This is a genomic window from Micromonospora sp. WMMC250 (assembly GCF_027460215.1).
In the GTDB taxonomy this organism is placed as follows: Bacteria; Actinomycetota; Actinomycetes; order Mycobacteriales; family Micromonosporaceae; genus Micromonospora; species Micromonospora taraxaci.
In genome coordinates this window covers 6688645-6746168 of sequence record NZ_JAPZBJ010000002.1, presented here as the reverse complement: position 1 = coordinate 6746168, position 57524 = coordinate 6688645, and the positions used below count along the sequence as shown (strand labels likewise).

The following is a 57524-nucleotide window of genomic DNA, read 5'->3' as shown; positions in this document are numbered from 1 at the left end:
AGGAGGTCCGCACCCTGCTGCGGCAGACCGGGCTGCCGCCGGAGCGGCTGCAACTGGAGATCACCGAGAGCACGATGATGAGCACCGCCGAGGAGCCGGTCCGCGCCCTGCGGGTCCTGGCCGACCTCGGGGTACGGATCGCCATCGACGACTTCGGCACCGGTTACAGCAACCTGGCGTACCTGCGGGACCTGCCGGTGACCGAACTGAAGGTGGCCGGGGAGTTCGTGGCCGGCCTGCGGTCGCCGTCGGTCGGCCGTACCGACGAACGGATCCTCGCGTCGCTGGTCTCGCTGGCGCACGCGCTTGACCTGACGGTGACCGCCGAGGGAGTGGAGACCGCCGGGCAGGCCGAACGGCTTCGAGCGATCGGCTGCGACGCCGCCCAGGGCTGGCACTTCGGCCGGCCGGCCCCCGCCGACCGCATCCTCGCCCGCATCCGCTGAGCCGTCCGGGCCGGCGCCGGCAGGGCCGCCCCGCGCTGGCAGGGCCGCCTGCTCATGGGCTGGCCGCCTGCTCCGGGCTGGCCCATGATCGTGCTCAATCATCGATGTAGTGGTCTCGGCGAGCCGCGGACACCACTCCATCCTGGTTCGAGCGCGATCATGGGGGCGTCGGCGCGCGTTCCTCGTCAAGATCCGCGCAACATCAGGTTTGTTGGTGTCTCCCGCGCGGCTGAGGCAGCAGTATCGCCGATGGTGTGAACACGTGCGGCGCGAGATACCTGCGCACGCCGGCACCGGCACCGACGCGGCGTAGACATTGTCTACGCCGACTGGTAGACAGTGTCTATGGACGTGGACGAGACCGGGCTGCGGGCGCGACTGGTGGCCGCCGGAGTGGACCTGGTGCTGCGGGAGGGCCAGTCGGCGGTGTCGCTGCGGGAGATCGCCCGCCGCGCCGGCGTCTCGCACGGCGCACCACGCCGCTACTTCCCCGCCCACGTCGACCTGCTCTCCGCCATCGCCCGCGAGGGCTTCGCCGACCTCACCGCCCGCGTCGAGAAGACGATGCGCGAGGTCGAGCCCGACCCGCGTACCCAACTGACCGCGCTGGCCCGGACGTACCTGGACTTCGCGGCGGCCCACCGCGGCATGTTCGAGCTGATGTTCCGCCACGACCTGCTGGACAGCGGCCGGCTACGGCTGCGGGAGACGAGCCTCCCGCTGTTCGCCGTGCTGGCCGACCTGGTGGCCCAGCTACGACGGCCGACCGACGCCCCCGCGCCGGTGCTCGCCGGCGCGCTCTGGGCCAACCTGCACGGCATCGCCCAACTCTGGGCCTGGGGCAGCCTGCCGCTGGCCACCGGTGCCACCGATGACGACGCCCTGGTGCGTGCCGCACTCGACGCCCACCTCGGCCCGACACCCGCATGAACCCACCCCCGGAGGACGCGTGCCCCTGCTGTACGACCTCACCAAGCTGACCGTCGGCACCGCGCTGCGTCTCGGCTGGCGACCCCACCTGGAAGGGCTGGAGCATCTGCCCCGGCACGGAGGCGCGATCCTCGCCAGCAATCACCTCTCCGTTGCCGACGAACTGTTCCTCGTCACCGCGGCACCCCGACACGTGACCTTTTGGGCCAAGGCCGAGTACTTCACCGGCCGAGGTCCGGGCGGTTGGCTCAACCGGCAGATCGTCGCCGGCATGGGCGCCATCCGGGTCGACCGCGCCGACGGCCGGGCCGCCCTGCGCGCCCTCGACGCCGCCGTACCGGTGCTGCGCTCGGGCGGCCTGGTCGCCGTCTACCCGGAGGGCACCCGCTCCCCCGACGGGCGGCTCTACCGGGGCCGGGTCGGGATGACCCGCCTGGCCCGCGACGCCGAGGTGCCCATCATCCCGGTCGGCGTGCTCGGCACCGCCGAGGTGCTGCCGGTCGACGCGCGGCTGCCCCGCCGTCACCCAGTCACCCTGCGGTTCGGCCCGCCCATCCCGGTCGCCGACCGGATCACCGGCCCCCGCGACATCCGAACGATCACCGACGAGGTGATGGCGGAGATCCAGAAGCTGACCGGCCAGGAGTACGTGCCGCGCTACGCCCCGCCCCGCGGGAGCTGACGGGCGCCGATCAGCCGGCGAGCAGCGCCGCCATCCGTTCCGCCTGAGCCTCCCAGCGCCACTCGCGCTCGACCCACGCCCGGCCGGCGGCACCCAACTGCCGGGCCAGGTCCCGGTCGGCCAGCAGCCGGGCGACCCGGTCGGCGAGCTGGGCGACGTCCCGCCCACGGACGACGTAACCCGTCTCGCCCTCACGAACCGCGTCCGGCGCGCCCCCGGAGTCGCCGGCGACCACCGGCAGGCCGGTCGCGGAGGCCTCCAGGTAGACGATGCCCAACCCTTCGACGTCGAGCCCACGGTTACGGGTGCGGCACGGCATCGCGTAGACATCACCGGCCGCGTAGTGCGCGGGCAACTCGGCCGACGGCACCGAGCCGGTGAACACCACGTCCCGTTCCACGCCGGTCTGCCGGGCCAGCTTCTCCAGCGTGGCCCGGTACGGCCCACCGCCGACGATCAGCAGCGCCGCGTCCGGCACCCGACGGCGGATCTCCGGCAGGGCCCGGATCAGCATGTCCTGACCCTTGCGCGGCACCAGCCGGGACACACAGACCACCACCGGCCGGTCGGTCAACCCGAGCCGCGCCCGGACCGGCTCGCCGTCCACTGTCGGGTGGTAGGTGTCCACGTCGACGCCGGGCGCCAACTGGCGCAGCTCGGTCACCCCGTCGAGCACCCGGGCCAGCCGGCTGCGGGTGTACTCACCGAGGTAGGTGGTGACGTCCACACCCCGACCGATGCGCCGCAGCGCCGGCCGGGCAGCGGGCAACGCCGCCCAACCGACCTCGTGGCCGTGGGTCTGCGCCACCACCCGGCGTACGCCGGCCCGTCGGCGCAGACCGGCCGCGAGCAGCCCCAACGGGGCCGCCGCACCGAACCACACCGTGTCGCAGTCGTACGCGCGCGCCAGCCGCGCCGCCCGGCGGGCGATCAACGGGGTCGGCAACAGCACTCGCGTGCGTTCCCGGATCACCTCGAACGGCTGGTCGGCGTCGAACTTCGCGGACCCTCGCCAGTTCGACGCGTACACCACCACCGAACCGGCCGGTTGCCGTACCGCGAGGTTGTGTACGAAGGACTGGATGCCGCCCGGGCGGGGCGGAAAGTCGTTGGTGATCAGCAGCGTGCGACTCATCGGCCGGCCTCCCGGGCGTACGCGCGGGCGGCGGCCATCCGCTCCACTGTGGACGGATGCGAGGCCGAGTAGAGGTATTCCCAGCGCGGCGGGTCGGGGTCGCCCAGGTTGACCGAGCCGAGCCGCCGCTGCATCGACTCGAAGGCCTCCGGGTCGCCGGTGAGCGCGAGGGCGTGCGCGTCGGCCCGTGCCTCCACCCGCCGCGACATCAGCGCCTGCACCGGCGCGGCCACCAAGCCGGCCACCGTGACGAGGGCCAGCAGCAACGGGAACGCCCTCGGGTGGGCGACCGAGTCGACACCGGCCAACCGCAGCAGCGGCCCCCACGACCCGAGCAGGTAGAGCGCCACCACGGCGGCGGCGGCGCCCAGCGCCCCGGTCAGCGTGCCGACCGCCACGTCGGAGTCCTTGGCGTGCCCCAACTCGTGCGCCACCACGGCCGTCACCTCGGCCGGCGTCGCCTCGGTCAGCAACGTGTCGTAGACGACCACCCGCCGGGTCGGACCGAGACCGGAGACGTACGCGTTGACCGCCTTGGTGCGGCGGGAGGCATCGGCGACCAGCACGTCACGCACCGGCACCCCGTCCCGGGCGGCCATGCTCATCAGCTCGGTGCGCAGCGGCCCCTGCTCCATCGGCGTGAACTTGTTGAACACCGGCTCCACGAGCACCGGCAACACGAACGACAGCAGGATCACCAGCACTGCCGCGCCGCCGGCGCCGAACGCCCACCACCAGCGCGGCGCGAGCCGGATGACAGCGTAGAAGCCGAACAGCGCCACCGCGCCGATCACCGCGCTGACCGCGTACGACTTGAGCAGGTCGACAGCCCAACCGCTCCAGCCGTTGGTGCTCAGCCCGTAGCGGGTGAGCACGCTCTGCCGCCAGGCGGCGAACGGAAGTGTCACCAGGTCGGCGACGAGCACGACGGCCAACCCGCCGAGCACGGCCTGCGCCGCCCAGTGCCCCCCGAAGGGTCGACCCACCAGCTCGACCAGGCGGCTGCCCAGAGGGGTGAGCCCGAGCGCGAGGGCGACCAGCAGGCCGACGGCGAGGGCGGTGTAGCTGCCGGGGCGCAACGCGGCCCGGAACTCCCGCCCCTTGGCCACCTGCTCGGCCGGCAGGTCCCGCAGCGCCGCGAGCTGGTCGGCCCGGGGCGCGGGCGGCCGGTGCCAGGGGATCAGCAGCGCGGCGATCACGACCAACGCGACGGTCAACCCGGCCAGGGCCAGCAGCGCCCACCCGCGCGGGGTCACCGCGACACCGCCCGTCGTACCCCGCTCATCCCGCCGCTCCTCCCGCCGTGACCGCCCATCCTATGGCCCGCGAAAGGCGCGCCCCGGGCGCGGTGGCGCCCTCAGGTCGCGCGGCAAGCCACGGCGCGCGGTGCCGGTCTCAGGCGACCCGGCGGGTGGCCCGGCGGCCGGTGGCGACGCGGTGCGCGGGCACCTCCAACACCTCCACGTCGAAACCGGCCCGGGCGAACACCTCGATCGCCTCCACCTCGGCGGCGACCAGCCCGGCCGCCGGGGACGTGTCGTCGAACAGGGCGGCCAGCAGGCAGCCGGAACAGTCGTCACCCCGCCTCGCGCACCCGTCGCAGTCGATGAGCATGAACGCCTCCTGGATCGCTCGCGGCGGGCAGTCGACGCCTTGTCGTCGCCACCTGAGCACCGTCGGTCACATCGACGCTAACCACCGGGTACGACAGAACCGTCGCCACCGACCCGTTGCGGGCGAGATCCACTCCAGATCAGCGATATCGGGGTAACCCGACCACCCGGACACCGCGACATCGGCGATCCGGTGTGGATCACCCGCCGACGCCACCAGGTCCACCGTGACGGTGACGCTCAGACCCGACACGCGCCGGCAGCGCGCGGTCAGGAGCGGGCGAGCCGCCGCAGCAGCGAGTCCGCGCCCAACGGGTAGGCGCCGTGCCGGCGTACCCCGTCGGCGACCTCCCGGTCGGAGGAGACCACGACCACCGGCCGGCCCGCCGGCTCGGCGCGGACCAACCGTCGGATCAGCTCGTCGGCGGTCTCGCCCTTGCGGGAGAAGAGCACCCGTACGCCGCGCGGCGCGGGTGGCAGCCCGTGCATCCGCTCGGCGCCGTCGAAGACGACGGTGACCTCGTCGCCGGTCTGCGCGGCGATGCCGCCGAGCCCGGTGATCAGGCGCTTGCGCTGCTGCTCCAGGGACATCTCGCCGAAACCGCGCTTGGTGACGTTGTAGCCGTCGACCACCAGGTGCGCCCGGGGCAGGGCGAGCAACTGGTCGAGCCGGGCCGGGTCGTCGGTGTCGCGGGCCCGGGCGGCCGGACCGGACGGGGCGGTGCCCGGCTGCTCGGCGAACGCGTCGGCCACGAAGTCGGCGGGGAGTTTGTCCACCGGGTCGAGCGCCAACTCCCGGCGCAGGCCGACGGCGGCCTGGCCGATGGTCTCCAGCAACAGCCAGAGCCGGGCGTCGTCGACCGAACGCGCCTCCTTGGCACTCGCCCGGGCCACCCCGGCAGCGGCCTCCGCCTCGGCCAACCGGGCCCGGGCCCGCCGAAGTTCGGCGTCCACGTCCGCGCTGGCCCGCGCGGCCCGGCCACGCTCGGTGGCCAGCAACTCGGTGGCCTTGCGTTCGCGGGCCTGGGTCTCCCGCAGGGTACGGGCCACCTGCCGGGACTCCTCGCGGAGCTGACCCAGCTCCTCACGGACGCGGGCCAGCTCGTCGCGCAGCTTCTCCGCCTCGACCCGCGCCACCGCGCGGTCGTGCTCGGCGCGGGTCGCGCGTTGTTCGGCCTCGCGGACCAGTTCGGCGACCACCGCGCTGTCCGCCTCGGCACGAACGGCGGCGCCGCTGGCGTCGATCAGCTCCCGCCAACCGCGCGGACGGGCCAGGTAGGCCAGGGCGGCGACCTCGACCGGGTCGGCGGCGGCGGGGGCGGTGCCCTCGACGACGGCGGCCCCGAGGTCACCGGCGTCGGTCAGGACGCGGGCGGTGACCCGTTGCCGGAACAGCGGGTCGGCGGTGAGCTGGGCGGCGATGACCGGCGCGCCGAGCCGGGCCCGCCGGTTGGGGGCGAACTTGGCCACCCGGCGCAACGGCACCGGCACCTCGTCGGCGGGCAGGGTGGGCAGCACCGCGGCGGTCAGCGTCACGATCCGCTGCCGGACCGGCTCGGGCAGCGTCGGCTCCGGCTCGGTGGCCGGGTTGTCGCCGGTCTCCGCGGGGTCGGATGCGTCGGATGTCTCGCTGACTACGTTGTCGTCCGGGTTGCCCAGGGCCCCGTCGAGCGCGACCAGATCCTCCTCTGGGAGGTGGTCGTCGTGCGGCTCGGCGAGGGGCATGTGGCAAGTCTCCCACCGCGACCGGGCCCACCGCCCGGTGAGTGAGCCGATCTCTCATCCTAGCCCCATGGTGACTCGTGGGACGCATGCGACGGGAGTGTCGGACCGGCGCGCTAGCGTGCCGCCGATGGCACAGGCGGAGTACGTCCAGGAGTCCCTCGCTGGTCTCGACCCGGCGGTCGGTGGGGTCGATCCGGCGCTGCCGCTCTACGCGACCACCTTCGTGGTGGTCGACCTGGAGACCACCGGCGGCGCGCCGGACGGCGGCGGCATCACCGAGATCGGCGCGGTGAAGGTGCGCGGTGGTGAGGAACTGGGTGTGCTCGCCACGCTGGTCAACCCGGGGCAGCCGATCCCACCCTTCATCACCGTGCTGACCGGGATCACCCAGGCGATGCTGCTGCCGGCGCCACCGATCGAGCAGGTGTTGCCGAGCTTCCTGGAGTTCATCGACGACGCCGTGCTGGTGGCTCACAACGCCCCGTACGACGTGGGCTTCCTCAAGGCCGCCTGCGCCAGGCACGGCTACCGGTGGCCCAACCCCCGGGTGCTGGACACGGCGGCGCTGGCCCGCCGGGTGCTGACCCGCGACGAGGTGCCCAACCGCAAGCTCGGCACCCTGGCCGCCTACTTCCGCACCCACACCCAGCCCACCCACCGCGCGCTGGACGACGCGAAGGCCACCGTCGACGTGCTGCACGGCCTGATCGGTCGGCTCGGCGGCCACCGGGTGGACACGGTCGGCGACGCCATCGAGTTCGCACGGGCGGTCACCCCGACGCAGCGCCGCAAACGGCACCTCGCCGAGGGCCTGCCCAAGGTCCCCGGGGTCTACATCTTCCGGGCCGCCGACGACCGTCCGCTCTACGTGGGCACCTCCGTGGACATCGCCACCCGGGTGCGCAGCTACTTCACGGCCGGGGAGAAGCGGGCCCGGATCTCCGAGATGCTGGCCGCGGCCGAACGGGTCGAGGCGGTGGAGTGCGCGCACTCGTTGGAGGCGGAGGTCCGCGAGCTGCGGCTGATCGCCGCGCACGCCCCGCCCTACAACCGACGGTCGAAGTACCCGGAGCGGATGGTCTGGCTCAAGCTGACCGACGGTCCATACCCTCGGCTGTCGATCGTCCGCGACCTCTCCCCCACCGACACCGCGTACCTCGGGCCGTTCAGCTCCCGGCGCGCCGCGGAGCTGGCCGCCGCCGGGTTCCACGACGCGGTGCCGCTGCGGCAGTGCACGCACCGGCTCTCGCTACGCACCGTCACGCCGGCGTGCGCGCTGGCCGAGCTGGGTCGCTGCCCGGCACCCTGCGAACACAAGATCACCCCGCAGGAGTACGACGACAGCGCCGCCGCGCCCTTCCGCACCGCCACGACCGACGACCCCCAGCCGGTGGTGGACGCGCTGCTCGCCCGGATCGACGTGCTCTCGGCCGATCAACGCTACGAGGATGCGGCAGTGGTGCGGTCCCGGCTGGCGGCGGTGCTGCGGGCCACCGTCCGGATGCAACGGTTGACCGCGTTGACCGGCATCGTCGAGCTGGCCGCCGCGCGGCCGGCCGCCCGGGGTGGCTGGGAGTTGGCGCTGGTGCGGCACGGTCGGCTGGCCGGCGCGGGGGTGTCCCCGCCGGGTGCCCACCCGCGGCCCACGCTGACCGCCATCCGGGCCACCGCCGAGACGGTGTCGGGCGGGCACGGCCCGGTGCCGGCCGCCACCGCCGAGGAGTCCGAGCGGATCCTGTCCTGGTTGGAGCGACCGGAGACCCGGCTGGTGGAGATGTCCTCCGGTTGGTCCTCCCCGGCCGGTGGCGCGGGGCGGTTCCGTGACCTGCTGGCGAAGGCCGAGAACGGCTCGTCCCAGCAACTCTCGACCGAACGCTCATGACCAACTGACCGATCGGACTACGTCGACTCGCTTAGGCTGTTAGAGAAGTGCAGTCCTGCCCGATTCGTGGGCCTGCTCCCGCCGCCGGCCTCCGGCGTCGTGGAGCCGGGGTGAGGAGGTGTCCCTCGTGGACGTCGACGCCGGACACGGCGCCGCCCTGGGGGGCGCCCTTCCGACACAGCCGGGTGAGCTGCCGCTCGCCCGCCGGCTGCGGTCGTTGCTCAGCTGGCCGACCACCGACTCCGACCCGGTGACCCACCTGGTGCGCACGCACCGGGGGATCCACGCCGGCACCGACCCCGCGGTGCTGCGCCGGGCGTACACGATCGCGGAGAACATGCACCGCGGGCAGTTCCGCAAGAGCGGGGAACCGTACATCACCCACCCCCTCGCGGTGGCGCAGATCTGCGCCGAGCTGGGGATGGACGCCACCACCCTGGTCGCGGCGCTGCTGCACGACACGGTGGAGGACACCCGCTACACCCTCCAGGCGCTCTCCGAGGACTTCGGCGGCGAGGTGGCCCACCTGGTCGACGGGGTGACCAAGTTCGACAAGGCGTTCTACGGCAAGGCCGCCGAGGCGGAGACGGTCCGCAAGATGATCGTGGCGGCCGCGAAGGACGTCCGGGTGCTGATCATCAAGCTGGCCGACCGCCTGCACAACATGCGCACCCTGGGTGTGCGGTCGGCTGCCTCGCGGGAACGGATCGCCCGCAAGACCCAGGAGGTGCTGGTCCCGCTCTGTGACCGGCTGGGCATCCAGACCCTCAAGCGCGAGCTGGACGACGTGGTGTTGCTGCACCTGGAGCCCGACGAGCACGCCCGGCTGGCCCGGCACGTGCACGACCGGCCGGGCTGGGACGCGTACCTCGACTCGGTGGTCGCCCGGGCCCGGGTGGCGCTCAAACGCAGCCGCGTCGACGCCGAGGTGAGCCCTCGTCCCCGGCACCTCTACTCGATCTGGAAGGACACCATCGCCGGCAGTCACACCGCTCCGTACGACCTGCCCCGCATCGTGGTGGTGGTCGACGGCCCGGCGACCGACTGTTACGCCGCGTTGGGTGCCATCCACGGCACGTGGCGACCGATCCCCGGCCGTTTCAAGGACTTCATCGCCTCGCCGAAGAACAACCTCTACCGGTCGCTGCATACCAGCGTCTGCGGCCCGCAGGACCGCACCGTCGAGGTGCTGATCCGCACCGAGGAGATGCACCGCTCGGCGGAGTACGGCATCGCCGCCGACTTCCGCTTCCCGCGCTCGGGCAACAGCGGCAGCGCGGCGGCCCGCGCCGAGCAGTTGGACTGGCTGCGCCGGGTGCTCGACTGGGAGCCGGACGCCGCCGACCCGGCACAGTTCTACGAGTCGCTGCGCTGCGACCTCGCCGAGGGGCAGATCCAGGTCTTCGCGGACGGTCAGCAGGTCGTGCTGCCGGCCGGCGCGACCCCCGTCGACCTGGCCTACGAGTTGGGCAACGAGCGGGGCGACCATTGCCTCGCCGCCCGGATCAACGGTCGTCTGGCGCCGCTCAGCTCGGAGCTGGACGAGGGCGACGTGGTGGAGATCTTCACGGAGAGCGACGGCGACAACGGGTTCGAGGCCGGGGTGGCGCCGCGCGGCCCCCGCCGGGAGTGGCTGAGTTTCGTCAAGTCCCCGAACGCGCAGATGCAGATCAACAGGTGGTTCGCGGAGCACACCGAGCCGGGCATCACGATCAGCGACAAGGTCCGCCTCGGTCGGGCCACCATCGGGCTGGCCCTGCGGAAGCACAACCGTGGCCTCGCCAGTGACCTGCCATTGTTGCGGCTCTCCGAGGAGCTGGGCTACCCCGACCTGGAGACCCTGCTGGTCGCGGTCTTCGACCGGGTGATCGAACCGGACACCGTGGTACGCCAGCTCATCGACCTGGTCGACCACCGGCAGTGACCGAGCCCGCCCCGGCGCGTCCGAAGGACATTCGTGACCACTAGCCTGGGGTCATGATCCCCCGCTCCCGCGCCACCGGTCGGGCCATCTTCTACCAGGCCTTCTACCGAATGCCGCTGCCGGTGCGTCGGCGCCTGGTCCGGCTGGCCGTGCCCAAGTACATCGTCGGCGCGGTCACCCTGGTCCGCGACGCCGAGGCGACGGGTGCGGGCCGCCTGCTGATGCTGCGCCAACCGCCCGGCAAGGGCTGGTCCCTCCCCGCCGGCCTGCTCAACCGCGGCGAGGCCCCGGTCGTGGGAGCGGCGCGCGAGCTGTTCGAGGAATCCGGCATCCGGCTCCCCCCGTCGCGGCTGCGCCCGGCGGCACCGAACGCGATCGTGCACGCCAAGGGCTGGGTGGACATGGTCTTCGAGACGGAGGTGCCGGCGTCCACCACCGAACTGGCGGTCGACGGCGCCGAGGTCTTCGAGGCCGCCTGGCACCCGCTGGACGACCTGCCCAAGCTGACCTGGCCGACCGCCCGCCTGCTCGCCTACTACGACATCGGGCCGCTGGCCGGGCAGTTCCCGCCACCGATCCCGGACGATCTGCCATGACCGGCGCGGGCGTTCCGGCGGAGCTGTGCGCGGTGGTGCTCGCCGCCGGCGAGGGCACCCGGCTGCGCCCGCTCACCGAGCGGGTCCCCAAGGCGCTGTGCCCGGTGGGCAACGTGCCGCTGCTCGACCGCGCGTTGGCGCGGTTGGCCGGGCTCGGCCTGAACGGCCGCGACCGGGTGGCGGTGAACGCCTGCTACCTCGGCGACCAGGTGGTCGCACACGTCGGGGACCGCGCGCACCTGTCCGTGGAGGTGGGCGACCCGTTGGGCACCGCCGGCGGGGTGGCGAACCTGCGGGACTGGATCGACGGGCGGCCGGTGCTGGTCGGCAACGCCGACGCGTACCTCGCCGACCCGGCGGCCGCGCCCGGCCCGGACGTGGCGGCGCTGCTCGACGGCTGGGACGGGCACAGCGTCCGCCTGCTGGGCCAACCCGCCGCGAACCCCACGGCGCCGGGCACCTTCGACGGGCACTGCTTCACCGGGTTCTCACTGTTGCCCTGGCGACTGGTCCGTGACCTGCCGGTGGTCGTCTCCGACCTGGTCCATGTCCTCTGGCGTCCGGCGGAGGCGGCGGACGCCCTGGAGGTGGTGCCCTACCCGGGCACCTTCTTCGACACCGGCACGCCCGCCGACTACCTGGCGGCGAATTTGCACGCCGCGGCCGGCGGCACCCTCGTCGACCCGTCGGCACGGGTCACCGGTCGCTGCGAGGAGTCGGTGGTCGGCGCGGGCGCACAGGTCGACGGCGACGTGTTGCGCAGCGTGGTGTGGCCGGGCGCGACTGTTCACGCCGGGGAACGGTTGGTCGACGTCATCCGGTTCGGGAACGGCACAGTGCCCACGCTCCCCGAGCCGGACCGGCAGCACCTGCTCGGCCCGGCCGGAAAACATCTAGCATGAGCGACGACGCCGACGAACGGAGAAATGTCCCGTGATCACCGCGATCGTGCTGATCGACTGCGCCACCGACGCGATCCCCGAGGTGGCCGAGACCCTGGCCAACCTCCCCGGCGTGAGCGAGGTCTACTCGGTGGCCGGGCACGTCGACCTCATCGCCATCGTCCGGGTCCGCGAGTTCGACCAGATCGCCCAGGTCATCGCGGGCAGCATCTCCAAGGTGCCCGGCGTGCTCAACACCGAGTCGCACATCGCGTTCCGCGCGTACTCCCAGCACGACCTGGAGGAGGCGTTCGCGATCGGCCTGGCCAGCGCCGACTGACCCGCCCGTCCGTTCGCGACCTACCGCACGCACGGCGGCCGGTCCACCGCTCGGGTGGACCGGCCGTCTGCTGTCGCTACGTCAGCTCTCGCTGGGAGCCGGCGTCTCGGTGGTGGTGCCGCCCGGGGCCTCGGTGTTGCCACCCGGGGCCGGCGACTCGGTGCTGGTGCCGCCCGGAGCCGGCGACTCGGTGCCCCCGGTGACGCCCGGGCTGGGCGTACCGCTGGCGCTGGTCTGCGGGACCGGGATGCCCAACTGGTTGGCGAGCTGCACCAGCTCGTCGTAGTGCGCCTGCAGCGTCGGCAGGGCGGTCTGGGCCAACTGGACCACCGACTGCTCGGAGCCCTGCGAGATCTCCGTCTGGGTGGCCTGGATGGCCTGGACGTGACCAGCCAGCTCACTGGTCACCCAGAGCCGGTCGAACTCCGCACCACTGGCGTTGTTCAGCTTGTCGATGACCGCCTGCTGGTCGGCGGTGGGCTCGTTCGGCAGTTCCACGTTGAGCTGGGACGCGGTCTGCTGCACCGTCTGGTCCAGCTGGGTGTGGTCGGTCTTCAGCATCGCACCCAGGTCCTTGACCCCCTGGTCCTGGCCCTTCTGCTGGGCCAGGTCACCGGCGGTGATCTCGAACAGGTTGACCTGGTGAACCGCCTGCAGGTACTGGGTGTCCTGCGTCGACGGCTGTGCCGCGGCCTGCGCGGCCGCGGCCGGCGCGACACCGACCAGTACCAGCGCGGCCAACAGGCCGAGGCGTTTGATACCCAACATGCTTCCCCCCCTTGAGACGTTGGACCGCACGGATACCCGGCTCACCGGGGTTATTCCTGCGATCGCCCGTCGCGCGGGGTCGACCGGTCCTTCCGCGAGCGTCCGACTCCGCCTCGGATGAGCAGTGGGTACGCATACGACGTGGCGCCCGCCGGAAATCCGGCGGGCGCCACGTTACGGTGCGATCGGGTGATCAGCGACGGCTCTCGCCGCTGGTGATCTCCTCGCGCTCGGGCCGGGGCTCGACCGGCGGGTGTCCCGGCGAGACCGGTGCCTCGACCGGCTTCTCGATCGGGTAGAAGAAGCCCCGGATGGCCGGCCCGAGGGCGCCCAGCCGGTTCATCTTCTTCGGGACGACCCAGCCGACGTAGTCCAGCTGACCGTGGCCGTCCGCGTGCCCGTTCGACGCGCTGAGCGGCTGGTGCACCTCGACGAACCGACCGTCCGGCAGGCGTCGGATGATGCCGGTCTCCACGCCGTGCGCGAGCACCTCCCGGTCGTGCTGCTGGAGACCCAGGCAGAGCCGGTACGTGACGTAGTACGCGATCGGTGGGAGCACCAGCAGACCGATCCGACCAGCCCAGGTCATCGCGTTCAGGCTGATCTGGAACTTGTCGGCGATCACGTCGTTGGCGCCGGAGAGCGTCAGCACCACGTAGAACGCGACGGCCATCGCGCCGACGGCGGTCCGGGCCGGGGCGTCCCGGGGCCGCTCGAGCAGGTTGTGGCTCTTGTAGTCCTTGCGCTGACGCGCTTCCAGGAACGGGTACATCGTCGACAGGCCGACCAGGATGCCGGGCAGCACGACCGTCGGCCAGAACAGCGGCGGAATCACGTACCCGTCGCCGAGCGGGATATTGATCTCCCAGGCGGGCATGAGTCGGGTCGAGCCGTCGAGGAACATGACGTACCAGTCGGGCTGGCTGGCGGCCGAGACCACCCACGCCTCGTACGGGCCGAACAGCCAGATCGGGTTGATCTGGAACAGACCGCCCATCAACGCGATGACGCCGAAGACGACCATGAAGAAGCCGCCCTGCTTCAACGCGTACCGCGGGAACATCCGCTCGCCGACCACGTTGTTGTTGGTCCGGCCGGGGCCGGGCCACTGGGTGTGCTTCTGCTTGAAGACAAGCCCCAGGTGGACGCTGATCAGCGCGACCAGCAGACCCGGGATGAGCAGCACGTGGGCGATGAAGAACCGGCTGATGATGATCGTGCCCGGGAACTCGCCGCCGAAGACCGACGAGGTGACCCAGGAGCCGATCACCGGGATGGACAGCATGATCGCCGAGGCGATCCGCAGACCGGTGCCGGAGAGGCCGTCGTCCGGCAGCGAGTAGCCGGTGAAGCCGGCCAGGAAGCCGACCCAGAACAGCAGCGAACCGATGATCCAGTTGGTCTCACGCGGCTTGCGGAACGCGCCGGTGAAGAAGACCCGCAGCATGTGCACGACGATCGCGGCCATGAACAGCAGCGCCGCCCAGTGGTGCATCTGCCGCATCACCAGACCGCCACGGACGTCGAACGAGATGTCCAGGCTGGAGGCGTACGCAGCCGACATGGGGGTGCCCTGCAACGGCGCGTAGCTGCCGTCGTAGACCACCTCGGTCATCGCCGGCTCGAAGAAGAAGGTGAGGAACACACCGGTCAGCAGCAGCACGATGAACGAGAACAGCGCGATCTCGCCGAGCAGGAACGACCAGTGGTCCGGGAAGACCTTGTTCAGCAGTTTGCGCAGCGGGGTGGCCACCGCGAAGCGGTCGTCCACTCCCACCGCGGCCTTGCCCGGCGTCGCCGCCAGGTCCAACTTACGACGCTTCACGGCCGCTCCCAGAAGTCAGGCCCGACGGTCTCGGTGTAGTCGGACTTCGCCACGAAGAAGCCCTCGGAGTCCACCTCGATCGGCAACTGCGGCAGCCGCCGGCTGGCAGGACCGAAGACGGGCTTGGCGTTGTTGGTGATGAGGAACTGGGACTGGTGGCACGGGCAGAGCAGCCGGTTGGTCTGCTGCTCGTACAGGCTGGCAGGGCAGCCGGCGTGCGTGCAGATCTTGGAGAAGGCCGCGTAGTTGCCCCACATGTAGTCGCCGTGGCCGATGGTCTCGTTGGCCCGACGCGACTCCTGCGCGTCGGAGTCGCGGAGGTGGATCAGCAGCGTCGGCGAGTCGGCGTGCTTGTTGCTCACGCCGTGATCGATGCCGGGGAAGACGGTCAGCTGGCCACCGGCGCTGATGTCCGCCGGACGGACCGGACGACCATCCTCGCGGACCAGGCGGATCAGCTCGCCACCCTCGGCCGGGGCGAACCCGGTGGTGAACATCTGGTTGTTCTTGTGCGGCTGCGAGATCAGACCGCCGACCAGCGGGGCGGCGGCGACCGCGGCGACCGGCGCGAGACCGGCCAGCAGCGAGATGCCGAGCAGCGGGCGACGCTTCACACCCAGCTCGTCCGCCATGTAGAGCATGGTCTGGCCGGTGATCGTACGGCCTTCGGAGTCCACCTGGCCCTCGTGCCGGTCCTGGATCGAGACCTCCTTGGGCAGCAACTTCTTGCCCCAGGTCAGGATGCCGAAGCCGACGGCGAGCAACGCCACGCCGAGGGTGAACCCGAGCAGCGGGGTGTAGAACTTGTCGCCGCCACGGCCGGCCTCGTACTGCCACGGCCACCAGATGTAGATGGCCAGGAAGGCGGTCGCGGCCAGGCCGGTGATCAGGAAGAACCCGGCGACCACCCGGGTCAGCCGACGCTCCGCCTTCGTGCCGGGCAGCACCTGCGGCTCGTAGTGGACGATCTCGATGTCGTCCCGACGCGCGCCCTCACGGACGATGTCGAACCGGGTCAGCTTGGGGTCGTTCACGTCGAGCGGCTCCCGGCCCTGCGGGGCCTGGTGCTCGGTGTGGGTGCTCATGCCGTCACCTCGCTACGGGTGGTGCCGAGCGGCACCACGGCGCTGAAACTGAGTGTGCGCTCGGTCACGACTTGCCTGCAATCCACAGGCTGGCGAAGACGAGCGCCACGATGCCAACCAGGAAGATCGCCAGGCCCTCGGTGGAGGGGCCGTACCGCCCGAGGTTGAACCCGCCCGGGTCCTGGTCGTGCTTCAGCGTCTCCTGGATGTAGGCGATGATGTCGGCCTTCTGCTCCGGCCGGAGCTGGTTGTCGCCGAACACCGGCATGTTCTGCGGGCCGCTCAGCATCGCCGCGTAGATCTGACGGTCGGTCGCGGGGTGCAGGCTCGGGGCGAACTTGCCCGAGGACAGCGCGCCGCCGCCACCACCGAACGCGTGGCACTGCGAGCAGTTGATCCGGAACAGCTCACCGCCGGCCGCGATGTTGCCGTCCTCGCGGAGGTCGTCACCGTCCGGCACGACCGGGCCGCCACCCAGCTCCTGGATGTACTGGGCCAGCTGACGGGTCTGCTCGTCGGTGAAGACGGGGGGCTTGCGGTGGGCCTGGGCCTCCTGGCGGGCCAGCGGCATCCGCCCGGAGCTGACCTGGAACTCGACCGAGGCCGCGCCGACGCCGATCAGGCTCGGGCCGCGACCCTCGACACCCTGGGCGTTGCGACCGTGACAGGTCACACAGCTCACGTCGAACAGCGCCTTGCCCTCGGCGGCGGCGCCGGTCAGCTGCGGGTTGTCCTGCGCCTGGGCACCCGGGGCGAAGACGGTGTAGGCGCCGCCGGCGAGCATCAGCGCGGCGATCAGCCGGACCGCGGCGCCCAGCCGGCGGCGGCCCCTGCTGCGCGCGGCGGGCCGCTCGCGCAACCGCGCGAGCAGACCGCGTCGGCGGTCGTTGTCAGAAGTCATGAGCGGTGTCCTTAACCGGTTGGACCTGTCTCAGGGGACGGAGCAGCAGTGCGGAACGTGACGCGCAAGATCACTGAAGCCAGTAGATCATGGCGTACAGCCCGATCCACACGACGTCGACGAAGTGCCAGTAGTACGACACGACGATCGCCGAGGTCGCCTGCGCCGGGGTGAACCGGCCCATGGTCGTGCGGACCATGAAGATGACGAAGGCGATCAGACCGCCGGTCACGTGCAGGCCGTGGAAGCCGGTGGTCAGGTAGAACACCGACCCGTAACCGTCTTCGTTGATCTTGATGCCGTCGGCGACCAGGTGCCGGTACTCGTTCAGCTGGCCGAGCACGAAGATCAGGCCCATCACGAAGGTGACGGTGAACCAGCGCCGAAGCGCGTGCACGTCACCCTTCTCCGCCGCGAAGACGCCGAGCTGGCACGTCACCGAGGACAGCACCAGGATCACCGTGAAGGTGGTCGCGTACGGGATGTTCAGCGCCTCGGTGTGCTTCTCCCACTGCTCCGGCGCAGCCGCGCGGATCGAGAAGTACATCGCGAACAGCGCCGCGAAGAACATGAGTTCACTGGAGAGCCACACGATCGTCCCGACGCTGACCATGTTCGGTCGGGTCAGAGAGTGGATCCGGCTCTTGTCAATGGCTGGGGCCGCAGTCACGCCGTCATTATTGCCCCTGACCACGGCCGGCGATCAGCGGGGTGGCAAACGTGCGCCTTCCGTGGCCCGAGCGTCAGGGTCCGGTTCGCCTGGCCTAGCCTGAAAAGCGTGCTGCACGTCGATCAGATCTTCGCCGCCACCTCGGCCCCGCCGCCGTTCACCGTCGGCGCGGTGCTGACCGAGACCCGGCTGGACAGCTGGCTGGCCCTCGGCCTGGTGCTCGCCGCCGGCCTGTACCTCTACGGGGTGCACCGGTTGCGCGTACGCGGCGACCGCTGGCCGATCGCCCGTACCGTGTTCTTCATCGGCCCCGGCCTGGGCGGCATCGCGCTGGTCACGGTCAGCGGGCTGCACGCGTACGACACCGCGCTGCTGTCCGTGCACATGATCCAGCACATGGTGCTGTCCATGGTGGCGCCGATCTTCCTGGCGCTGGGCGCGCCGATGACCCTGGCCCTGCGCACGCTGCCGGTCGGGCCCCGCAAGCGCCTGCTGGCGATCGTGCACAGCCGGATCGCCCGGGTCTACAGCTTCCCGCTGGTGGCGTTCGCCATCTTCGTGGTCAACCCGTTCGTGCTCTACTTCAGCGACCTGTACCGCTACACCCTCGAACACGCCTGGGCACACGAGCTGGTGCACGCCCACTTCATCATGACCGGCTGCGTGTTCTTCTGGCCCCTGCTCGGGCTCGACCCGCTGCCCGGCCGCTGGCCGTACCCGGCCCGCGCGCTGTTGATGCTGCTCTCGGTGCCGTTCCACACGGTGCTCGGGCTCACCATCATGCAGAGCAGCACGCTCTTCGGCGGCGACTGGTACCCGTCGCTCAACCTCGGCTGGGTCGACCCCTGGCAGGACCAGGTGGTCGCCGGCGGCATCCTCTGGGCCGGTGGAGAGTTCGTCAGTGTGACCATGCTCGCGGTGCTGGTCGTCCAGTGGGTCAAGCAGTCCGAGCGGGAGGCCCGCCGGGTCGACCGCGAGCTGGACCGCCAGGAGGCCCGCGAACGCGCCGCCGACGCCACGGCCGCCTGAGCTGCCCGGACGGTACGCCCCGACGGACGGCGGCGGGCGGGATGTCGGCTACGTCACGTCGACCGGTACGATCGGCGGGCAGCCACCAGGTGAAAGCGGAGTGCCGGCATGAGTGATCGTCTTTGCACCGTCCTGCTCTACAGCGACGACCCGCAGGTCCGTGACCGGATGCGGATGGCCGTCGGCACCCGCCCCGCCCCCGGGCTGCAGATCGAGTTCGTCGACGCGTCGACCTACGCGGAGACCATCCGGCTGGTCGACGACTACGAGATCGACCTGCTGCTGCTCGACGGCGAGGCCAGCCCCGGTGGTGGCATCGGCATCGCTCGGCAGATCAAGGACGACCGGGACGACGCTCCCCCGACCTGCCTGGTGATCGCCCGCGCCGCCGACCGATGGCTCGCCGCGTACGCCGAGGTCGACGCCACGCTGGTGCACCCGCTCGACCCGGTTACCACCGGCGGCACGGTGGCCGAGCTGCTGCGGACGCACGCACCCGCCTGACGTCCCCCCGCTCACCGGCACCGTCACGGCGCCGGACCAGCCGGCGCCGGTTCCAGCCCACCCGCACTTCGTACGCTCGGGAGGCCCGCCATGGGCGATCGGACCTGGCCCAACCTGCTCAACTCGCTGCTGCGCGGCGAGGAGCTGTCCACCGCCGACACCGCGTGGGCGATGGACGAGATCATGACCGGCTCGGCGACCAGCGCCCAGATCGCGGGCTTCGCCGTGGCGTTGCGGGCCAAGGGTGAGACCCCGGCCGAGCTGGGCGGCCTGGTGCAGGCGATGCTGGGTCGCTCGGTCCCGGTGGTGCTCTCCGACGACCTGCGCGACACCGCGCTCGACGTGGTCGGCACCGGCGGTGACCTCGCCCACACCGTGAACATCTCCACGATGACCGCGCTGGTTGTCGCCGGCGCGGGCGTACGCGTCGTCAAGCACGGCAACCGGGCCGCCTCCTCCCTGTGCGGCACCGCCGACCTGCTGGAATACCTCGGCATTCCCCTGGACCTCGGCCCCGAGCAGGTCGCCCGGTGCGTCGAGGAGGCCGGCATCGGGTTCTGCTTCGCGGCCCGGTTCCACCCCGGGATGCGGCACGCCGGTCCGGTGCGCCGTGAGGTGGGCGTCCCCACCTTCTTCAACTTCCTCGGCCCGCTGACCAACCCGGCCCGCCCCCGGGCCGGCGCGGTCGGCTGTTTCGACTCCCGGATGGCCCCGGTGATGGCGAGCGTGTTCGCCGCCCGTGGCGACTCGGCGATCGTGATGCGCGGCGAGGACGGCCTGGACGAGTTCACCACCGCCGCGCCGACCCGGGTCTGGGCAGCTCAGGGAGGCGCCGTACGCGAGGCTGTGCTGGACGCGACGGACCTGGGGGTGCCCCGGGCCACCCTCGGCGACCTGCGGGGCGGTGACGCCGCCTACAACGCCGGCGTGGCCCGTCGCCTGCTCGCCGGCGAAGCCGGCCCGGTCCGCGACGCGGTGCTGGTCAACGCGGCGGCGGCGCTGGCGACCCAGGGCCCGCTGGACGGTGACCTGACCGAGGCGCTGCGCGCCGGCCTGGACCGCGCCGCCGAGTCGATCGACTCCGGCGCCGCCTCCGCGACCCTCGACCGCTGGATCAAGGCCGCCACCGCCGCCTGACCAGCCGCACCTCCCCTGGCGTCACGGCGGCCTCCCCCGGCGCACGGCGATTGATCCACTCGGGTTCCTTGAAACGGCGGTGTCCTCGCGCTGAGAGACCGCGTCATCAAGGAACCCGAGTGGATCATCCCTCCTGAGCTGCGCTGTGGTCGCGCAGCAGCCGACGCAGGCAGTCCGCACGGAGATTTGTCGGACCCGCGTGGAAAACTACAGGCGAGTAGTTCTCCGCTCTCGTCCGTGCGTGGTTGTCGCATCCGGGGGCGGTTCGCCCGAAGTGAGAGGAGACGCCGGTGTCGCACCGCGAGCTCTACTGCGACGTCTGCGAGGGCGTGGCGCTGTTCGAGGTGCCGCCCTGCGTCGACGGGCACGGCATCGACTGTCCCGAGCTGACCTGCACCGGCTGTGGCGCCGCCGTGGTGATCGCCACCTTCATGGTTCCGGTCTCCCGCTCGGCCGAAGGCCGACACCACCGTCCCGCCCGCCGCGCCGCCTGACCCCGTTCACCACGCCACCTGCCCCCGCCACCGGCCCGCCCGCCGCGCCGCCAGCCGGCTCTCGCCGTGGCCGCCGGCTCGATCAACACCACATCGCCGATCTCGCGGCATCTCGTCGCGCTGTAACAGCCACCTCGCCGATGTGGAGTCGATCATCCCGCCAGGGCGCCGCGGCGGTCGATCATCTCCCGGGACACCCGCCAGCACCTCCAGACGGCCCAGGACCGCACGACGAAGGCCCGCTCCCACCTGGGGGAACGGGCCTTCGTCGTGGACTGGGTCCGGTCAGTGCTCGGCGGTGCGCCGGGTGCCGCTGTAGTACTCGAACAGCAACCCGCAGGCGGCGAAGACGACCGCCACCAGGCCGGCGCCGATCAGCCAGTACTGCCAGAACACCATGCCGAGCGCGGCGATCGCGGCGGCCAGCGCCAGGCCGAACGGCCAGTAGCTACCGGGGCTGAAGAAGCCCACCTCACCGGCACCGTCGGCGATCTCGGCGTCCGGGCGGTCCTCCGGACGCAGGTCGATCCGGCGCGAGACGAACCAGAAGAAGCCGCCGCACATCGAGCAGAGCAGGAACGACAGCAGCAGGGCGACGGTCCCGACCCACTCGATGCCGCCCGACTCACCGTTCGTCCAGGCGCCGTAGAGGATGGTGGCACCGAAGAGGAACACGGCGATGATCAGGAAGATACGCCACTCGGTCTTCATGCCGCTGCCTCAGCTTCCCGTACGGGCCGGAACGTCGTCCGGGTTGAAGTTGTCCTGCGTCCGCCGGGTGTCGAACGGCCGCGTGGTCTCCGCGTACGGCTCCTCACCGATCTCGGTGAGCGCCTCCTGGGTGGACTTTCCGGCCTGCTTGGCCGCCAGGAACTGGTCGTACTTCTCCGGCGAGACGACCCGCAGCTCGAAGTTCATGAAGGCGTGGTAGCTGCCGCACAGTTCGGCGCAGCGCCCGACGTAGGCGCCCTCGGCGTCCAGGCTGGAGACCTCGAACACGTTGCGGATCTTGCCCGGCATCACGTCGCGCTTGAACAGCAGCTCCGGCACCCAGAACGAGTGGATGACGTCGCGGCTCGTCTCCTCGAACCGGATGGACCGGTTGGTCGGAAGCACCAGCACCGGGATGACCTCGCTGGTGCCGAGCGTCGACGCGGTGGTGCGGGCGTCCGGGCCCTGGCCGTCGCGGTAGTTGAACTGCCAGTTCCACTTGAACGCGACGACCTCGACCGTGACGTCGGGGTTCTTCGACAGCTTGTCGACGTCGGTCTGCACGATCGCCGTGTAGTAGAAGAGCACGGAGACAATCAGGATCGGCGCGATGGTGTAGAGGAACTCCATCGGCAGGTTGTAGCGGGTCTGCACCGGCAGCGCGTTGCCACGCTTGCGGTAGCGCACGACACACCAGAAGATCAGGCCCCACACGAAGACGCCGACCGCGAGCGCGGCGATGCAGGAGGCGATCCACAGGTCGTACATCCGCTTCGACTCCGGCGTGATGCCGCCCTGCGGCCAGCCGAAGCCGTGGAAGGTCTGCCCCACGTCACAGCCCGTGAGCAGAACCAGCAGCGCCACGCCACCGAGACCGAGCCCGGCCAACCGACCAGCACCACGCCCCCGGCGTCCACCAACCCCCGGGGAAGCGCTGTGCCGTACGGCCGACGGCCGTACCTCCGAACTCCTTGCGACCACCTGGTCCTGCCTCCCTAGCGCGCCGCGGTGCGTCTTTCCTCAGCACCGACGGCAAAGGCGTCACCGACGGTCGCAGATTACTCGACCATGACGGACTCGACCGTGGTGGGGTCACTGTCCGCCCCCATCGGGGGGATCCCGGCCATACCTCCGCGATAGCGTTGCTACCTGTGAGCGCGAGGAGTGAGCCGGGGTTGCGAGCCCCGCAGCCGCGAACAAAGGCGGTCCCGTGAGCGCGAGGAGCGAGCCGGGGTTGCGAGCCCCGCAACCGCGAACAAAGGCGGTCCCGTGAGCGCGAGGAGCGAGCCGGGGTTGCGAGCCCCGCAACCGCGAACAAAGGCGGTCCCGTGAGCGCGAGGAGCGAGCCGGGGTTGCGAGCCCCGCAACCGCGAACAAAGGCGGTCCCGTGAGCGCGAGGAGCGAGCCGGGGTCGCCAACCCCGGTGTACCTGGACGCGGCGTCCGCCGCGCCGACGCATCCGGTGGCGCGGCAGGCGTTGCTGGCGGCGTTCGACGACGGCTGGGCCGACCCGGGCAAGCTCTACACGCAGGCCCGGCGTGCCCGGCAACTGCTCGACGCCGCGCGCGAGGCCACCGCGCTGACGCTCGGTGTCCGCGCCGACGAGGTGTCCTTCACCTCCAGTGGTACGACCGCGGCCCACGGCGCGGTGCTCGGTGCCCTGGCGGGGCGGCGTCGGGTCGGGTCGACGCTTGTGCACTCGGCGATCGAGCACTCGGCGGTGCTGCACGCGGCGGAGCGGCACGTCGCAGCGGGTGGTGCGGCTGTGGGCGTGCCGGTCGACCGGTCGGGCCGGTTGGATCTGGACGCGTGGTCGGCGGCGGTGCGCGAACCCGGGGTCGCGGTGGCCTCCCTGATCACTGCGAGTCACGAGGTGGGGACCGTGCAGCCGGTCGCCGAGGCGGCGGCCGCGTGCGCGGAGGTGGGGGTGCCGCTGTACGTGGACGCCGCCCAGTCGGTAGCCCGGGTGCCCCTGCCGGCCGGCTGGTCGGTGCTCAGCGCGAGCGCCCACAAGTGGGGCGGTCCGCCCGGGGTGGGAGTGCTGGCGGTTCGTAAGGGCACCCGGTGGGAGTCACCCTGGCCGGCCGACGAGCGGGAGGGCGGGCGTACCCCCGGGGTGGTGAATCTGCCCGCGGTGGTGGCTGCGGCGGCGAGCCTCCGGGCGGCGGCGGCCGACGCGGCGGCCGAGGCGGCCCGGCTGGCCCCGCTGGTGGACCGGATCCGGGCGCGGGTCGCGGCGGAGGTGCCCGACGTGGAGGTGGTCGGCGATCCGGTGCTCCGGCTGCCGCATCTGGTGACCTTCTCGTGCCTGTACGTCGACGGTGAGACGTTGCTGCACGCGCTGGACCGGCGGGGGTTCGCCGTGTCGTCCGGTTCGTCCTGCACCTCGTCCACGCTGCGCCCGTCGCACGTGCTGGAGGCGATGGGGGTGCTCTCGCACGGGAACGTGCGGGTGAGCCTGCACCGGGAGACGACCGAGGCGGACGTCGAGCGGTTCCTCGGTGAGTTGCCGACGATCGTGGCCGAGTTGCGTGCCGACGCCGGGGTGGTGGGGTTGTGACGATGCCGGACCAGGTCATCGACTGCCGGGGGCAGCGCTGCCCGCTGCCCGTGATCGCGGCCGCCCGGCGGTTGCCGCAGGTGCCGGTGGGGACTGTGGTCCGGGTGCTGGCCGACGACCCGGCGGCGGCTGTCGACATTCCCGCCTGGTGCCGGATGCGTGGGCAGGAGTTCCTGGGCGCGGTCAGCGGCCCCGACGGTCCCGCCTACGACGTCCGCCGCTCCCACTGAGGCCACGCGTCCGGCCAGACCCGTCGATCATGGAGTTGCGGTGGGGACAGAAGGGCGCACAAGGCACCATCCGGTCACCACCACTCCATGATCGACGGGTGAACGGCCGAGGGCTAGGGCAGGAGGTGGGCGCGGATCTCGTCGGCGGCGGTGTCGCCGTACGACTCGGCCAGGCGCTTGACGAACAGGTCGGGGCGCACGTCGTACTCCTGGGTTCCGACGGTCTCCAGGACCAGCGTGGCCAGCAGCGAGCCGACCTGGGCGGCCCGCTCCAGGCCGACGCCCCAGGAGAGCGCGGTGAAGAAGCCGGCCCGGAAGGCGTCGCCGACACCTGTGGGGTCGACCGCCCGGATCTCCCGCGCGATCGGTACGTGGATCGGGTCGATGTCTCGACCGGCGATCTCCACACCGTGCTTGCCCAGCGTGGTGACCCGCACCTTGACCAGGTCCAGCAGCTGGTCGTCGCTCAGCTGCGCCTTGCTCTGGAGCAGCGACTTCTCGTAGTCGTTGGTCATCAGGTACTCGGCGCCCTCGATCAGCGCCACCACGTCCTCGCCGCCCATCCGGGCGAGCTGCTGCGACGGGTCGGCGGCGAACGCGTACCCCCGGGTGCGGCACTCGGCCGAGTGCCGCAGCATCGCCTCGGGGTCGTTGGCGCTGACCAGCACCAGGTCCAGGCCGCCGAGCCGGTCGGCGACCGGCGCCAGTTCGATGTTGCGCGCCTCGCTCATCGCACCGGCGTAGAACGACGCGATCTGGCACATGTCCGTGTCGGTGGTGCAGACGAACCGGGCCGTGTGCGCCACCTCGCTGATGTGCACCGAGTCGCAGTCCACGCCGTGGCGCTCCAGCCAGGAGCGGTAGTCGGCGAAGTCGGCGCCCACCGCGCCGAGCAGCACCGGGCGCAGACCGAGCTGCCCCATGCCGAAGCAGATGTTCGCCGCCACGCCACCGCGGCGGAGCACCAGGTCGTCCACCAGGAAGGAGAGGGACACCTTGTGCAGCTGATCGGCGATGAGCTGGTCGGCGAAGCGACCGGGGAAGCTCATCAGGTGATCGGTGGCGATCGAGCCGGTGACGGCGATCTTCATGTCAACCCTCGGGGTCGGGAGCAGGGCGCGGTCAGCCTACCGGCCCGGCAACCCGCCGGTGACCGGTCGGTCGGACAACGGCAACCCGCTCGTCACGAGCACGTCGGGGCCGTCACGACGAAGGGGCCGCCCCGAAGGACGGCCCCGTCATCGCTGATGCGTGGTGCGTGACTCAGTTGAACGAGTCACCGCAGGCACAGGAGTTGCCCGCGTTGGGGTTGTCGATGGTGAAACCCTGGGCGTCGATCCGGTCGGCGAAGTCGATCGTCGCGCCGGAAAGGTACGGGGCGCTCATCCGGTCGACGACGACCTCGACACCACCGAAATCGGTGACGACGTCACCGTCGAGGGAACGCTCGTCGAAGAAGAGCTGGTACCGCAGGCCGGAGCAGCCGCCCGGCTGCACGGCGACGCGGAGCCGCAGGTCGTCGCGGCCCTCCTGCTCGATCAGGGCCTTGACCTTCTGCGCCGCGACGTCGGTGAGGACGACGGAAGTAGGGGCCTGGGCCTCGGTCGACTCGGTCTGCGCTGGCGTGGTCACGTGGAAGTCTCCCTGCGCGGTTTGGGTCCGGACGCACTGGCCAACGCCGCGCGCCGTCCAGTGATTCCCGGTTGTGGTCCTCAGCCGATCGTACGCCGCCCCGGCCGGGCGCACCCGGGTGGCGTGACGCCCGCCGCAGGTAGGCCCGGTGGCCGGAGCGCTCAGCGGCTCCACTGCCGGGCCAGCCGGGCGCCCAGCTCGCGTAAACCCTCGGCGGGTCGGCTCAGCGCGGCGTCGAGCCCGCCGCCCTCCTCGCCACCGAAGTGCTCCACCAGGCTGTACGCGTCGGTGACCCCCGCCGAGGCGGCCTCCCGCCGGCCGGTGCTCACCTGCCCGGCCACGACCACGCACGGGACACCCCGGTCACGGGCCGCCCCGGCGACCCCGGCGACCACCTTGCCGCGCAGCGACTGGTGGTCGAACGACCCCTCACCAGTGATCACCAGGTCCGCGGTGTCCAGCGCGTCGTCCAGCCGGGTGGCAGTGGTGACCAGGCCGATGCCCGATTCGCATCCGCCGCCCAGGGCGAGCAGGGCGGCGCCGATGCCGCCGGCGGCACCGCCCCCGGGCACCGTGCCGAGCCCGGCCGGGCAACCGGGCAGGTCCCGCTCCAGCACCGCCGCGAAGCGCTCCAACGCGGCGTCGAGCAGCAGCACGTCAGCACGGTCGGCGCCCTTCTGCGGGCCGAACACGTTGCTCGCGCCGTGCAGGCCCAGCAGGGGGTTGTCCACGTCGGTGGCCGCGACGAGCCGGACGCCACGCAGCCGGGGTACGCCGTCCACCGCGTCGACAGCGGCGAGCGCCGCCCCGCCGTACGGGAGCGCGGCGCCACCCCCGTCGAGCGGTGTGACGCCCAGCGCGGCGAGCATCCCGGCGCCGGCGTCGTTGGTGCCCGAGCCGCCCAGCCCGATCACCACCGTCCGGGCGCCGCTCTCCACCGCTGCGGCCACCAGCAGCCCCAGCCCGTACGAGGTGGTGGTCTTCGGGTCGCGCTCCGTCGCGGAGAGCAGGTGCAGGCCGCACGCCTGGGCACTCTCCAGGTAGGCGGTCGTGCCGTCGGCGGTGAGCAGGATCTCACCGGCCGCCGGCCGGCCCAGCGGGTCGACCGTCGGGACCGGCACCCGCCGCCCGCCGAGGGCGTCGGCGAGCACCTCCACGAAGCCCGGCCCACCGTCGGCGAGCGGCCGGATCAGCAGGTCGTCGCCCTGGGCTACGGACCGCCAACCGTCGGCTACCGCGGCGGCCACCTCCGGTGCGGACAGGGTGCCGGCGAACTTGTCCGGGCAGAGCAGCACGCGCATGCCGAGCAGTGTGGCAGCCCACACCGGAGGAAGCTGCGGCGCGCTCGCGCTGTGGGACCATGGGCTACGTGACTTCGACCTGGGTGGAACCCTCCAACACGGCGACGGCTCTGCTGCTGCTCGGCCGGGGCAGCGACCCCGACACCGAGCGTGGCGTCGAGTGTCCGGGCGACCTGCCGGCGCCCAGCGACCCGGATCTGGTGGCTCGCGCCACGGCCGCGAAGGCGAAGCTGGGCAGCAAGGTCTTCGTGCTGGGGCACCACTACCAGCGCGACGAGGTGATCCAGTTCGCCGACGTGACCGGCGACTCGTTCAAGTTGGCCCGGGAGGCCGCCGCCCGTCCGGACGCGGAGTACATCGTCTTCTGCGGCGTGCACTTCATGGCCGAGAGCGCCGACATCCTCACCACCGACGCGCAGCGGGTGATCCTGCCCGATCTGGCCGCCGGCTGTTCGATGGCGGACATGGCCGTCCTCGGCCAGGTCGAGGCCGCCTGGGACACGCTGACCGAGCTGGGCATCGCCGGCGAGACGGTGCCGGTGACGTACATGAACTCGTCGGCCGACATCAAGGGCTTCGTCGGCCGCAACGGTGGCGTGGTCTGCACCTCCTCCAACGCCAAGCGCGCCCTGGACTGGGCGTTCGAGCAGGGGTCGAAGGTGCTCTTCCTGCCCGACCAGCACCTGGGCCGCAACACGGCGGTGCTGGAGATGGGCCTGTCGCTGGACGACTGTGTGCTCTACGACCCGCACAAGCCGAACGGCGGGCTCACCCCGGAGCAGCTGCGTGACGCCAAGATGATCCTCTGGCGGGGGCACTGCTCGGTGCACGGTCGGTTCACGCTGGACAGCGTCAACGACGTACGGGAGCGGGTGCCCGGGGTCAACGTCCTGGTCCACCCGGAGTGCCGGCACGAGGTCGTCACCGCCTCCGACTACGTGGGCTCGACCGAATACATCATCAAGACCATCGAGGCGGCTCCGGCCGGTTCGGCGTGGGCGCTCGGCACCGAACTGAACCTGGTTCGCCGGCTCGCGCTGGCGCACCCGGACAAGCAGATCATGTTCCTGGACAAGGCCGTCTGCTACTGCTCGACGATGAACCGGATCGACCTGCCGCACCTGGTCTGGGCGCTCGAGGAGCTGGTCGCGGGCCGGGTCGTCAACCAGATCACGGTGGACGCGGACACGGCGCAGCACGCCCGGACCGCGCTGGACAAAATGCTCGCCCTGCCCGGTTCGGACACCCCGCCACCGGCGGCGGCCTGATCACGATCCGTAGCGTTCTTGGTACGCAAAAGTGCCGGATCACCGATTAATGCCACACACGCCGATGTGACCGAGTCCTTTTTCGTCACCGAGGGCTATGCTGCCGGAGCGACGACACAAGCGGGCCGTTTCGACATGGCCGCATCCGGGGTAGCGACAACGTTCAGGCGCCCCACCATCAACACGGCAGCACCGACGCGCTGGAGGTTGCGTTGACCGACGACGTCCTGGTTGTGCACGGAGGCACTCCGCTCGAAGGGCGGATCCGCGTGCGCGGCGCGAAGAATCTGGTTTCGAAGGCGATGGTCGCCGCGCTTCTCGGCGACAGCCCGAGCCGACTGTTCGACGTGCCGAAGATCCGTGACGTCGAGGTGGTCCGGGGTCTGCTCGGTCTGCACGGCGTCAAGGTCACCGACGGCACCGAGGACGGCGAGCTCGTCTTCGACCCGGCGAACGTGGAGAGCGCCAGCACCGACCAGATCAACGTGCACGCCGGTTCCAGCCGGATTCCGATCCTGTTCTGCGGTCCTCTGCTGCACCGGCTCGGGCACGCGTTCATCCCGGACCTGGGCGGCTGCCACATCGGCCCCCGCCCGATCGACTTCCACCTCCAGGCGCTGCGCGAGTTCGGCGCCACTGTCGACAAGCGGCCGGAGGGTCTGCACCTGTCCGCGCCGAACGGGCTGCACGGCACCAAGTTCGCCCTGCCGTACCCGAGCGTCGGCGCCACCGAGCAGGTGCTGCTGACCGCCGTGATGGCCGAGGGCGTCACCGAGCTGCGCAACGCCGCGGTGGAGCCGGAGATCATCGACCTGATCTGCATCCTGCAGAAGATGGGCGCGATCATCAAGGTCCACACCGACCGGGTGATCGAGATCCAGGGCGTGCCGAAGCTGCACGGCTACACCCACCGGCCCATCCCGGACCGGATCGAGGCGGCGAGCTGGGCGGCTGCCGCCCTGGCCACCCGTGGTCACGTCGAGGTGCTCGGCGCGCAGCAGGCCGACATGATGACCTTCCTGAACATCTTCCGGTCGGTCGGCGGCGAGTACGAGGTCACCGACGCGCGCGCGCCGAAGCTGGGCGACCCGGGCCAGGAGGGCGGCATCCGCTTCTGGCACCCCGGCGGCGAGCTGAACGCCGTGGCGCTGGAGACCGACGTGCACCCCGGCTTCATGACCGACTGGCAGCAGCCGCTGGTCGTGGCGCTCACCCAGGCCCGTGGCCTGTCGATCGTCCACGAGACGGTCTACGAGCAGCGGCTGGGCTACACCGATGCGCTCAACTCGATGGGCGCCAACATCCAGGTCTACCGGGACTGCCTCGGCGGCACCCCGTGCCGCTTCGGCCGCCGCAACTTCAAGCACTCCGCGGTGATCGCCGGGCCGAGCAAGCTGCACGCCGCCGACCTGGTCATCCCGGACCTGCGCGCCGGGTTCAGCCACCTGATCGCGGCTCTCGCGGCCGAGGGCACCTCCCGGGTGTACGGCGTCGACCTGATCAACCGGGGTTACGAGGACTTCGAGGCGAAGCTCGCGGACCTGGGCGCGCACGCCGAACGTCCGTAACGTCCACCACCTTCCGGTCACCACGACGGCTCCAGCTCGGCGCGTCCGAGCTGGAGCCGTCGTCGGTGCACCCGCGATGTGCACCGGGCGCGGACCGTTGGCTACCCTTGCCGCGTGCCGTCGCTCTTTCGCCGCAAGTCCACCGACCTCGTCGACGAGGCCGTCACCTCGGTGACCCCCGAGGAGACCGCCGAGCGTCCCCGGGGTTACACCCCTGCCAAGGGTCGGGAGACTCCGAAGCGGCCGACCGTCGGTCGCCGCCCGGCCGGCCCCAGCCGCCCCCTCACCAAGGAGGAGGAGCGGGAGCGTCGCCGCCAACTGCGCGCCGAGGCCGCATCGGAGTTCCGCCGCGAGGGCGGCCCACGCGACCGTGGCCCGGAGCGGCTGCTGGCCCGCAACGTGGTCGACTCCCGGCGTACCGTCGGCACCTGGTTCTTCGGCGGTGCGTTGATCGTGCTGATCGGGTCGAACGCGGCCATGCCGGCGCCGGTCCGTCTGATCTCCAACCTGCTCTGGGGCGCGTTGGCGCTGGGTGTGGTCGTCGACTCGGTGCTGATCTGTCGCAAGATCGGCAAGCTGGTCAGGGAGCGCTTCCCGAAGACCGACCAGCGGATGGGGTCGCTCTACCTCTACGCGGTCATGCGGTCGATCACGTTCCGGCGGATGCGCGCTCCGGCTCCGCAGGTCAAGCTCGGCGACAAGGTCTGACCCGACTCCCCCACGCACTGTCACGATCCCCGAACTGCTGCCGCGCGATCCGCGAGGCAGCAGTTTCGTTCTGGTGCGCCGCCCCTGCCGCTCCTTCCCGGTCCTGCCGGGGCGGGGCGGCTGTTCGCTGTAGCGTACGAAGAGTTCCCCAGGCTGAACGTGCGCCCCGAACGCTCGACGCAATGGAGTGACGGCATGGCTCCGGAACCCGCGGCCCCGCTGGCCACCATCGCCGCAGCCCTGCGTCGGGAGCGGGAACGGGTAGACATTTCGGTGACCGAGCTGGCCCACCGCGCAGGCGTGTCGACGTCCACCGTCTCCCAACTGGAGGCGGGCACCGGCAACCCGAGCGTGGAGACGCTCTGGGCTCTGGGCGTGGCACTCGGCGTACCGTTCAGCCGGCTGGTGGAGCCCGACGACCTCGACGTACGGGTGGTCCGGGCCGGAGATGGGCCGCACGTCCGCTCGGAGCAGGCCGACTTCACCGGCACGCTGCTCAGCGCGGGCGCCGCGCACCTGCGCCGCGACGTCTACCTGATCGAGTTGGAACCAGGCGCTGTCCGAACCGCGGACGCGCACACCCCGCGCAGCGTCGAGCACGTGGTGGTGGCCGCCGGCCGACTGCGGGCGGGCCCGGAGACGGCGCCTGTCGAACTCGACCCCGGCGACTACGCCACGTTTCCCGGTGACGCCCCGCACAGCTACGAGGCACTCGCGCCCGGCACCTTCGCGGTCCTCATCATGGAGCACCCCTGACCGGAGACGGATCCCACCCGGGTCGGATGGCCGTGGGGTGCGGTATGGTCGAAGACCAGATTCGGTTATAGGACCAAATGTCCGAAACCAATGGGATAACGTTTGCGCCCATCGGCAGCACCACAGTGGCGGTGAGCGAGTCCACGCCGTTACCCTCCATCCGCAGCCACGGGCTGCCGGAGCGGGCGACCTGACCCGGCACGCGAGGCCCCAGCGCGACAATTTGCAACGAGGTGACAACGCCGTGAGCGAGCGGACGCGAGCCGGCCACCGGAGCGTGGCAGGCGGCGACCGGACGCCCGGGGTTCACTCGGTCGTGGCTGCGCACAGCTCACCTCCGTCGAGGGTCGGCCGAGTGGTCGGGTACGGCGACGGGCTCGACGGATGAACGGCCGTTACGACGACCGGTGGCCGGACCCCAACGAACCGTCCTGGGTGGTCGAACCGACAACCGAGTGGCACCCCCAGTTCCCCGGCCAGCGCTACCCGGGCGACATCGGTGCGCTCCACCAGCCGCCGTCGCGCGGTCGTGCGACGGTGACCGGCCGAGCCGAGGTCCCGCCGCTGGCCCCGACCCGCCCCGACGGCACGTACCTCGGCCGGTCCTGGGCCGACGAACCGCCCGCGGAGCCGCCACCCACCAGGTCCTGGGTGGACGAGGGCGCCGGTGAGACACCGACCTACGGTCGACCCCGGGGCGACCTCGACGGGTCCACCTACGGCCGCCCCGACACCACCGACTCCCGCACCTACGACCACGAGCCGTACCGCCGGCCACTACCGGAGCCACCCCGGCGCGACGACCGTCGCTCGCCCGAGACGGACCGGCGTACCGCCTGGTCCGACCGACGCCCCGCCGACGAGCGGGGACCGGCCCGGGAGGCCGCCTGGCACCGGGACCAGCCCGCATCCGAGCGGTACGACGGTCGGCGCGCGCGACCGGAACCCGCCGACCGGGACCGGGGATACCTCGGCACACCGCCGGTGTCTCCGGCGCCCCGGTCCGACGTCGGCTGGATGCCCGAGCCGGACGACCCGGCTCGTCGTCGAGGCACGCAGGACCGCCCGGCCGCCGGTTACGAGCGGCACCCCGGCGACGGGTACGGCGAACGGCCCGCCCGTGACCGCAACGGCCGCACCGCCGACGACCGACCCGCCGACGGCGCCGACCGGTGGGCGTCGGTGGACGGCCGCGCGCGGTACCGCGCCGACGGGTACCCGGACCGGACCGTGGACGACGGCCGTCGCCCGGAGCGGCACTACCGGGCGGACGAGGCGGCCGAGGCAGCCCGGACGCCCAACGGTGGACGACGGCACCGGCCCGAGCCGGACATGCCGGAGCAGCCCCGCCGTGACGACGACCGGCGTCGGCCCGACACCGACCCACACCGGCAGCAGCCCCGTGAGGCCGTCGCGCGCGCCGAGGCGTACCCGGAGTGGCGTTCCCGCGAGGAGGCCCGCCCGGACGCCTACCGCGAGGACGGGCACCGCGACAACGGACGCCGCGACGACGCGCACCAGGAGAACGGTTACCGCGAGCCTCGGCCCGGCCAGCGGCCCGACGGCAGCCTGCCCTGGCCGCCACCGGGCCCGGTTCGTCCGGACCGCACACGCGAGCAGAGCCACCGCACCGAGCCGTACCGCACGGCGGAGCCGCACCGCACCACGGACCCGTATCGAGGCGAGGAGCCGGCCAGGCCGTCGCGGTCACCGGCCCGCCCGGACGAACGACAGTCGACCGCCCCCTCCCGGTACGACGAGCGGCCGGTGCGTCCCGCCGCGGCAGCGCCAGCGGCACCGGCCCCACCGGGCCGTGCCACACCCGTTCCGCCGGTCACCCCGGAGCGACAGGTGTCGCCCGCGCCCGTGTCCCCCGCACCCATCTCCTCGACGGCGCCCGTCTCCCCCGCCGGGCCCGGCCGGGACCGCCCGGTGTCGGCCGCCCCGGTGTCCCCGGCCAGCGATGTTCCCGTCTCGGGTCCACCTGCCGCACGCCTGCGGTTGGAGTACCTGCCCGCGCCGGTGGATCCGCCGCACGTCGACGAACGGCCGGACGTCCCACCGACACCCGAGCCACGGACGCCGACCGGATTGGCGGCGGCTGACCGGCCGCATCCGACACCGCCGCCGCGTTACCTCGGCCCGGACGTCGGCGACCGCCCGGTCGAGCGGCGCGGCCAGGAGCCGGGCCCGGATCGTCGACGGGTCGGCGACCCGGCGGGCGGAAGCACCCCGACCGATCGCCGCCCGGCCCCGCCGGACTTCACCCATTCCGCGGAACGCCCGCCGTCACCCGAACGCCCGTACTCGCCGGAACGGCCCGACTCGGCGCAGCGCTCACACGCGCCCGGACAGCCGGGCTCGCCGCAGCACCCACACACCCAGGAACGCCCGTACTCGCCGGAGCGGCGCGACTCGCGGCAGTGGCCGACCTCGCCGGAGCGGCCCGTCGCGCCGCACGGGCCGACCTCGGCGGAACGGCCAGCCCCGGCGGCGGACACCCGTCCGCCGGTCGCACCGCCGCCCGCCTGGCAGGTCCAGGACCCGCCGGCCGGCCGACCCGCGCCGATCCCGACGGCCCCGACCCCGGCAGCCCAGAATCCTCCGGTGGAGGACGTCGAACTGACGCTTCCGCCGGCCCCCGGCACGCCGCGTCGCTACGTACCCCCGCCGCCCTCGGAAGAGCCGGTGGCACCCCTTCGGGAGCCGGACGAGGTTCGGGGCACCCGCGGGCCGGACGCCTGGTTCAGCCCCGCTCAGCAGGCCGAGCCCGAGCAGAGCCAGCCGGCGTCGGACCGGCGGTCGTCCGACGACGAGTCGGCGGCCGACGACCTCGACCTCGCCACCGCCTCGGACACGACGGACTGGGGCGTGTCGGCGCCGACGTCCCCCGGCTATCCGACCGACGAGCCCATCGGCGGGTCGACCTCGACGGACGAACCCGGGCCGGTCTCCGCGCCGCCGGCCGAGCCGACCGCCGGCAGCGCGCCCGACTGGGCGGACGAACCCGCCGGCGACACACCGCCGCCCATCGAATGGGCCATGGCGGACGGCGACCGGCCGGTCTCCGGCGTACCCGCCGAGGTGACGCCGCACCACCAGCCGGAAGCCGACGCCGACCACGAGCAGGTCACGCCCGTCGAGGACGCCGGCACGGTCGAGCAGCAGCCGGCCGGCGAGGTGGCCGCCCCGCACGAGTACCCGTGGGACGGTGTGGACGGCCCGAGCAGCACCGGACCGGCGGACGTCTGGCGATCCGAGACGCCGGACGACGACCTGGACGAACCCGTCTCCGCCCCTCCCGCGCCGCCCGTCTCCGCGCCGCCCGTCTCCGCGCCGCCCGCATCAGTCTCCGCACTCCCTGCGCCCACACAGTCGGCCGCCACAGCACCCGTCTCCGCGCCGCCGACCTCGGTGGAACCCGTGTCGGCGCCGCCCGTGCCGGCCTTCCCGGCACCCGTGTCCGCGCCCCCGGTTCCCGTAGAACCCGTGTCCGCGCCACCCGCGCCGGCCGAGGCAGCCTTCCCGGCACCCGTGTCCGCACCGCCCGTCTCCCCCGCGCCCGTGCCGGCAGCACCGGTCTCCGCACCGCCCGTCTCCGCACCACCGGCCGCCGCAGAGCCGCTCTCCGCACCACCGGCCGCCGCAGAGCCGCTCTCCGCACCACCGGCCGCCGCAGAGCCGCTCTCCGCACCACCGGCCGCCGCAGAGCCGCTCTCCGCACCACCGGCCGCCGCAGAGCCGCTCTCCGCACCACCGGCCGCCGCAGAGCCAGACTCGGCAGTCCCCGTCTCGGCACCGCCCGTCTCCGCAGCCCCCGTCTCCGCACCGCCCGCACCGACCTCCGCGCCGCCTGCCTCGGCCGTTCCCGGCCCCAGGAGCGGCGGGGACGACGCGCCGGTGTCCGCACCGCCCGTCGAGGCCCCTCCGGTGGCCGCCCGCCCGTCGCTGGCCGACCCGGGTGACCCGGAGCAGGTCCTCGCGGCGTACCGCTGGCGGTTGGACCCGGTCACGCTGCGCGAGGAGTTGACGGAACCGGACGACCTGCGGGCCATCCGCCGACGACTGACCGAGAAGTTGGGTTCGGCGGTCGACAACCGTGCCCGCGCCCGACTGCTCAGCCTCCGCGCGGTGACCTCGCGGATCCTGGGCGACCTGGACGACGCGCTGGCCGACGGTCGGCTGGCCCTCACCTACGCCGAGGCGACCGGCGAGTTGCGCCGGACCGCGCTGGCCCAGGCCCGGTTGGCCCACGTCCTGCGCTGGCGCGGCGACTTCGCCGAGGCCGACCAGCTCTTCGCCCAGGCCAACTCGGTCGAGCTACCCGACCGGCTGCGGGCCGCGCTGCACGAGCACGCCGGGCGGTCGTGTTACGACCAGGGACGGCTCATGGAGGCCTGCGAGCACTTCGAGGACGCGCTCGACCTGCGCGGCGCCGGCGACGCCGAACTGCTGGGGCGGATCCGGGTGGCGCTCGACGCGGTCAGCGTCCGGGCCTCGACCGGTGGCTTCGGGCCGTACCCCCGGAGTCGTGACGAGGTGCTCGACCGCGACCGGCCCCCGCTGCCGGAGCGCGACGGGCAGCTGTGGGGTTACACCGGCCCAGACGGCGACCTTGTCGTCCCCGCCCGGTACGCCGAGGTGCAACCGTTCCACGACGGGCTGGCCTGGGTCCGCCGTCCGGACACCGACCGGTGGTCGCTGATCAACCTGCTGGGTACGACGGTGATCCCGCCGTCCTTCCGGGCGGCGCACCCGTTCAGCGACGGGTTGGCCTGGGTGGTCGGCGACGGCGGCTGGACCGCGATCGACGCGACCGGCACGGTGCAGGTGGCGCCCAACTTCGCCGAGGTACGGCCCTTCCGCCGTGGGTTGGCCGCGGTCCGGCGCGAAGGGTGGGGGGCGGTCGACCGGACCGGCCGGGTCGTCGTGCCCACGCGCTACCACGGGTTCGTCACCGAGTTGGCCGACGGCCAGCAGGTCGACGGTTTCACCGAGGAGGGCCTCGCGGTGGTCGACGTGGCCGGACGGCGCGGCGTGGTGGACCGCACCGGCACGCTGCTCGTTCCCCCGGCGCATCCGATGCTGGTCATCCACCCGGTGGCATTCCTCGTCGCCACCGAGACCGGGCGGTGGGGTGCGCTGGACCGGCGCGGCGCGGCACTGATCGACCCGGTGCACCGCGACCGCGCGGAGGTGCTGGAAGAGATCGACCGGCTACTCACCGATGCCAATCCCGTGCTGTGAGTGGCCGGTCGACGTTAGTGATCTAGCGGAGTTAGGGTCGGTACATGGAATTCCGACACCTGGGCCGTTCCGGCCTGCTGGTCAGCGAAATCTCGTACGGCAACTGGATCACCCACGGTTCCCAGGTCGAGGAGGACGCCGCGTTCGCCTGCGTCCGCGCCGCCCTCGACGCGGGAATCACCACCTTCGACACCGCCGACGTGTACGCCGGCACCCGGGCCGAGGACGTGCTCGGCCGGGCGTTGCAGAACGAGCGCCGCGAAGGGCTGGAGATCTTCACGAAGGTCTACTGGCCGACCGGGCCGGGCCGCAACGACCGTGGCCTCTCCCGCAAGCACATCATGGAGTCGATCAACGGCTCGCTGCGCCGGCTGCGCACCGACTACGTGGACCTCTACCAGGCCCACCGGTACGACTACAGCACCCCGCTGGAAGAGACGATGGAGGCGTTCGCCGACGTCGTGCACTCCGGTAAGGCGCACTACATCGGCGTCTCCGAGTGGACCGCCGAGCAGCTTCGCGCCGCCCACCCGCTCGCCCGTGAGCTGCACATCCCGCTGGTCTCCAACCAACCTCAGTACTCGATGCTGTGGCGGGTCATCGAGGCCGAGGTCGTGCCGGCCAGCGAGGAGCTGGGCATCGGGCAGATCGTCTGGTCGCCGATGGCGCAGGGTGTGCTCTCCGGCAAGTACCTGCCGGGTCAGCCGCCGCCGGCCGGTTCCCGCGCCACCGACGAGAAGTCCGGCGCGGGCTTCATCTCCCGGTTCATGAACGACGACGTGCTCACCCGGGTGCAGCGGCTCAAGCCCCTCGCGGAGCAGGCCGGGCTCAGCATGGCCCAGCTGGCGGTGGCGTGGGTCCTGCAGAACCCGAACGTCTCGTCGGCGATCATCGGCGCGTCCCGCCCCGAGCAGGTGCACGACAACGTGAAGGCGGCCGGGGTGAAGCTCGACGCCGAGCTGCTCAAGGCGATCGACGAGATCGTCGAGCCGGTCACCGAGCGGGACCCGGCGAAGACCGAGTCCCCCGCGCAGCGTCCCTGACGCCGTACCGGCCCGGCTGGCGCGAATCGTCGCGCCGGCCGGGCCGGGTCAGCTCAGCTCTGCCAGAAGCGGATCAGGTCCAGGCCGGTGGCGTAGAGCCACGACGGCAGACCGAGCAGGTCACCGACCGCGAAGACCGCGTCGAAGAACCAGCCGCCGATCCGCGGGTTCCACAGCAGCGCGAAGAGCAGGATGAAGCCGTACGGGGCGAACAGGTCGTACATCTTGCGCCACTGCGGGTTGAGCCACGGCTGGATCATGTTGCCGCCGTCCAGACCGGGCACCGGCAGCAGGTTGAGCACGCTGGCGGTGAGCTGGAGGAAGGCGAGCAACGCCACCCCGGCCCAGAACTCCACCGGCCCACCCGACTGGGTGCCCAGTCGTACCGCCACCACCAGCACCAGCATGAACAGCACGTTGGTCGCCGGGCCGGCGAGGCTGACCAGGGTGTGCCGCAGTCGACCCGGGATGGAGTGCCGGTCCACCCAGACCGCGCCGCCGGGCAGGCCGATGCCACCGAGCAGCAACACCACCACCGGCAGCACGATCGACAGCAGCGGGTGGGTGTACTTCAACGGGTTGAGCGTCAGGTAGCCCCGGTGGGCGATGTCCCGGTCGCCGGCCCGGTAGGCCACCACCGCGTGGGCGTACTCGTGCAGGCACAGTGACACCAGCCAGCCGGACACCACGAAGAGGAACACGTTGAACCGGACGTTGCCGTAACCGTTCCAGGCCAGCACCCCGCTGACCGCGAAGAGGGCGACCAGGCCGAGGAAGATCGGGCTGGGCCGAAACGCCGCCTTGGGCACGCCGAGGACCAGCCCGTCGGTGCCCGGCCGGTCGTAGGCCATCACTCGGCCGTGGGCAGCAGGCTCATCCGGTATTCCACCCGGTCGTCCTCGACGAGCGCGACCGAGGTGACGCCGGACGTCGCGAGTTCCCGCCAGGTCTGACCGATCCAGGATTCGGCGTCGGCCTGGCTGCCGAACGACTCCGCCGGTCCCTCGACCGTCTGACCGTCCGTGCCCTCGTACCGCCAGCTCCACGCCATGCCGCGTCTCCCCTCGCCGCTGAAGTCCCCGTGGGACGAATCCCCGCCAGCGTAGTCGGCCCGGCGCGCAACGGCCCCTCGCTGCCCCCGGCAGGACCCGCAGGTGGATCGATTCGATCGAGGCCGACCGGTACGGTGGCCCGGTGTTGACTCGGGGAGTGCTGCTCGGCGACCGGTACCGGCTGGGCGAACGGGTGGCGACGGGCGGGATGGGCGCGGTCTGGCGCGGCACGGACGTGCTGCTGGAACGCGAGGTGGCGGTGAAGGTGCTGCTGCCGTCGCTGGTCGCCGATCAGGAGTTCACCGCCCGGTTCCGGGCCGAGGCGCGGATGCTGGCGGCACTGCGGCACCCCGGCGTGGTGCCGGTGCACGACGTGGGGCAGGCCGTGCTCGCCGACGGCAGCCAGGTCGACTACCTGGTGATGGAGTACGTCGAGGGTGAACCGTTGTCCGCCCGGGTACGCGCGGCGGGGCGGTTGGACGGCGCCACCACCATGTCGGTGCTGGCCCAGGCCGCGGACGCGCTGCACACCGCGCACCTCGCTGGCATGGTGCACCGGGATGTGAAGCCGGGCAATCTGCTGGTGAAGGCCGACGGCACCGTGGTGCTGGTCGACTTCGGCATCGCCCGGTCCCGGGACATGGCCGGGCTGACCGCCGCGAACATGGTGCTCGGCACCGCCTCGTACATGTCCCCGGAGCAGGCCACCGGGCAGCCCGTCTCGGCCGCCACCGACGTCTACGCGCTCGGCGCGGTGGCGTACTTCTGCCTGGCCGGGCAGCCGCCGTTCCACGGCGACAACCCGCTCGCGGTGGCGTTGCGGCACACCCAGGAGGAGCCTCCCCCACTGCCGCCGGGCACCCCACCGGCGGTCGTCGCCGTGGTGGCTCGCGCGCTGGGCAAGCGGCCCGAGGACCGGTTCGGCAGCGCTGCCGAACTGGCGGCGGCCGCCGCCGACGCCCGCGACTCGACACTGGCGAGCATCCCGGTCTCGGCCCGCCCACCGTGGGCGGTCGCCGCACCGCTCACCCCGTCGGTCACCCCACCCGCCGTCCCGACCCCCGCGCCGCCGGTCGGGCAGACCCCACCCGCCGGGCCCGCCGCCCCTCCCCCTCCGGCGGGCTTCGCCGCCGAACCCACCACCGAACCGAAGCCGACCCGGGAGGACGCGCTCCAGTCCGCGCCGACCAACCGACGCCGGCCGCTGCTGGTCGGGGCCGCTGCTGTCGTCCTCGTCGCGCTTGTCATCGCGGTGGCCGTGGTGGCGCTCCGCCCCGAGACGAAGCCGGGTTCCGCGAACCAGCCACCCGTGCTCGCCGGCGAGTCCGCGGCGGGCACCGACGCACCGCTGCCGCCCGGGCAGGCGACCACGACCGGGCCCCGACCCAGCGGTACGCCGGGCGCCACCCGCGCCGCGACGGCCGATCCGACCGGATCCCCGGCCGACGCGACGGCCAGCGGCGGGCCGGGCCGGACCGTCGGCGCACCGGGCAGCACGCCGACCGGTACGACCAGCAGCCGACCGACGCCGAGCCGCACCCCGTCCGGCCGGCCCAACCCGTACACGGCGGCGCAGGCGTGCGGCAGCGGCTACCAGGTGATCGACTCGGCCACGCTGACCGGTACCGACGGGCAGCGCAAGGGCCGGGTCTTCCTGACGTACCACTCGGGCACCGGCACCAACTGTGTGGTCACCCTCAAGGACACCTCGGTGGGGACGAAGTCGGCGGCGTCCGCGTACCTGGAGGTGCAGGGGCGGGCCCGGAGCACCGACAGCGGGTCCTTCGACTACTACGCCGGGCCGGTGAAGGCCAGTGCCGCCGGGACGTGCGTGAAGTGGGGCGGCGCGACCGGCGGGGCCAGCTACGGCAGCGGCTTCGAACACTGCGATTGATCATCGCTGCCCGCGCCGGTGGTTCCCGCCGACGCGCGACCTCGCGGGAGCTGGTGGGTGAATCTTGGACACTTTCCGTTACGCGCTAACGGTAAGTGTTGAAGATTGCCAGCGGCGGCGGGTGAAGCGGCCCGGGGTCACATCGCGTCCGGCAGGAAAATGGACGCTTTCCCGCAATGGTTGCGGAACGGGCTTTGATCTTCGGCAGGGTTGGGGCGAGGTGCCCCGCCCCGAAGGATGAGAACTAAGGTACGGGCATGTCCGTACAGGGGTGGAACACGGTCCTGGTGCTCGGCGGTATCCGGTCTGGCAAGTCCGAGTTCGCCGAGTCCCTGGTCACCGACGCGCCGGTGGTCCGCTATGTCGCCACCGCGCCCGAGGGCGACCCGGAGGACACCGAGTGGGCGACCCGGTTGGCGGCGCACCGCGCCCGCCGGCCGGGCAGTTGGACCACCGAAGAGACCACCGAGGACCCACGCCGGTTGGCCGACGTGCTCGCGTCCGCGGAGCCCAACGAGACGCTGCTCGTCGACGACCTGGGCGGCTGGGTGACGGTGCTGCTCGACCCAGACCACCAGCCCGCCGACGACGTGGCGACGATCGCCGAGCTGGCCGACGCGCTGCGCACCTGCTCGGCGCGGGTGGTGCTGGTGAGCCCCGAGGTGGGGCTGTCGCTGGTGCCGACCACCCCGCTGGGCCGGGCGTTCACCGACGCGCTGGGCGCTGCCAACCGCGCGGTCGCCGACGCCTGCGACGCGGTGGTGCTGGTCGTCGCCGGCCAGCCGGTCTGGCTGAAGCCCGTCGCCGCACCGGCGGCCTCCGCCAGCACCGCCGCAACGGCGGCCTCCGCCAGCACCGCCGCACCGGCGGAACCGGCCGCACCCGCCACCGCCACCGCACCGGTCGTGGCGACCCTGGCCGACGCCGAGGGCATCCCCGAGGTGCAACTGCCCGACGTGTTGACCCACACGCCGCCGCCCGCACCCAACCAAGAATCCGGCAACCCCTGGGCCGCGCCCACCATGGCGCTGCCGATGGTGGCCACCGGGCTGGTCATCCAGCCGGGCATGGAGCTGCCCATGCCCGACGAGTACGCGGGCCCGCAGGCGGTGGACCGGCTGGCCACGCTGGACGTACCGGGCGCCGGGCTGGGCGTGCTGGACCGGGTGGTCGGGTTCGCCGCCGCCACCCAGGGCACCCCGACCCCGCGGGCGTGGGGCTCGGTGCGGGTGCTGCTGCTGCACGGCGACCACGCCGGCGGAGGGTCGGCCGGCGCCGTCGCCGGTGAGTCGGCGCGCCGGGCCGCGCAGGCCCGCGCCGGCCAGGGCGTGTTGGCGCGGCTGGCCGCCGAGAACGGCGCGAGCCTACAGGTGGTCGACGTCCCCGCGTCCGCGGCGATGGAGACCGAGCCGGCGTTGACGCTCGACCAGGTCGAGTCCGCGCTGCGCTACGGCTGGCGGTTGGCCGAACAGGCGGCCGACGCCGGCGTACAACTGCTGGTCCTGGGGGCTTGCGGAGCCGGCACCGAGGCGGCGGCCGCGGCGGTGCTCGCGGCGACCGCCGGCGCGGAGCCCCCCACCGTGCTGGGCCGGGTGATCACCGACACCGGCGAGATCGACGACGCGGCGTGGATGGTCCGCTGCGCGGCCGTGCGCGACGCCCTGCACCGCACCCGCCGCTCGTCGCGCGGAGCCAAGGACATCCTTGCCGAGCTGGGCGGCGGCGACGTGGCGGTGGCCACCGGTGTGCTGCTCGGCGCCACCGCCCGCCGGGTGCCGGTGCTGCTCGACGGGCCGGTCGGCGTGGCCGCCGGCATGGTCAGTCGCGACCTGGCCGGGCAGGCACGGCACTGGTGCCTGCTCGCCGACCACGGAGGGCACCCGGCGGTACGGCTCGCCGCCGACGTGTTGGGTCTCACCCCGCTGCTCGACCTGCGGCTGGACCTGGGCGAGGGCGCGAACGCGCTGGTCGCGCTGCCGCTGCTGCGTTCCGTGCTGGCGTTGTCCGCCGCTCTGCCGATGCACCCGTCACTCGGCGGCGGCGAGCCGACCCCGACCGGCGAAGCGGTCCCGACCATCGACGAGCCGAGCTACCTCGACACGGGCAACAGCGACCCGGACGGCACCGAGCCCGACTTCGCCGAGCCGGAACCGGCCGGCCCGGGCCCGGCCAGCACCGGGGCGGACGACCAGCCGGCGTCGGGCTGGCGTGCCGGCTGAGTCGCGGCTCCTCGCCGGAGCCCGGCTGGCGGTCACCACGTTCACCACGGTGCCGGTGCGGGCCGGACGGATCGACCGCCCGGTCGCCGGCACCGCGATGGCCCTCGCGCCGGCGGTCGGCGCGCTGCTCGGCGCGCTGCTGGCCGGAGTGCTGCTGCTGAGCGGCGCGTTCGCTCCACCACTGGTGGCCGCCGGTGTGACGGTCGGCGCCGCCGCGCTGCTCACCCGAGGGTTGCACCTGGACGGGCTCGCCGACACCGTGGACGCGCTCGGCTCGTACCGGCGAGGCGCGGCCGCCCTGGAGATCATGAAGAAGCCGGACGTCGGCCCGTTCGGGGTGGTCGCCCTGGTGGTCGTACTCCTGGTGCAGGCGGCGGCGCTCGCCGACCTGGCCGGACGGTCCTGGCCGGCGTGCGTCGCGGCGGTGGTCACGGCGACCGCCGCCGGACGGTTCGGCGTCACGGTGGCCTGCCGGCGGGGCGTTCCGGCGGCCCGGCCGGACGGGCTGGGCGCGCTCGTGGCCGGCACCGTCGGCAGGGTCGCGCCGGCCGTCGGCGCGGTCGCCGTCGCGCTGCTGGCGGTGCCCGCCGTGCCGGGCCGCCCGTGGCAGGGGCCGCTGGCCGTCGTCGCCGCGCTCGCCGTCGCGGCACCGCTGCTGACACACGTGGTACGCCGGCTCGGTGGGATCACCGGCGACGTCCTCGGCGCGACGGTCGAGGTGGTCACCACGCTGGTCTACCTGGGTCTGGTGCTGTCCGCCTGAACCGGGCACGACCGGCCGGGTAGCGTTCGGCTCGACAGCACCGGCACGGCCACCGGGGGAACCCCATGCTCATCACTGACGACTTCCTGCCCGTACCGGTGCCGGAGTCGCTCAGCGCGACCTACCTGGTGCCGATGACGGGGCTGCCGAAGGTCAGCGCGAAGACCGCTGTGGCGGCGCTGACCGGCCGACTGGCCGAGCCGGTGCACGGGTTGGCCCGGCAGATGCTCGACAGCCCGCTGATGAGCGTCGACACCCGACCGATCAGCGAGTTCCCGGAACTGCCGCCGGACCTGCTCACCGCGTTCGGCGCCACCGAGGAGCAGTTGGCCCGCCTGGCCGCCGCTACCCACCTGGTGGTCGTTCAGGCCGAGTACCGGCCGGGTTGGCCGCCCGCGCACGAGTGGGCGGCCCGCGCGGTAGCGGCCGCCGTGGCGGAATCCCACGACGGCGACGTGGTGGACGTCTTCGGTCTGCAGTTCCTCGACCCAGCGACCGCGTTGCGCTCACTCCCCGACGAGCAGGGTCGGATCCGGCTGGTCGACTGGGTTCTGGTGCCGTACTCGTCCGACACCGAGGGGTTGTGGTTCACCACCAAGGGCCTGCGGCGCTTCGGGTTGCTGGAGTTGCAGACCCAGGGCGTTCCGGACCACCTCACCCGCGCCTGGGGTGCGGTGATGACCGGAGCGGCCCGCCGGCTGCTGCGGGACTGGACCGACGGGCTCACCGGCGAGGAGGTTCCGGCGTTCGTGCAGTTGCCGGTGCTCGCCACCGTCACCGGGCACGACATCGCCGTGGCGTACGGCAACCCGGAACAGCACGGCGCGACCGCACCGGTGCTGCTGCGCCTTGAGCTGGACCCGGCGACCGACCCGGAGGCCGACTCGTTCCTCAGCCTGCGTCCGCCGGCCGGTCACCCGGGCCCGGACGGGCGCTACTACGCGGCCGCCTGCGCGACCCTGTTCTCCGGGATCCAGCCGGACGTGCGCTACGCGCGGTCGGGTGACGCGATGAGTCAGGCGGTCGCCACCGCCCGCGCCGCGCTGGGTGACGCGCGCGCCCGGTTCGTCGCCGGACACCTGCCCGCGGAGTCGCAGTTGGTGGTCAAGTACGGCCTGCCCGGCGACGACGGCCCGGAGTACGTCTGGGCGGGCGTGACCTCCTGGGAGGCGCCGGAACGGATCGTCGGCGTGAGCGCCAGCGACGCCGCCACCGACGAGAGCGTGCGCATCGGCGCACCCGTGGTGGTGGAGGCGACCGACGTCGTCGACTGGGCGGTCCTGGACGCCACCGGCGTCATCCAGGGCGGCTGGACCCAGGCGGTCCTGGACTCCGGCGAACCCCCCACCCCCTGACCCGTTGCCCGGTGATCAAGAGGTTCGCGTCAGAATCCCGTCCGAATCTGACGCAAAGCTCTTGATCACCGGGGCAGGGGCAGGGGTCTAGCGCACTGAGGGGGTTACGAAGGGGGGCTTGGTCAGGGTCAGGGGCGCTCGGCGGCCCCGGATGTCGATCTCGACCTCGTCGCCGTCGGTCAGGTTGGCGTCGGTGTCCACGAGGGCCAGCGCGATGCCCTGCTTCCTCGTCGGGCTGAAGGTGCCACTGGTCACCTCGCCGACCTGCCGGTCACCGACGTGCAGGGTCATCCCCGGACGCGGAATCGCCCGGTCGACGGCCACCAGGCCGCGCAGCGTACGCCGAGGGCCGGCGGCCTTCTCGGCGAGCAGCGCGTCGCGGCCCCAGAAGGCCGGCTTGCCCCAACCGACCGCCCAGCCGGAGCGGGCCTGCACCGGGCTGATGTCCAGGGAGAGATCCTGCCCGTGCAGCGGGTAGCCCATCTCGGTACGCAGCGTGTCCCGCGCGGCCAGACCGCAGGCGCGCAGCTCGAACGCGGCACCGGCGGCGAACAGCGCATCCCAGACGGCCACCGCGTGCTCGGCCGGCACCACCAGCTCGTAGCCCAGCTCGCCCGTGTAGCCGGTGCGGCAGACGGTCAACTCCACCCCGGCCAGGCTCGCGGCGGAGAAGCTCATGTAGCCGTGCTCGGTGGGCAGGCCGAGGGCGGCCAGCAGCTCCGCCGAGCGGGGGCCCTGCACGGCCAGCACGGCGTACGCCTCGTGCTCGTCGGTGACGGTGACCTGCGCGGGCGCGGCGGCGCGCAACCGGCGCACCACCTCGGCGGTGTTCGCGGCGTTCGGGATGAGGAAGACGTGGTCGTCGGCGTACAGGTAGGCGATGATGTCGTCCACCACGCCGCCGGTGGCGTCGTCGCAGCAGAGCGTGTACTGCGCCCGGCCGGGGCCGATCCGACCCAGGTCGTTGCTGAGGCAGGAGTTGACGAAGTCGGCCGCTCCGGGCCCGGTCACGCGGGCCTTGCCCAGGTGCGACACGTCGAAGACCCCGACCGCCGTCCGGACCGCCGTGTGCTCCTTGAGCACGCCACCGCCGGCGTACTCCAGCGGCATCTCCCATCCGCCGAAGGGTGCGAACTTGGCGCCGGCGGCGGTGTGCCGCTCGTGCAGCGGGGAACGTCGCAGCCGGGTCGCGGCGGCGGCGGAGGTCACGTCGGTCATGGGTGGCAACTTACCGGGGACAACGTGGCTGGTTAGCATCGGCGGGAGCCCTCTGACGCTGTCGGCGGGACAACCATCACGTCCGGCGGGTAGGTTCCGCCGGAGACCTTCACCGCCGGTACGCGACGCCGCGACCGGCCCGGCCCGCCCGGAGTAGCTTCAGTGACATCACCCCGCACCACCAACCTGAGCCTGGTCGACACCGACCCGGCCGAGCTCGCCGTCGACGCGATCGTCATCGGCCTGCACAGCCAGACCGGAGAGCAGGACGCCACCAGCGGCCTCGCCGGCACCCTGCTGCTCGCCAGTGGCGCGGAGAGCATCGCCGCCGCGTTCGACGGCAAGCTGACCGAGACCCTCGCGCTGCTCGGCGCGACGGGCGGGCCGGGTGAGGTCGTCAAGCTGGCCACGTTGGGCACCGTGACCGCCCCGCTGGTCGTCGCGGTCGGGCTCGGCCCGGAGCCGTCGGGTGCCGCCCCGGCCCCGGAGACGCTGCGTCGGGCCGCCGGCGCGGCGGTGCGGGCCCTGGCCGGCGCGCCGAAGGTCGCCCTGGCCCTGCCGCTGCCGGACGACGCGGACGCGACGGCGGAGCTGCGCGCGGTCGCCGAGGGCGCGCTGCTCGGCGGGTACCGGTTCGCCGGTTACAAGACCCGCCCCCAGCCGACCCGGCGGGAGCCGGTGGCCGAGGTGCTCATCGCGGTGCCGGACGCCACCGACGCGGGCGCCCAGGCGGAGGTCACCCGGGCCGAGGCGGTGGCGGGCGCGGTCCGCACCAGCCGGGACTGGGTGAACACCGCGCCGAACGAGCTGCGTCCGCCGTCGTTCGCCGACGCGGTCGCCGACGCCGCCCGTGCGGCGGGCCTCGACGTCGAGGTGCTGGACGAGGCGGCGCTCGTCGCCGGCGGGTACGGCGGCATCGTCGCGGTCGGGCAGGGCTCGGAGGCTCCGCCGCGGCTGGTGAAGCTCAGCTACACCCCGCAGAGCGGTGGCAACGGCAAGCGGGTCGCGCTGGTCGGCAAGGGCATCACCTTCGACACCGGCGGTATCTCGATCAAGCCGGCGCAGGGCATGTGGGAGATGAAGTCCGACATGGCGGGTGCCGCCGCGGTCGGCGCGGCCATGCTGGCGATCGCCGCGCTGAAGCCGTCGGTGGCGGTCAGCGCCTACCTGCCGATGGCCGAGAACATGCCGTCGGGCACCAGCTACCGCCCGGGCGACGTGATCACGATGTTCAACGGCAAGCGGGTCGAGGTGCTCAACACCGACGCCGAGGGCCGCATGGTGCTGGGCGACGCCATGGCCCGCGCCTGCGCCGACGGCACCGACTACCTGTTCGAGACCTCCACCCTCACCGGTGGTCAGGTCATCGCGCTGGGTAAGCGGATGGCCGGCGTGATGGGCACCCCGGAGCTGTGCGAGCGGGTCCAGACGGTCGGGGACGCGGTCGGCGAGCCGGCCTGGCCGATGCCGCTGCCGGATGACGTGCGCAAGGGCATGGAGTCCGACGTGGCGGACATCTCGCAGGTCAACGCCGGGATGGACCGGGCCGGTCACATGCTGCAGGGCGGCGTGTTCCTGCGCGAGTTCGTCACCGACGACGTGGCCTGGGCGCACATCGACATCGCCGGGCCGGGCTACCACTCCGGTGAGCCGACCGGCTACTGGACCAAGGGCGGCACCGGCGTCCCGGTCCGTACCCTGGTGCAGCTCGTGGAGGACGTCGCCGCCAACGGCTGACGGATCCGACAGCGAGGGCCCCCGGTCGACGCCGGGGGCCCTCGCTGTCAGTAGAGCTCGGGGCGACGTTTGCGGCGCTCGTTGAAGTCGCGCATTCGCTGCGGGTAGCCCATCAGTCGCACGTCGTACACCGGGATGCCCATCCGGTACGCGAAGCGCCGCGCGCCGTCCGGGCCGTCGATGCGCCGGCGCGTCCACTCTCCGTCGTCGGCGATCAGGATGACGGTGGTCTCGGTCACCGTCGTCCTGGGCTCGATGAACGCCTCGACGCCCCGCCGACTCCGGATGAAGTTCTCGAGATGGTCCAGATCGCCGCGGTCGGCGGCACGGTCATGGCTCGGCACAGCCGTCTGTTTGCGGCGCCGGAACAACCCCACCGGTTCTCTCCCCCAGCTGTATGTCATCGACAACGGTGCCAAGGGTACGTGTCGATGACGTGTCGTTGGGCACCTCGGTACGCACCCTGTGCCCAGTGGTGACAAGATGACCGAGGTGGGGTGTGTCCGTGTTACAACCCCGTGACCCCCGATGCAGCGACGCGACCTGGGAGTTGGACGTGAGCGAGCCGAACGAAGCGACCTTCGACATCGTCATTCTCGGAGGTGGCAGCGGCGGCTACGCGACCGCGCTGCGCGCCGTCCAGCTGGGCCTGAAGGTCGCGCTGGTCGAGAAGGGCAAGCTCGGCGGCACCTGCCTGCACAACGGCTGCATCCCGACGAAGGCCCTGCTGCACGCCGCCGAGATCGCCGACCAGACCCGCGAGTCGGAGCAGTTCGGTGTGAAGGCCGAGCTGGTCGGCATCGACATGGCCGGCGTCAACTCGTACAAGGACGGCGTGATCGCCCGCCTGTACAAGGGCCTGCAGGGCATGTTGAAGGGCAACAAGTCGATCACCATCGTCGAGGGCCACGGCAAGCTGGTCGGCAAGAACGTGGTCGAGGTGGACGGCAAGCGTTACACCGGCCGTAACATCGTGCTGGCCTCCGGCTCGTACGCGAAGAGCCTGCCCGGCCTGGACGTCGACGGCGAGCGGATCATCACGAGCGACCACGCCCTCACCCTGGACCGGATCCCCTCGTCGGCGATCGTGCTCGGCGGTGGCGTGATCGGTGTCGAGTTCGCCAGCGTGTGGAAGTCCTTCGGCGTGGACGTGACGATCGTCGAGGCGCTGCCCCGACTGGTCGCCGCCGAGGACGAGGAGTCGTCGAAGGCGCTGGAGCGGGCGTTCCGCAAGCGGAAGATCAACTTTAAGGTCGGCAAGCCGTTCGAGAAGGTCGAGAAGACCGACAACGGCGTCAAGCTGACCATCCAGGGCGGCGAGACCGTCGAGGCCGAGCTGCTGCTGGTCGCCGTCGGTCGCGGTCCGAGCACCGCGAACCTCGGGTACGAGGAGCAGGGCGTCAAGATGGACCGCGGCTACGTGCTGACCGACGAGCGGCTGCGCACCAGCGTGCCGAACGTCTACGCGGTCGGCGACATCGTGCCCGGCCTTCAGCTCGCGCACCGGGGCTTCCAGCAGGGCATCTTCGTGGCCGAGGAGATCGCCGGGCAGACCCCCGCCGTGATCGACGAGGTGGGCATCCCGCGCGTCACCTACTGCGACCCGGAGCTGGCCTCGGTGGGCCTGACCGAGGCGAAGGCCAAGGAGCAGTACGGCGCCGACAAGGTCAAGACGTACAACTACAACCTGGGCGGCAACGGCAAGAGCCAGATCCTCAAGACCACCGGCTTCGTGAAGCTGGTGCGGGTGGAGGACGGCCCGGTGGTCGGCGTACACATGGTCGGCGCCCGGGTCGGTGAGCTGATCGGTGAGGCTCAGCTCATCTACAACTGGGAGGCCTACCCGGCCGAGGTCGCCCAGCTCGTGCACGCCCACCCGACCCAGAACGAGGCCCTGGGCGAGGCGCACCTGGCCCTCGCCGGCAAGCCGCTGCACGCGCACGCCTGACAATCAACCGCGGCGTCCGGCGACGGGCGAAGATCCCACCAGGGGAATGAAGGAGTCTCAGAAAATGCCGGTATCGGTCACCATGCCCCGGCTCGGCGAGAGCGTCACCGAGGGCACCGTCACTCGCTGGCTCAAGCAGGAGGGCGACACGGTCGAGGTCGACGAGCCCCTGCTCGAGGTCTCGACCGACAAGGTCGACACCGAGATCCCGTCGCCCGCGGCGGGCGTGCTGAGCCGGATCGTGGTCGGCGAGGACGAGACCGCCGAGGTCGGCAGCGAACTCGCTGTCATCGCCGGTGAGGGCGAGTCCGCCGGCGGCGGCGAGGCCGCCCCGCAGGAGCAGGCCCCGGCCGAGGCGGTCGAGCCGGCCGCCGAGCCGACGGCCGCCGCCGAGGGCACCGCCGACCAGGTGGCCCAGGACGAGGCCCCGAGCGAGGCGCCGGCTCCGGCCGCCGCCTCGTCGGGCGAGGGCACCGCGGTGAAGATGCCGGCCCTGGGCGAGAGCGTCACCGAGGGCACCGTCACCCGCTGGCTCAAGCAGGTCGGCGAGACCATCGAGGTCGACGAGCCGCTGCTGGAGGTCTCCACCGACAAGGTGGACACCGAGATCCCGTCGCCGGTCGCCGGCACGGTGCTGGAGATCAAGGTCGCCGAGGACGAGACCGCCGCTGTCGGCGCCGACCTGGCGATCATCGGCGCGGCCGGCGGGGCTCCCGCGCAGGCGAAGCCCGAGCCGAAGCCCGAGCCCCAGGCGGAGGCCAAGCCGGCGCCGAAGGCCGAGTCGAAGCCGGAGCCGAAGGTCCAGGAGCCGACGCCGGGCATGTCGTACAACGAGCCGGCCGCGGAGACGGAGAGCTCGGCGCAGCCGGCGAAGACCGAGCAGGCCTCGCAGCCTGCCGCGCCGCCGCCGCGCCCGTCCGCCCCCGCGCAGGGTGGCGGCGAGGAGGCAGCCGGGTACGTCACCCCGCTGGTGCGCAAGCTCGCCGCCGAGCACGGTGTGGACCTGTCCGCGCTCAACGGCACCGGCGTCGGTGGCCGGATCCGCAAGCAGGACGTGCTGGAGGCTGCCGAGAAGGCGAAGGCCGCTCCCGCTCCCGCCGCCGCACCGGCCGCCGCTCCTTCGGCGGCCCCGGCCAAGCCGGCCGTCAAGCCGGAGCCCAGCGCGAAGCGGGGCACCACGGAGAAGCTGCCGCGGATCCGGGCGACCATCGCCAAGCGGATGCAGCAGTCGCTGCACGAGACGGCGCAGCTGACCACCGTCGTCGAGGTCGACGTCACCAAGGTCGCCAAGCTGCGGACGAAGGCCAAGGACTCGTTCCAGGCCAAGCACGGCGTGAAGCTGTCCTTCCTGCCGTTCTTCGCCCTCGCCGCCATCGAGGCGCTGCAGACCCACCCGATCATCCAGGCCAGCATGGACCTGGAGGGTGGCACGATCACCTACCCGGCTGCCGAGCACCTCGGCATCGCTGTGGACACCGAGCGCGGTCTGCTCGTCCCGGTCATCCACAACGCCGGTGACCTCAACATGGGCGGCATCGCCAAGCGGATCGCCGACCTGGCCGAGCGCACCCGGGCCAACAAGATCACCCCGGACGAGATGGCCGGGGCGACCTTCACGCTGACCAACACGGGCAGCCGTGGCGCGCTCTTCGACACCCCGATCGTGCCGTCGCCGCAGTCGGCGATGCTCGGCACGGGTGCCGTGGTGAAGCGTCCGGTCGTCGTCAACGACCCGGAGCTGGGCGAGGTCATCGCGGTCCGGTCGATGGTCTACCTGGCCATGTCGTACGACCACCGGCTGATCGATGGCGCCGACGCGGCCCGCTTCCTGACCGCGGTCAAGGAGCGACTGGAGGGCGGCAACTTCGAGTCGGAGCTGGGCCTGGCCTGATCCACCCGCACGCCGAAAGAGGGCGCCCCGGTCGTCGACCGGGGCGCCCTCTGCCGTCTCCGGCCTCAGCTCTTGAGCAGGGCGGTCGAGACCTGCCAGAGCCGCTCGGCGGCCTCCGGGTCCAGCGCGTAGTCGGCGACCCCGGTCCGTTGGCCCGGCTGGGCGGGGGCGGCCTCCTGGCAGTCCTCGAAGTAGCGCCCGCCCACCTCGTCGAGCAGTGGTGACGCGGCGACCAGGACGGAGGTGGCGGCACCCTGCTCGACTGTCTTCCAGGCCGCCGCGTTGCCGCTGCGCAAGCGGTTCAGCTCGTCCTCGCTGACGTAGCGCTGCAGGTTGGTCCGGATCGCGCCGGGCATCAGCGAGTTGGTGAAGATGCCGTCGTCGGACCAACGCCGGGTCGCCTCCACGGCGAACAGCACGTTGGCCGTCTTGGACTGCCCGTACGCCTGCCACGGCTCGTACTCCCGGTTGTCGTACTGGATGTCCTCGAAGACCACCGGTGAGCGCAGGTGGGCGGCGGAGCTGACCGAGACGATCCGGGCCCCGTCCCCGGCCGCGAGTGCCGGGCGGAGCCCGTTGGCGAGCGCGAAGTGCCCCAGGTGGTTGGTGGCGAACTGCATCTCCCAGCCCTGCGGGGTACGGGACAGGGGCGCGGCCATGATGCCGGCGTTGTTGACCAGGATGTGCAGCGGGCCGTCCCAGTTGGCGACGAAGTCGGCGATCGAACCCTGGTCGGCGAGGTCGAGCGGGGCGACCAGGACCCGGTCGTTGCCGGTGGTGCCGGTGATGTCGTCGGCGGCCTTCTGACCGGCGTCGGGGTTGCGGACGGCCAGGGTGACCTCGGCTCCGGCGCTGGCCAGAGCACGGGCGGTCTCCACGCCGATGCCGGACGACCCACCGGTCACGATCGCCCGGCGCCGGACGAGGTCGACGCCCTTGATCACGTCCATGGCGGTGGAGTGATGGGAGAACGAGGTGGTGATCGGCTTGTTCGTGGTCATGATCCATCCTTGTCCGGGGTGGGTGGGACCGACCGGCCCGCTGGCGTAGGCGGCAGTCCGGGTGGTTTCCCGGCCCGGGGCGGAGGTAACGCGGGATGCCCCCGCCATCGCTGTTCGCCCCTCCGACCTGCCCGGACGCTGCCAGAGTGGGTGCGTGGGCGGTCACCGGCGGCGTGGGCAGTTGGGGCCGGCCGTCCCGATTGCTCCCGGTGCCCGGGTCGACAAGTTCGAGGTCTTCTTCGACCTGGTGTTCGTCTTCTCGTTCTTCATCATCACCAGGGCGACCGCCGCGAACATCTCCGGCCGGCAACTGCTGCACGCCGGGCTGGTGCTCGCCGTGCTCTGGTGGATCTGGGTGGTGCACAGCCTGGTCGCCACCCGGGTCCGGCTCGGCGAGGGCTACGTCCCGGTGCTCATGGTGATCGCGATGGTCGCCCTGTTCGCGTTCGCGTTGGGGCTGCCGCAGGCGTTCAGCGACCCGACGGGCGTCGCCGGCGGGCCGATGCTGGTCGCCATCAGCTACGTCGTGGTCCGGGCCGTCCACATGATCCTCTACCAGCACGTGGTGCGGGACAGCCCGCAGGAACGCCGGCAGCTGCGGCGCTTCGCCCCGGAGTTGGCGGTGAGCATCGTGCTGCTGCTGGCCGCCGCGTTGATCCCGCCGCAGATCGCGGACCCCGACCATGCCGCTCTGGTCCGCGACGGACTGTGGATCACCGTGGTGGTGGTGCAGTACGCCACCGGCTTCATCGTCGGCACCTGGGGCTGGGGCGTGACCAGCGCAGAGCACTGGACGGAGCGTTACGACCTCATCCTGATCATCGCGCTGGGCGAGTCCATCATCTCCACGGGGGTGGGCGGCAACCTACTCGGCAAGCCGGTGACCTGGCCGGCGGTGGCCGCCGCCGCACTCGGCATCGTGATCACCGCCGCCCTCTGGTGGGCGCACTTCGACTTCATCGGACCGGCCGCCCGAATCGCCCTGCACGCGGCGGAGGGCGCCCCCCGAGTGGCGATGGCCCGCGACGCGTACGCGTATCTCTACCTGCTGATGATCGCCGGCGTGATCCTCTTCTCGATCGGAAACGAGGAGATCCTGCACAAGATCACCGACCCGGCCGGCGGGATCGCCGAAGCGGTCGACGGTCCGGCGGTGCCGATGCTCTTCGGCGGATTGATCTGCTACTTCGCCGTCAACCTGGCGTTCCAGCTGCGCACCCTGCACACCGTCAGCTGGACCAGGGTCGGCGTCATAGTGGCGCTCGCAGCCGCACTCCCGATCTGTCAGCACCTGCCGGCGCTGGGCACGCTCACCCTCGCGGCGGTGATCTGTGTGGGCCTGGTGGCGGTGGAAGTGCTGGTGATGTCGCAGTCCCGGCACGCGCTGCGGTCCGCTGTCTTCCAGGAGCGGACCACCCACGAGGCGCACGAGGCGGCCTGGCGTGCGCGCTGGCACGACGTCCCGGAGAGCGACGAGCCGACGACTCCCTGAGCGACGGCCCCGGCGACAGGACGGCGCCGGCCGGCCCGATCGGGATAGACTCCGGCACAGCGTCGCGGTGTACCCGGCACGAAGGCCGCCGTGGACATGGAGGCGTGGGGACAGCATGGGATCTACGTGCACCCACATGGTTCACCGGCCGACCGGCTCGCCGCCGTCGGCAATCAGATGATCGAGATCCACCTCTGGCTCAGCGCGGAACTGGCCCGTCTCACGGCGGACCTCGACACCCCGTCCCGGGATCTGCGGGCGCACTGCCTGGCTTTCTGCACCGCGCTCGGACGACACCACACCGGTGAGGACGCCGGCGCGTTCCGGTTGCTTGCCGAACAGGTCCCCGAACTGCGTCCCGTGATCGCGAACCTGATCACGGACCACGAGGTGGTGGCGGGCATCCTGGAGCGGGTCGAGGCGTTACTGGCCGGCGACGTCGCCGTGCCGGTCGACCAGGTACGCGGTGAGCTGGACGGGTTGGCCGCCCTGCTCCAGTCGCACTTCCGCTACGAGGAGAAGCGGCTGGTCTCCGCCCTGAACGCGCTCACCGGTCGACCCGGGACAGCCGAGGAACTGCTCGGCCTGACCGCGCCACGCCCCGGCTGAGCCGTGACCGACTCCGGATCGGCGCAACGGCCGGTCGCCGCCACAGTCATGACGGCGACGGGCCGGGCAGCCGCTCGTAGTAGCGGATCTTCTCCCGGAGGTGCTCGTACTGGCGCTGGAGCAGGTCCATCTGCTCCTCGACCCGTGCCGCGTGGTGTTGCAGCAGCTCACGACGCTCGTCGGCGGTGTGCTCACCCGCGCGGGCCAGTTGCGCGTAGCGGCGCATCTGCGCGATCGGCATCCCGGTGTCGCGCAGGCAACGGAACAGCTCCAGCCAGCCGAGGTCGTCGTCGGTGAAGACCCGCTGCCCGCCCGCCGTCCGGTCCACGTCGGCGAGCAGGCCGATCTTCTCGTAGTACCGCAGGGTGTCCAGACTGAAGCCGCTGCGGCGGGCGGCCTCCGAGGGGGCGTAACCGCTCATGTCGCGCGATCCTAGTGCTTGACCTGGAGCGCGCTCCAGGTTGGAGGCTGGTCGGCATGACGACGACACGAACGTTGGGACGCAGTGGCATCACGGTGAGCGCGATCGGAATGGGGTGCTGGGCCATCGGTGGCCCTCTCTGGGGTGAGGACCGGCAGCCGTTCGGCTGGGGCGACGTCGACGACGACGAGTCCATCCGCACCATCCACCGCGCGCTCGACCTCGGGGTGACCCTGTTCGACACGGCCAGCAACTACGGCGCGGGGCACAGTGAGCGGATCCTCGGGCGGGCCCTGGCCGGTCGACGGGACGACGTGGTGATCGCCACGAAGTTCGGCAACGTCAGCGAGGAGGCCACCCGGCGGGCGCTCGGCACCGACGCCAGCCCGGCCTTCGCGGTACGCAGCCTGGAAGACTCGCTGCGCCGGCTCGGCACCGACCACGTCGACCTCTACCAACTGCACATCAACGCGCTCCCGGTGCCCGCCGCGCTCGATCTGGTCGACACCCTGGAGGCCCTGGTCGACCAGGGCAAGATCCGGGCGTACGGCTGGAGCACCGACGACCCGGCCTCGGCGGAGGCGTTCGCGGCCGCCGGCCCGCACTGTGCCGCCATCCAGCACGACGAGTCGGTGCTGCGGGACAACGCGGCGGTGCTGGCGGTCTGCGACACCCACGACCTGGCCAGCCTCAACCGTGGCCCGTTGGCGATGGGGTTGCTCACCGGGTCGACCCGGGCGGTGGGTGCGGACGACGTACGCGGTCGGGCACCCGAGTGGCTGGAGTGGTTCACCGACGGTCGGCCGACGCCCCGCTGGGCGGCACGGGTCGAGCAGGTCCGCGAGGCGCTCACCGCCGACGGTCGGACGCTCGCGCAGGGCGCGCTGGGCTGGCTGTTGGCGCGCAGCCCGCGTACGGTGCCGATCCCTGGCCTACGCACTGTGGCGCAGGCCGACGAGAACCTCGCCACCCTGGCGCTCGGGCCGCTCGACGCCGCGGCGTACGCCGACGTGGAGCGTCTCCTGGCCGACCTGCGTCCGGCCTCGGCGGTCTGACCACCGCGCCGGGCCCCGCCGGGTGTCGCCGGGCGAGGTGGGGACGTCGCGGCACCGGGTGAGCGGGCGGCGAGACGTGTGGCCCGCGGGCTCGACGCATCCAACCTGCCGTCCGTACCCGAAGATATGAGCATGCGGATCCTTCTGGCCGGCGCGTCCGGCTTCCTCGGCACCCGGTTGGCCGATCGCCTGACCGCCGACGGACACCAGATCACCCGGCTGGTCCGGCGGCCGCCGCGTACCCCCGACGAACGCCAGTGGGACCCGGCCGCCGGGCAGCTCGACCCGGCTGCGGTCGCCGAGGCGGACGCGGTGGTCAACCTGGCCGGCGCGGGCGTGGGCGACAAGCGCTGGAACGACGACTACCGGCGGTTGATCCGCACCAGCCGGGTGGACAGCACCACCACGCTGGCGACCACCGTCGCCGGGCTTCCCTCCGCCGACCGCCCCCGGGTGTTGCTCAACTCCTCGGCAGTGGGGTGGTACGGCAACACCGGCGACCGGGCGGTCGAGGAGGACGCGCCGGCCGGTGAGGGCTTCCTGGCCGACGTCTGCCGGGTGTGGGAGGCCGCGACCCGACCGGCCGAGGACGCCGGGGTACGCGTCGTGCGCCTGCGTACCGGACTGCCGCTGCACCGCGACGGTGGTCTGCTCAAGCCGCAGTTGCTGCCGTTCAAGCTGGGCATCGCGGGCCGGCTGGGTAGCGGCCGGCAGTGGCTGCCGTGGATCTCGATGGAGGACTGGTTGGACGCGACCCGCTTCCTGCTGCACCACGACGAGATCTCCGGCCCGGTCAACGTGGTGGGGCCGAACCCGGTGACGAACGCCGAGTTCACCCGCGAGCTGGCCCGACAGCTGCACCGGCCGGCGATCATGCCGATCCCCGCGCTGGCGCTCAAGGTGGTCCTCGGCGGCTTCGCCCACGAGGCCCTCACCAGCACCAGAGTCCTACCGAGCGTCCTAACCCGAGCCGCCTACCCCTACCACCACCCCACCCTCCCGGCTGCCCTGGCTGCCGCGCTGGCCGCCTGACGCCGGCCGCGTTGATCAAGAGGTTTGCGTCATCCGCGAGCCGGAATCTGACGCAAACCTCTTGATCAACGGGGCGCGGGAGAGGAGGCGGAGGGGTCAGCAGCCGATCACCCAGTAGTTGGGGCCGGTCTGCTTGAGGGCGCTGGTGTAGAAGGTGTTGTAGAGCCCCATCCGCTGGTTGGAACCATTGGCGTAGGCGTAGCCACCGGACTGGTACGCCCGGCCGGCCGTCACGTGCGCGTAGTT

At 72.3% G+C, this 57524-nt stretch carries 51 protein-coding genes and 1 pseudogene (2 of these 52 only partly in view); 31 read left to right on the top strand and 21 right to left on the bottom strand.

Annotated elements, in window-relative coordinates:
• The 3 genes from O3438_RS30755 to O3438_RS30745 all read left to right on the top strand — a co-directional run.
• A protein-coding gene (locus O3438_RS30755) for a putative bifunctional diguanylate cyclase/phosphodiesterase (protein WP_269683811.1) crosses the window boundary here: on the top strand, positions 1–446 show its final stretch. It extends 1213 nt beyond the left edge of the window; only the last 446 of its 1659 coding nucleotides appear in the window; its start codon lies beyond the left edge, outside the window; it ends in the stop codon at positions 444–446.
• 345 nt (positions 447–791) lie between these two features.
• Complete coding sequence (locus tag O3438_RS30750) at positions 792–1376, top strand: TetR/AcrR family transcriptional regulator (protein WP_269683028.1); 585 nt, start codon at positions 792–794, stop codon at positions 1374–1376.
• A 19-nt stretch (positions 1377–1395) separates the two neighbouring features.
• Entirely contained in the window at positions 1396–2058 is a 663-nt protein-coding gene (locus tag O3438_RS30745; protein WP_269683027.1) for a lysophospholipid acyltransferase family protein, read from the top strand.
• Positions 2059–2068: 10 nt separating this feature from the next.
• Here the strand turns inward: O3438_RS30745 and O3438_RS30740 are convergent, their stop codons facing one another.
• From O3438_RS30740 to O3438_RS30725, 4 genes are all read right to left on the bottom strand, one after another.
• Positions 2069–3193, bottom strand: a complete 1125-nt coding sequence (locus O3438_RS30740) for a glycosyltransferase family 4 protein (protein WP_269683026.1) — start codon at positions 3191–3193, stop codon at positions 2069–2071.
• On the bottom strand, positions 3190–4449 hold the full coding sequence (locus tag O3438_RS30735) for a M48 family metallopeptidase (protein WP_269683025.1): 1260 nt from the start codon (positions 4447–4449) through the stop codon (positions 3190–3192). The genes O3438_RS30740 and O3438_RS30735 overlap by 4 nt, the downstream gene beginning before the upstream one ends.
• Positions 4450–4588: 139 nt before the next feature.
• On the bottom strand, positions 4589–4807 hold the full coding sequence (locus O3438_RS30730; RefSeq protein ID WP_269683024.1) for a hypothetical protein: 219 nt from the start codon (positions 4805–4807) through the stop codon (positions 4589–4591).
• A gap of 269 nt (positions 4808–5076) precedes the next feature.
• Positions 5077–6531 carry an NYN domain-containing protein gene (locus O3438_RS30725; RefSeq protein ID WP_269683023.1) on the bottom strand — a complete coding sequence of 485 codons (1455 nt, stop codon included), beginning with the start codon at positions 6529–6531 and terminating at the stop codon, positions 5077–5079.
• Positions 6532–6658: 127 nt separating this feature from the next.
• Here O3438_RS30725 and O3438_RS30720 point away from each other — a divergent pair, with 127 nt between their 5' ends.
• From O3438_RS30720 to O3438_RS30700, 5 genes are all read left to right on the top strand, one after another.
• Entirely contained in the window at positions 6659–8413 is a 1755-nt protein-coding gene (locus O3438_RS30720) for a DEDD exonuclease domain-containing protein (RefSeq protein ID WP_269683022.1), read from the top strand.
• 127 nt (positions 8414–8540) lie between these two features.
• Positions 8541–10337, top strand: coding sequence for a RelA/SpoT family protein (locus O3438_RS30715; RefSeq protein WP_269683810.1), 1797 nt, complete (start codon positions 8541–8543; stop codon positions 10335–10337).
• Between the two features lie 53 nt (positions 10338–10390).
• The gene (locus O3438_RS30710) at positions 10391–10933 is read left to right on the top strand and encodes an NUDIX hydrolase (protein ID WP_269683021.1); all 543 of its coding nucleotides are present in this window, start codon (positions 10391–10393) and stop codon (positions 10931–10933) included.
• Positions 10930–11835, top strand: coding sequence for a nucleotidyltransferase family protein (locus O3438_RS30705; protein ID WP_269683020.1), 906 nt, complete (start codon positions 10930–10932; stop codon positions 11833–11835). The genes O3438_RS30710 and O3438_RS30705 overlap by 4 nt, the downstream gene beginning before the upstream one ends.
• Positions 11836–11866: 31 nt before the next feature.
• Positions 11867–12154: an Lrp/AsnC family transcriptional regulator gene (locus O3438_RS30700; RefSeq protein WP_088988344.1), complete on the top strand. Its 288-nt coding sequence runs from the start codon at positions 11867–11869 to the stop codon at positions 12152–12154.
• 81 nt (positions 12155–12235) lie between these two features.
• On the opposite strand, the gene O3438_RS30695 is transcribed toward O3438_RS30700, so the two are convergent.
• The 5 genes from O3438_RS30695 to ctaE form a co-directional block, all read right to left on the bottom strand.
• Positions 12236–12922 carry a DUF4142 domain-containing protein gene (locus O3438_RS30695; protein ID WP_269683019.1) on the bottom strand — a complete coding sequence of 229 codons (687 nt, stop codon included), beginning with the start codon at positions 12920–12922 and terminating at the stop codon, positions 12236–12238.
• Positions 12923–13115: 193 nt separating this feature from the next.
• Positions 13116–14747 carry a cytochrome bc1 complex cytochrome b subunit gene (gene qcrB, locus O3438_RS30690; RefSeq protein WP_269683018.1) on the bottom strand — a complete coding sequence of 544 codons (1632 nt, stop codon included), beginning with the start codon at positions 14745–14747 and terminating at the stop codon, positions 13116–13118.
• Complete coding sequence (gene qcrA, locus O3438_RS30685; protein WP_269683017.1) at positions 14744–15832, bottom strand: cytochrome bc1 complex Rieske iron-sulfur subunit; 1089 nt, start codon at positions 15830–15832, stop codon at positions 14744–14746. Before qcrA ends, qcrB begins: the two co-directional genes overlap by 4 nt.
• Positions 15833–15896: 64 nt before the next feature.
• The gene (gene qcrC / locus O3438_RS30680; protein ID WP_145779658.1) at positions 15897–16733 is read right to left on the bottom strand and encodes a cytochrome bc1 complex diheme cytochrome c subunit; all 837 of its coding nucleotides are present in this window, start codon (positions 16731–16733) and stop codon (positions 15897–15899) included.
• Positions 16734–16803: 70 nt separating this feature from the next.
• Positions 16804–17403, bottom strand: coding sequence for an aa3-type cytochrome oxidase subunit III (gene ctaE / locus O3438_RS30675; RefSeq protein ID WP_030337743.1), 600 nt, complete (start codon positions 17401–17403; stop codon positions 16804–16806).
• A gap of 108 nt (positions 17404–17511) precedes the next feature.
• Between ctaE and O3438_RS30670 the strand changes: the two genes are divergently transcribed.
• The 4 genes from O3438_RS30670 to O3438_RS30655 all read left to right on the top strand — a co-directional run bounded on the left by O3438_RS30670 (position 17512) and on the right by O3438_RS30655 (position 20567).
• A complete protein-coding gene (locus O3438_RS30670; RefSeq protein WP_442929679.1) occupies positions 17512–18432 on the top strand; it encodes a cytochrome c oxidase assembly protein in 921 nt (306 codons plus the stop codon).
• A gap of 108 nt (positions 18433–18540) precedes the next feature.
• Positions 18541–18936 (top strand): hypothetical protein, encoded by a 396-nt coding sequence (locus O3438_RS30665; RefSeq protein ID WP_145779657.1) that lies wholly within the window; start codon positions 18541–18543, stop codon positions 18934–18936.
• A 90-nt stretch (positions 18937–19026) separates the two neighbouring features.
• Entirely contained in the window at positions 19027–20073 is a 1047-nt protein-coding gene (gene trpD / locus O3438_RS30660; RefSeq protein ID WP_269683016.1) for an anthranilate phosphoribosyltransferase, read from the top strand.
• A 290-nt stretch (positions 20074–20363) separates the two neighbouring features.
• On the top strand, positions 20364–20567 hold the full coding sequence (locus O3438_RS30655) for a hypothetical protein (protein ID WP_269683015.1): 204 nt from the start codon (positions 20364–20366) through the stop codon (positions 20565–20567).
• A gap of 285 nt (positions 20568–20852) precedes the next feature.
• On the opposite strand, the gene O3438_RS30650 is transcribed toward O3438_RS30655, so the two are convergent.
• Together O3438_RS30650 and ctaC are read right to left on the bottom strand one after the other, a co-directional pair.
• Positions 20853–21278 carry a cytochrome c oxidase subunit 4 gene (locus O3438_RS30650; protein ID WP_145779654.1) on the bottom strand — a complete coding sequence of 142 codons (426 nt, stop codon included), beginning with the start codon at positions 21276–21278 and terminating at the stop codon, positions 20853–20855.
• 9 nt (positions 21279–21287) lie between these two features.
• Entirely contained in the window at positions 21288–22259 is a 972-nt protein-coding gene (gene ctaC / locus O3438_RS30645; RefSeq protein WP_269683014.1) for an aa3-type cytochrome oxidase subunit II, read from the bottom strand.
• Between the two features lie 406 nt (positions 22260–22665).
• On the opposite strand from ctaC, the gene O3438_RS30640 reads away from it, so the two are divergent.
• On the top strand, positions 22666–23838 hold the full coding sequence (locus O3438_RS30640) for a cysteine desulfurase family protein (protein ID WP_269683013.1): 1173 nt from the start codon (positions 22666–22668) through the stop codon (positions 23836–23838).
• Positions 23835–24068 (top strand): sulfurtransferase TusA family protein, encoded by a 234-nt coding sequence (locus tag O3438_RS30635; RefSeq protein ID WP_145779651.1) that lies wholly within the window; start codon positions 23835–23837, stop codon positions 24066–24068. Before O3438_RS30640 ends, O3438_RS30635 begins: the two co-directional genes overlap by 4 nt.
• Before the next feature lie 113 nt (positions 24069–24181).
• On the opposite strand, the gene O3438_RS30630 is transcribed toward O3438_RS30635, so the two are convergent.
• From O3438_RS30630 to O3438_RS30620, 3 genes are all read right to left on the bottom strand, one after another.
• Positions 24182–25159 (bottom strand): carbohydrate kinase family protein, encoded by a 978-nt coding sequence (locus tag O3438_RS30630; RefSeq protein ID WP_269683012.1) that lies wholly within the window; start codon positions 25157–25159, stop codon positions 24182–24184.
• Between the two features lie 172 nt (positions 25160–25331).
• Positions 25332–25700, bottom strand: coding sequence for an iron-sulfur cluster insertion protein ErpA (gene erpA / locus O3438_RS30625; RefSeq protein WP_007463211.1), 369 nt, complete (start codon positions 25698–25700; stop codon positions 25332–25334).
• A gap of 161 nt (positions 25701–25861) precedes the next feature.
• The gene (locus O3438_RS30620; RefSeq protein ID WP_269683808.1) at positions 25862–27001 is read right to left on the bottom strand and encodes a glycerate kinase family protein; all 1140 of its coding nucleotides are present in this window, start codon (positions 26999–27001) and stop codon (positions 25862–25864) included.
• A gap of 68 nt (positions 27002–27069) precedes the next feature.
• On the opposite strand from O3438_RS30620, the gene nadA reads away from it, so the two are divergent.
• From nadA to O3438_RS30590, 6 genes are all read left to right on the top strand, one after another.
• On the top strand, positions 27070–28269 hold the full coding sequence (nadA, locus tag O3438_RS30615; protein WP_269683011.1) for a quinolinate synthase NadA: 1200 nt from the start codon (positions 27070–27072) through the stop codon (positions 28267–28269).
• A gap of 212 nt (positions 28270–28481) precedes the next feature.
• Positions 28482–29837, top strand: a complete 1356-nt coding sequence (gene murA / locus O3438_RS30610; protein WP_145779648.1) for a UDP-N-acetylglucosamine 1-carboxyvinyltransferase — start codon at positions 28482–28484, stop codon at positions 29835–29837.
• Between the two features lie 114 nt (positions 29838–29951).
• Positions 29952–30545, top strand: a complete 594-nt coding sequence (locus O3438_RS30605; RefSeq protein WP_269683010.1) for a DUF3043 domain-containing protein — start codon at positions 29952–29954, stop codon at positions 30543–30545.
• Between the two features lie 195 nt (positions 30546–30740).
• On the top strand, positions 30741–31301 hold the full coding sequence (locus tag O3438_RS30600; RefSeq protein ID WP_269683009.1) for a helix-turn-helix domain-containing protein: 561 nt from the start codon (positions 30741–30743) through the stop codon (positions 31299–31301).
• A gap of 384 nt (positions 31302–31685) precedes the next feature.
• Positions 31686–36548, top strand: a complete 4863-nt coding sequence (locus tag O3438_RS30595; RefSeq protein WP_269683008.1) for a WG repeat-containing protein — start codon at positions 31686–31688, stop codon at positions 36546–36548.
• 44 nt (positions 36549–36592) lie between these two features.
• Entirely contained in the window at positions 36593–37591 is a 999-nt protein-coding gene (locus tag O3438_RS30590) for an aldo/keto reductase family protein (protein WP_088988329.1), read from the top strand.
• A gap of 53 nt (positions 37592–37644) precedes the next feature.
• Here the strand turns inward: O3438_RS30590 and O3438_RS30585 are convergent, their stop codons facing one another.
• Complete coding sequence (locus O3438_RS30585; protein ID WP_269683007.1) at positions 37645–38442, bottom strand: site-2 protease family protein; 798 nt, start codon at positions 38440–38442, stop codon at positions 37645–37647.
• Complete coding sequence (locus O3438_RS30580) at positions 38442–38642, bottom strand: hypothetical protein (protein WP_088988327.1); 201 nt, start codon at positions 38640–38642, stop codon at positions 38442–38444. Before O3438_RS30580 ends, O3438_RS30585 begins: the two co-directional genes overlap by 1 nt.
• 143 nt (positions 38643–38785) lie before the next feature.
• Here O3438_RS30580 and O3438_RS34385 point away from each other — a divergent pair.
• The 4 genes and pseudogenes from O3438_RS34385 to O3438_RS30560 all read left to right on the top strand — a co-directional run.
• A pseudogene (locus O3438_RS34385) lies at positions 38786–39622 on the top strand (serine/threonine-protein kinase); the annotation flags it as partial.
• A gap of 1172 nt (positions 39623–40794) precedes the next feature.
• Entirely contained in the window at positions 40795–42756 is a 1962-nt protein-coding gene (locus tag O3438_RS30570; RefSeq protein WP_269683006.1) for a bifunctional adenosylcobinamide kinase/adenosylcobinamide-phosphate guanylyltransferase, read from the top strand.
• Positions 42746–43519, top strand: coding sequence for an adenosylcobinamide-GDP ribazoletransferase (locus O3438_RS30565; protein ID WP_269683005.1), 774 nt, complete (start codon positions 42746–42748; stop codon positions 43517–43519). Before O3438_RS30570 ends, O3438_RS30565 begins: the two co-directional genes overlap by 11 nt.
• Before the next feature lie 65 nt (positions 43520–43584).
• On the top strand, positions 43585–44874 hold the full coding sequence (locus O3438_RS30560) for a DUF2314 domain-containing protein (protein ID WP_269683004.1): 1290 nt from the start codon (positions 43585–43587) through the stop codon (positions 44872–44874).
• 87 nt (positions 44875–44961) lie between these two features.
• Here the strand turns inward: O3438_RS30560 and gcvT are convergent, their stop codons facing one another.
• On the bottom strand, positions 44962–46092 hold the full coding sequence (gene gcvT / locus O3438_RS30555; RefSeq protein WP_269683003.1) for a glycine cleavage system aminomethyltransferase GcvT: 1131 nt from the start codon (positions 46090–46092) through the stop codon (positions 44962–44964).
• A gap of 162 nt (positions 46093–46254) precedes the next feature.
• Here gcvT and O3438_RS30550 point away from each other — a divergent pair, with 162 nt between their 5' ends.
• Positions 46255–47829, top strand: coding sequence for a leucyl aminopeptidase (locus tag O3438_RS30550; RefSeq protein WP_269683002.1), 1575 nt, complete (start codon positions 46255–46257; stop codon positions 47827–47829).
• Between the two features lie 47 nt (positions 47830–47876).
• Here the strand turns inward: O3438_RS30550 and O3438_RS30545 are convergent, their stop codons facing one another.
• Positions 47877–48206, bottom strand: coding sequence for a hypothetical protein (locus O3438_RS30545; RefSeq protein WP_269683001.1), 330 nt, complete (start codon positions 48204–48206; stop codon positions 47877–47879).
• Positions 48207–48385: 179 nt separating this feature from the next.
• On the opposite strand from O3438_RS30545, the gene lpdA reads away from it, so the two are divergent.
• Entirely contained in the window at positions 48386–49777 is a 1392-nt protein-coding gene (lpdA, locus tag O3438_RS30540) for a dihydrolipoyl dehydrogenase (RefSeq protein WP_269683000.1), read from the top strand.
• Positions 49778–49841: 64 nt separating this feature from the next.
• Positions 49842–51668 carry a 2-oxoglutarate dehydrogenase, E2 component, dihydrolipoamide succinyltransferase gene (gene sucB / locus O3438_RS30535; RefSeq protein ID WP_269682999.1) on the top strand — a complete coding sequence of 609 codons (1827 nt, stop codon included), beginning with the start codon at positions 49842–49844 and terminating at the stop codon, positions 51666–51668.
• A gap of 65 nt (positions 51669–51733) precedes the next feature.
• Here sucB and O3438_RS30530 read toward each other — a convergent pair whose 3' ends face one another.
• On the bottom strand, positions 51734–52669 hold the full coding sequence (locus tag O3438_RS30530) for an SDR family NAD(P)-dependent oxidoreductase (protein WP_269682998.1): 936 nt from the start codon (positions 52667–52669) through the stop codon (positions 51734–51736).
• Between the two features lie 154 nt (positions 52670–52823).
• Here O3438_RS30530 and O3438_RS30525 point away from each other — a divergent pair, with 154 nt between their 5' ends.
• Both O3438_RS30525 and O3438_RS30520 read left to right on the top strand, forming a co-directional pair.
• Positions 52824–54161: a low temperature requirement protein A gene (locus O3438_RS30525; protein WP_269682997.1), complete on the top strand. Its 1338-nt coding sequence runs from the start codon at positions 52824–52826 to the stop codon at positions 54159–54161.
• A gap of 126 nt (positions 54162–54287) precedes the next feature.
• Entirely contained in the window at positions 54288–54770 is a 483-nt protein-coding gene (locus O3438_RS30520) for a hemerythrin domain-containing protein (protein WP_269682996.1), read from the top strand.
• A 46-nt stretch (positions 54771–54816) separates the two neighbouring features.
• Here the strand turns inward: O3438_RS30520 and O3438_RS30515 are convergent, their stop codons facing one another.
• On the bottom strand, positions 54817–55191 hold the full coding sequence (locus tag O3438_RS30515; protein WP_269682995.1) for a MerR family transcriptional regulator: 375 nt from the start codon (positions 55189–55191) through the stop codon (positions 54817–54819).
• Between the two features lie 56 nt (positions 55192–55247).
• On the opposite strand from O3438_RS30515, the gene O3438_RS30510 reads away from it, so the two are divergent.
• Both O3438_RS30510 and O3438_RS30505 read left to right on the top strand, forming a co-directional pair.
• Entirely contained in the window at positions 55248–56246 is a 999-nt protein-coding gene (locus tag O3438_RS30510; RefSeq protein WP_269682994.1) for an aldo/keto reductase, read from the top strand.
• Positions 56247–56378: 132 nt separating this feature from the next.
• Positions 56379–57278, top strand: coding sequence for a TIGR01777 family oxidoreductase (locus tag O3438_RS30505; protein ID WP_269682993.1), 900 nt, complete (start codon positions 56379–56381; stop codon positions 57276–57278).
• A 96-nt stretch (positions 57279–57374) separates the two neighbouring features.
• Here O3438_RS30505 and O3438_RS30500 read toward each other — a convergent pair whose 3' ends face one another.
• Positions 57375–57524 carry the end of an extracellular catalytic domain type 1 short-chain-length polyhydroxyalkanoate depolymerase gene (locus tag O3438_RS30500; RefSeq protein ID WP_269683806.1) on the bottom strand. 1080 nt of this gene lie beyond the right edge of the window, so only the last 150 of its 1230 coding nucleotides appear in the window; its start codon lies beyond the right edge, outside the window; it ends in the stop codon at positions 57375–57377.

Excerpts from the sequence above, each read along its gene's own strand:
- O3438_RS30750 (WP_269683028.1), top strand. The coding sequence starts at position 792 with ATGGACGTGGACGAGACCGGGCTGCGGGCGCGACTGGTGGCCGCCGGA.
- O3438_RS30740 (WP_269683026.1), bottom strand. The coding sequence starts at position 3,193 with ATGAGTCGCACGCTGCTGATCACCAACGACTTTCCGCCCCGCCCGGGC.
- O3438_RS30730 (WP_269683024.1), bottom strand. The coding sequence starts at position 4,807 with ATGCTCATCGACTGCGACGGGTGCGCGAGGCGGGGTGACGACTGTTCC.
- O3438_RS30725 (WP_269683023.1), bottom strand. The coding sequence starts at position 6,531 with ATGCCCCTCGCCGAGCCGCACGACGACCACCTCCCAGAGGAGGATCTG.
- O3438_RS30720 (WP_269683022.1), top strand. The coding sequence starts at position 6,659 with ATGGCACAGGCGGAGTACGTCCAGGAGTCCCTCGCTGGTCTCGACCCG.
- O3438_RS30710 (WP_269683021.1), top strand. The coding sequence starts at position 10,391 with ATGATCCCCCGCTCCCGCGCCACCGGTCGGGCCATCTTCTACCAGGCC.
- O3438_RS30705 (WP_269683020.1), top strand. The coding sequence starts at position 10,930 with ATGACCGGCGCGGGCGTTCCGGCGGAGCTGTGCGCGGTGGTGCTCGCC.
- O3438_RS30695 (WP_269683019.1), bottom strand. The coding sequence starts at position 12,922 with ATGTTGGGTATCAAACGCCTCGGCCTGTTGGCCGCGCTGGTACTGGTC.
- qcrA (WP_269683017.1), bottom strand. The coding sequence starts at position 15,832 with ATGAGCACCCACACCGAGCACCAGGCCCCGCAGGGCCGGGAGCCGCTC.
- qcrC (WP_145779658.1), bottom strand. The coding sequence starts at position 16,733 with ATGACTTCTGACAACGACCGCCGACGCGGTCTGCTCGCGCGGTTGCGC.
- O3438_RS30665 (WP_145779657.1), top strand. The coding sequence starts at position 18,541 with ATGAGTGATCGTCTTTGCACCGTCCTGCTCTACAGCGACGACCCGCAG.
- trpD (WP_269683016.1), top strand. The coding sequence starts at position 19,027 with ATGGGCGATCGGACCTGGCCCAACCTGCTCAACTCGCTGCTGCGCGGC.
- O3438_RS30650 (WP_145779654.1), bottom strand. The coding sequence starts at position 21,278 with ATGAAGACCGAGTGGCGTATCTTCCTGATCATCGCCGTGTTCCTCTTC.
- O3438_RS30630 (WP_269683012.1), bottom strand. The coding sequence starts at position 25,159 with ATGAAGATCGCCGTCACCGGCTCGATCGCCACCGATCACCTGATGAGC.
- O3438_RS30620 (WP_269683808.1), bottom strand. The coding sequence starts at position 27,001 with ATGCGCGTGCTGCTCTGCCCGGACAAGTTCGCCGGCACCCTGTCCGCA.
- O3438_RS30600 (WP_269683009.1), top strand. The coding sequence starts at position 30,741 with ATGGCTCCGGAACCCGCGGCCCCGCTGGCCACCATCGCCGCAGCCCTG.
- O3438_RS30595 (WP_269683008.1), top strand. The coding sequence starts at position 31,686 with ATGAACGGCCGTTACGACGACCGGTGGCCGGACCCCAACGAACCGTCC.
- O3438_RS30590 (WP_088988329.1), top strand. The coding sequence starts at position 36,593 with ATGGAATTCCGACACCTGGGCCGTTCCGGCCTGCTGGTCAGCGAAATC.
- O3438_RS30585 (WP_269683007.1), bottom strand. The coding sequence starts at position 38,442 with ATGGCCTACGACCGGCCGGGCACCGACGGGCTGGTCCTCGGCGTGCCC.
- O3438_RS30580 (WP_088988327.1), bottom strand. The coding sequence starts at position 38,642 with ATGGCGTGGAGCTGGCGGTACGAGGGCACGGACGGTCAGACGGTCGAG.
- O3438_RS30570 (WP_269683006.1), top strand. The coding sequence starts at position 40,795 with ATGTCCGTACAGGGGTGGAACACGGTCCTGGTGCTCGGCGGTATCCGG.
- O3438_RS30560 (WP_269683004.1), top strand. The coding sequence starts at position 43,585 with ATGCTCATCACTGACGACTTCCTGCCCGTACCGGTGCCGGAGTCGCTC.
- gcvT (WP_269683003.1), bottom strand. The coding sequence starts at position 46,092 with ATGACCGACGTGACCTCCGCCGCCGCCGCGACCCGGCTGCGACGTTCC.
- sucB (WP_269682999.1), top strand. The coding sequence starts at position 49,842 with ATGCCGGTATCGGTCACCATGCCCCGGCTCGGCGAGAGCGTCACCGAG.
- O3438_RS30530 (WP_269682998.1), bottom strand. The coding sequence starts at position 52,669 with ATGACCACGAACAAGCCGATCACCACCTCGTTCTCCCATCACTCCACC.
- O3438_RS30515 (WP_269682995.1), bottom strand. The coding sequence starts at position 55,191 with ATGAGCGGTTACGCCCCCTCGGAGGCCGCCCGCCGCAGCGGCTTCAGT.
- O3438_RS30510 (WP_269682994.1), top strand. The coding sequence starts at position 55,248 with ATGACGACGACACGAACGTTGGGACGCAGTGGCATCACGGTGAGCGCG.
- O3438_RS30505 (WP_269682993.1), top strand. The coding sequence starts at position 56,379 with ATGCGGATCCTTCTGGCCGGCGCGTCCGGCTTCCTCGGCACCCGGTTG.